This is a genomic window from Streptomyces sp. NPDC033229 (assembly GCF_055576875.1).
The window spans coordinates 59,575-116,738 of record NZ_JBVIQR010000016.1 but is presented as its reverse complement, the minus strand read 5'-3'; the positions used below and the strand labels follow the sequence as shown (position 1 = coordinate 116,738).

The window sequence follows — 57,164 nt, the reverse complement described above, 5'->3', positions numbered from 1 at the left end:
GCGCTGCCGGCGGCGGAACGGGCGGAGTGGGTGGCGGAGTTCATCGCCACCCACGGGCTGTCGGAGGCGTTCCGGCTGCTCGGGGTCTGCGCGGTGCCGTGGGCGGAGCCGCTGGGGAGAGCGGTCGTCGACGCCCTGGACATCGCCCGGGACGCGGGCAGCTACCCCTGGAGCTTCAGCGGCGTGATGGGCCTGGCCGAGCGCTGCCTCGACCCGGTCGAGGCCGATCGCCTGGAGGTCCTGACGGCCCTTCCCGACGACCCCCAGGACGGCACGGGCGCCCCCGGCGCTGTCGCCTATTGGTCCGAAGCCTTCCAACGCCTCGTCGGCACACTGCGGCTGCGCGCCACGATGCGAGCGGAGCTCGCGGGGTAGCGGCCTTGTGCGCCCGTCCCGGCCGGGGCGGATTCCCGAGCGACTCGGGGATTACCACCGGCACCTGACGGAACGCTCGCCCCCGCCGCGCGGGGCCGAGCGCCCGTCAAGCGGAACGGTGCTGCCCGATGATCACACCGGCTGGCGGACGTTGGCGTTGACCCACTCGACGATCGACGTCGTGGTCGCGCCGGGGGTGAAGATCTCCGCGACCCCCTGCGCCTTGAGCGGAGCGATGTCCGCCTCCGGGATGATGCCGCCACCGAAGACCTTGATGTCCTCCGCTTCGCGTTCCCGCAGCAGCTCGATCACCTTCGCGAACAGCGTGTTGTGGGCGCCGGAGAGGATGGACAGGCCGATCGCGTCGGCGTCCTCCTGGATCGCGGTGTCGACGATCTGCTCGGGCGTCTGGTGCAGCCCGGTGTAGATGACCTCCATGCCGGCGTCGCGCAGCGCACGCGCGATGACCTTGGCGCCGCGATCGTGGCCGTCGAGTCCCGGCTTGGCCACCACCACGCGGATCGGACCGGTCACTCCCATCACTGCCTCCATCTACGACTGCCGTCACCGGCCGAGGTCCCGGGCCCGGAGGCCGGGGAAGTGAACGAACGTTATCGCCAGCATCCCGCACCCCGCCGTTTCACGGAGGAGAGCGAGGGGGAAATCACACGTGGGACAACATGTTCAACACGTTCGCTACACACCGCGCCCGCACCTCCGCGCCCGGTGGGCCGTCCGGCCGCCCGGGCCACCGAGCAGCCGGGCGCGGTGGTCGCGACGGGAGCCGCGCTGCGGCCGCAATGGCACTCGCCCCGCCCGGGCCGCACGGCAGGCGGGGCGACGAACGTCGCCGCGCAGCCGCCACGAGTGCACACGGGGGACGGAGCCGCCTGCTGTGCGCAGTTCAGGAGGTCGGCCATGGGGGCCCTGCCCTTTTTCTTCCCCACCCTCGTTCGCCCTTCGGCGGCGCTGGTGCGGTCCACGGTGTGGGAGCTGTTGATCCTCGCGGGTCATCTGCTGCTCTATCCGACCGGCCTGGCGCAGGAACGCCGCCCGCCGCCCCTGCCCGTACCGCCCGCGCCCCCGTCCCCGCCCCCCGCACCGCCCCCACCGGCAACCGCTCCCTCACCCGCACCGGCACCCACGCCCGCGCCCGTCGAGCCGCACCACCCGCCCGTGCTCCTCCTGCACGGCTTCATCGACAACCGCTCGGTCTTCGTCCTGCTGCGCCGTTCGCTGCGGCGGCACGGCTGGGCCCAGGTCTCCTCCCTCAACCACTCGCCCCTGACCGGCGACCTCCGCACGGCGGCCGCGGTGCTGGGAGGGCATATCGAGGAGATCTGCGGGCGGACGGACCAGGAGCGGATCGACATCGTGGGGCACAGCCTCGGCGGCCTGATCGCCCGCTACTACGTCCAGCGGCTCGGTGGGGACACCCGGGTCCGCACCCTCGTCACACTCGGCACTCCGCACCGCGGCACGACCGTGGCACCCCTGATGTCCGCACACCCCCTCGTACGGCAGATGCGTCCCGATTCGGAGGTCATCGCGGAACTGTCCCGGCCCGCCCCCGATTGCCGTACGCATTTCATCGCCTTCTGGAGCGACCTGGACCAAATCATGGTCCCCGTCGAGACGGCTCGAATCGATCATCCGGATCTGTCGGCGCGCAATGTGCGGGTGAGCGGCGTCGGGCATCTCGCGCTGCCGGTCCACTGGGCGATCGCGGCCGGCATCCGGCAGGCGCTGGCCGCCGAGGAAGCGGTGGCCGACGCGACGGGAACGTCCTCGGTCGCCTGACCCGGGTGCCCAGCCGGCCGACCGGCTGGTCCCTCGCACAATCGGCGATCACTTCGAACATATATCGAACGTCAAACCTATTCCTCGGGGTTCAGTCCACCGAAAGGCGGCCAAATGCCCGGACCCCGAGGGATCGAAACGTGACGAAGATTGTCGCCGTCCCGTACCGCCGGGTACAGTCGCCGCTAATTCACCTGCTGCCGAGGCGAAATGGAAGTGGTGGTGAACGACCGTCACCCGTCGGCGGGCCCAACCCCGACCGTTCCCACTCCCGATGCCTACGGGCATTACCCGGCGCATGAGCAGCAGGGCACCCAGCAGGGTTATGCCCCCTATGGCGGCTATGACACCGGGCAGTGGGACACCACAGGCCAATGGGACACCACCAGTCAGTGGGGAGTCACCGGCCAGACCCAGACCTGGGACTTCAGCGCCGCGCAGCAGACCGGGCAGTGGGACACCACCACGACCGGCCAGTGGGACGCGAACGCCTGGGGTGCGGGCAGCTCGTACGACACCTCTGGGCAGTGGGACACGGCCGGGCACACGCAGGGCGGGTTCCAGCCCCAGTCGGCGTTCCCGGGCCAGGAGCACCCCCAGACCCAGACGTGGGACACGTCCGGTCAGTTCCAGGGCTGGGACACCTCCGGCCAATGGGACATGAGCGGTCAGACGCAGACGTGGGACACCAGCGCGTACGCGACCCCTGACGACACGCACGGAGCCGGCCCCGGTCACGGCCACGAGGCCACGCGCGAACAGCCGCACGAGACCCCGCACGACGCGACCGTCATGACCGACCTCGGTCTCGCGGAGCTGAACGCGCCGGGCTCCGACAGCGGCTTCGATCCCCACTACGGCACCGGCTTCGACTCCGGCTGCGACACCGACACCACGGCGGGCACGGAGCCCGGGCCGCGTGTCGTCGCCGACGCCGAGACCCGGACCATGGAAGCGGTGACCGCACCGCCGCGCCGGGACGACCGGCCCGAGGACGCACCCGAGGAGACGCGCAGCGGCCAGGGCCGCAGCCGCCGCAAGGGCGCGCCCGCGAAGGCCGGTTACCGCCCGCGCCGCAAGGCGCTGCTGACCGTCGCCGTGCCCTCGGTCGCCGTCATGGGCGTCGCCGGCATCGCCGCCGCCTCTGTCTCCACCGGCGGGCAGAGCGACACCAAGCAGACCCAGGCGGCCACCGCCCCGGACCCCTCCGCCATCAAGCCCGCCATGGCCAACAACAAGCTGGACACCCAGCTCGCGAGCCTCAGCAAGGGCGCCGACGACTTCGCCAGCCGCGCCAGCCGCACCCAGGAGCGCATCGACCTCAAGACGCGCCAGGAGGAAGAGCGCAAGCGCAAGGCGGAGGAGGCGGCCCGCAAGGAGGCCGAGCGGCCGAAGTTCGCGCTGCCCGTGGCACAGCACGGGCTCAGTGCCTACTACGGCCAGGCGGGCGTCAACTGGATGTCGACGCACACCGGCATCGACTTCCCCGTCGGCTACGGCACCCCCGTCATGGCCGCCACCGACGGCACCGTCCGCACGCAGTACAACGTGGCCTACGGAAACATGGCCATAGTGACCTCACCCGAGGGCGTCGAGACCTGGTACTGCCACCTGAGCAGCACCAAGCTGCGGTCCGGCCCGGTCAAGGCCGGGGACGTCATCGCCTACTCCGGCAGCTCCGGCAACTCCACCGGACCGCACCTGCACTTCGAGGTACGGCCGGGCGGCTCCGCCGTCGACCCGCTGCCGTGGCTGCGCGGCCAGGGCCTCGACCCGACGTAAGCGCGACAACCCGTCCGGCGTAACCGACACGCCCGGACGGGCTGAGCTCAGCCGAAACCAGCCCGTCCGGCGCCCCCGGACACCGCCGCGCAGCGGTGGTGCGCCCCCACGATCCGCCGGACAGGCTAAAGCTTCTCGACCGGCGCGTAGCGCAGCAGGAGCCGCTTCGGCTTCTCCTCGCCGAAGTCGACCGTCGCCTCGGCGTTGTCACCGCTGCCCTTCACCCCGACGACCGTGCCGAGTCCGAACGAGTCGTGCGTGACCCGGTCCCCGATGGCGAGGGCCACCACCGGACGGTCCTTGGTGCGCCGCGTCGCGAAACCGCTCGGGCCCGCCTTGGCGCCGCCGCCACCGCGCGAGGACGAGAACCCGGACGTCAGACCGGAGACCGCGCTCATCGACGCCGACGGTGTCGCCGGGCCGGTGCGGCGCCACTGCACGTACTGCTCGGGGATCTCCTCCAGGAAGCGCGACGGCGGGTTGTACGCGGGCTGGCCCCACGCGCTGCGCATGCTCGCCCGGGTCAGATACAGCCGCTCGCGCGCCCGCGTGATGCCGACGTAGGCGAGCCGCCGCTCCTCCTCGAGCTCCTTGGTCTGGCCGAGGGCCCGCATGTGCGGGAAGACGCCGTCCTCCATGCCGGTGAGGAAGACGCAGGGGAACTCCAGGCCCTTCGCCGTGTGCAGGGTCATCAGCGTGATGACGCCGGTGCCCTCGGTGTCCTCGTCGGGGATCTGGTCCGAGTCGGCGACCAGCGCGACCTTCTCCAGGAACTCCGCCAGCGTGCCGGGGCTCTCGGCGCCCTCGACGGACCGCTCCTGCTCGAACTCCAGGGCCACGGCGGCCAGCTCCTGGAGGTTCTCGATGCGGGTCTCGTCCTGCGGGTCGGTGGACGCCTGGAGCTCGGCGAGATAGCCCGTGCGCTCCAGGACCGCCTCCAGCACGGTCGCGGGACCGGCCCCGGACTCGACGATCGTGCGCAGCTCCTCCATCAGGACGTTGAAGCGCTTGACCGCGTTGGACGAGCGGGCGGCCATGCCGTACGCCTCGTCCACCCGCCGCAGCGCCTGCGCGAAGCTGATCTTCTCGCGCAGCGACAGCGCGTCGATCATGGCCTCGGCGCGGTCCCCGATGCCCCGCTTGGGCACATTGAGGATGCGGCGCAGCGGCACGGTGTCCTCGGGGTTGGCGAGCACCCGCAGATAGGCCAGCACATCGCGGACCTCCTTGCGCTCGTAGAAGCGCACGCCGCCGACGACCTTGTAGGGCAGCCCGACGCGGATGAAGATCTCTTCGAAGACACGGGACTGGGCGTTGGTCCGGTAGAAGACGGCGACGTCCCCGGCCTTGGCGTCCCCCGCGTCCGTCAGCCGGTCGATCTCGTCGGCGACGAACTGCGCCTCGTCGTGCTCGGTGTCGGCCACGTAGCCGGTGATGGTCGCGCCGGCGCCGGCCTCGGTCCACAGGTTCTTCGGGCGGCGGTTCTGGTTCCGCTCGATCACCGCGTTCGCCGCGGAGAGGATCGTCTGTGTGGAGCGGTAGTTCTGCTCCAGCAGGATCGTGGTGGCGTCGGCGTAGTCCTCCTCGAACTGGAGGATGTTGCGGATCGTGGCGCCGCGGAAGGCGTAGATCGACTGGTCTGCGTCACCCACGACGCACAGCTCGGCGACGCCCTCCTCGGGGGCGTTCTCCGCGGTGCCCACCAGCTCGCGCACCAAGGTGTACTGCGCGTGGTTGGTGTCCTGGTACTCGTCGACCAGCACGTGCCGGAAGCGGCGGCGGTAGTGGTCGGCCACGTCCGGGAACGCCTGGAGAAGGTGGACGGTGGTCATGATGATGTCGTCGAAGTCGAGGGCGTTGGCCTCGCGGAGCCGCGACTGGTACATCGCGTACGCCTCGGCGAGCGTCTTCTCGAAGCCGTCCGCCGCCTGCGCGGCGAAGTCCTCCTCGTCGATCAGCTCGTTCTTCAGGTTCGAGATCTTCGCGCTGAACGACTTCGGCGGGAACTTCTTCGGGTCGAGGTCCAGATCGCGGCAGACGAGCGCCATGAGGCGCTTCGAGTCGGCCGCGTCGTAGATCGAGAAGGAGGACGTGAAGCCCAGCTTCTTGCTCTCCCGGCGCAGGATCCGCACGCACGCGCTGTGGAAGGTCATGACCCACATGGCGTTGGCACGCGGGCCCACGAGCTCCTCGACGCGCTCCTTCATCTCGCCCGCGGCCTTGTTGGTGAAGGTGATCGCGAGGATCTGGCCCGGGTGGACGTGACGGGAGCCCAGCAGATGCGCGATGCGGTGCGTGAGCACCCGGGTCTTGCCGGACCCGGCACCCGCGACGATCAGCAGCGGCGAGCCGGTGTGCACCACGGCGGCACGCTGCTGGTCGTTCATCCCCTCCAGCAGGGCGACCGGGTCCACGACAGGCCGGGCCGCCCCGTCGCGGTAATACGCGTCACGGGGTACGGGGGCGTCGAACGCGCCCCCGAAGAGGTCGTGCGGCACCGGCTCCGGGGCCGCTTCCTCCGGGGGCGGTGGGTGCTCCTCGCCCGAGGGGCCGAGATCCGCCAGGAAGCTGTCGTCAAAGAGGCTGCTCATCGCCTCCCGAGTCTAGGCCGCCCCACTGACAGCCGGTCCCGCTTCCGCCGAGCAGGGCGGCCCCGGGGCTGTGACCTACGTCTACGTCCGCGGCCGGCGCCGTTCCCCCCGCGCCCGCCCCGGACGACCGCCCCGCTACGTGCCGCTACGTCCAGAGCACGGCGACGAAGATGTTCGCCGTGGTCAGCGCGCCCACCGTGCCGAAGGCGGCGGCCGGGACCTTCTCGTCGTCCCGTTTCACGTAGACCAGGCCGAGGATCACGATCAGCAGCGCCAGTTTCACGCCGATCTTGACGGTGTTGACGGTGTTGTCGTCGGCCTGGTTGAGACCGACCAGCGCGACACCGGTGACCAGCATGGTCAGCGCCCCGTGCAGCATCGCCGGGACCATGCGCGCCTCGCCCTTGCCCATGGCCTTCATCTGGGTCATGAAGCCGCCGAGCAGGGCGGCGATGCCGATGATGTGCAGGCCGACGAAGGCGTGAATCAGTACGTCCATGGTGACCGACCCTAGCCGGGGCCATAGCACCCGACCGCAGCCAGGTAGGGCGCTATCGCCACATCGGTCACACGCTGGCCGCTTCCCTCCGTACGGGCCCGAGTGGCACGGTCACCGGCGGTCACTGAATAGCTGATTCCGGGCATTACCGGTCAAGCCCGTATCCACGTGACCCCGCGGTTTAGCGTCCTGCTCCAGACGGCGGTGGTCCGCTCACTCTCCCCCTCGCGCGGACCACCGTCGTCCGGATCACCGCACCGCAGGCTCCGGAAGGGAGTGACGACCGACGTGGCGTCGCACCGCAAGCCCAAGCAGTACCCGCTGGCCGGGAACACCGCCCGGACGGCGGCGACCCTCGCCCTCGCGGGCGTCGCCACCGCGACCGCACTCGACGGCACCGGCAACGCCACACCACCGCCCACCAAGGACCAGCTCAAGGCACGGGTCAGCCAGTACTACCGGGAGGCCGAGGTGGCCACCGAGCGGTACAACGGCGTGCGGGAGAAGAACGACCGGGCCCACGCGGTGCTGGACGGGCTGCAGGACGAGGCGGCCCGCAGGACCGAGCGGCTCACCGCCGCCCGCAACGCCCTGGGATCCTTCGCGACCGCCCAGTACCGCGAAGGCGGCCTCCCGCCCGCCGTGCGGCTCCTGCTGTCCTCCTCGCCGGAGCGGTACCTGGAACGGGCGTCGCTGGCCGACCGGGCGGGCAGCCTCCAGGCCGTCGCCCTCACCCGGGTGCGGAGCGAGCTGCGGGGCGTGGAGCGGGTGCGCACCACCGCGGCGGCCCGGCTCGCCGAGCTCAAGGACGAACAGGCCGCGCTGGCCCGGCACAAGCGGACCGTCGAGGCGAAGCTCGACGACGCCAGGCGGCTCCTGAACCGGCTCACGGCCGAGGAGCGCGCGGAGTTCCACGGCGACGGGGGCGAAGCGGCCGGGGCCGGGGCCGCGGCGAGCGGATCCGAACCGGCCGCCGTCGTCAACGCGGTGCCCCTGGGGGGTCGGGCGGGCCGGTCGGCGCCCCGCGGCGGCGCGCAGGCCCCGACGGAGCGCGCCGCGCGGGCCGTGGCCTTCGCGTACGCAGCGCTCGGCAAGCCGTACGTGTGGGGGGCGACCGGCCCGTCCGGGTTCGACTGCTCGGGGCTGACGCAGGCGGCCTGGCGGTCGGCGGGGGTGGCGCTGCCGCGCACGACCTACACGCAGATCAACGCCGGGCGGCGGATCGGGCGGTCCCAGCTGGCCCCCGGCGACCTGGTCTTCTTCTACTCGGGCGTCAGCCACGTCGGCCTGTACGTCGGCGGCGGGAAGATGATCCACGCCCCGCACCCGGGGGCCCCGGTGCGGATCGCCCCGGTCGACCAGATGCCGTTCGCGGGGGCGGCCCGGCCGGTCTGACCCGGTTGCCGTGCCGTACTTCGCACCACCGCTGCGCGGCGGTTGTCCTCAATCGCCGGACGGGCTCGATGTGGACCGCCGCACCGCCTACGCCGTGATCTGTCCGGTCAGCCACCGAAAGACATCCGGCACCTGCCGCTTCCAGACAGCTGTGCCGTGCCCGCCCGCGCCCGCGGGGATCATCGACACGTGAACGGTCGTCGGCGCCTTCGCCGACTGCTTGATCGCCAGGCCGCCCTGGTAGCCGTCGCCCTGCGCGCCGGAGAGGAAGAGCGCGACGCGCGGCGGGGTCTTGGCGCGCTGGAGCATCTTCCAGGGGTTGTTCGCCTCGCGCAGCTCCGGGGTCTTCGCGGTGAGCGACGCGGGCTCGCCGATCGGGTCGTTGTAGCCGGACAGGCTCACCCCGGCCCGGTAGCGGTCGGGGTGCGCGACGGCCAGCTTCGCCGCGCAGTGCGCACCGGCGGAGTAGCCGGCGACGGCCCAGCCGTCGGGCTTCTCCGCCGCCCGGAAGTTGTCGACGACCATCTTGCGGACGTCGACGCTCAGCCAGGTGTCGGCGTTGACCTTGCCGGGGATGTTGGCGCAGCCCGTGTCGACGTTCCCGAGGAGCGTGGTGCGCGGGGCGACGATGATGAAGGGGGCGACCTCGCCCTTCGCCATCATCGGCTTGAGCTGGGTGTTGACGTTCAGGCTGCCGAACCACGCCTTCGCCGAGCCGGGGAAGCCGGGCAGCACCTCGACCACCGGGAACTTCTTGTCCTTGTACGCCGGGTCGTCGTACTGCGGCGGCAGCCAGACGTAGACCTCGCCCTCCACCCCCGATATGCGGCCCTTGAGCTGCGTCTCGCGGACTCCGGGCCCCATCCGCCCGTCCGAGACGGGCTTGAACTTCTGCACCACCTTCGGCTCGCGGTCCAGCGACTTGCCGCCGGTGCCGTCCGGTCCGAGGTCAGCCGCCTCGGTCACGTGGTCGCCGGTGCCGAGCAGGTCGTCCCAGTTGTCGAAGAGCGCGTTGGAGTTGTTGACGATCACGAAGACCATGACGATCGCGGTCACCTGCGCGAAGAGCAGCATGAACAACCGCGTGAGCAGGCGTACGGCCTTCGGGCCGCCGACCCTGCTCCACAGGGCCAGCGGCAGCACCAGGGCCACCACGACCAGGACGATCGTGGTCAGGAAGAAGGGCGTACCCGTCAGGCTCATCGGGCTCTCGTTTCCGGATCGCGGGCCCGGCGGGCCCCGGCCCTGCGTGAGTGAGAGCCTCTCGTCCGTTCAAGATGCCACGGGGGACGCGAAGGTTCCGCCGCCGTTCCTCCCGGTGGGCGGGGGAGCGACAGCCGCGCCCACCCGCAGGTCCGGACCTGGCAGGCAGGCGCCCCGGGGCCGGCCGGTCAGACCAGCCTGCGGGCCGTGGCCCACCGGGTCAGCTCGTGGCGGTTGGACAGCTGGAGCTTGCGCAGCACCGCCGAGACATGCGACTCGACCGTCTTGACCGAGATGAAGAGCTGCTTGGCGATCTCCTTGTAGGCGTAGCCGCGCGCGATCAGGCGCAGCACCTCGCGCTCGCGCTGCGTCAGCCGGTCGAGGTCCTCGTCGACCGGCGGGGCGTCCGTCGACGCGAAGGCGTCGAGCACGAAGCCGGCCAGGCGGGGCGAGAAGACGGCGTCGCCGTCCTTGACCCGGAAGATCGCGTCGATCAGGTCCGTGCCGGTGATGGTCTTGGTGACGTAACCGCGGGCGCCGCCGCGGATGACACCGATGACGTCCTCGGCGGCGTCGGAGACCGACAGGGCCAGGAAGCGCACCGGGGACTCGGGGTCGGCCATCATCGCGGCGCTGCGGCGCAGCACCTCCACCCCGCCGCCGCCGGGCAGATGGACGTCCAGGAGGACGACTTCGGGGCGGGTCGCCGTGATGACCGTCACCGCCTGGTCGACGTCGGCGGCCTCGCCCACGACCTCGACACCCGTCCGCTCGGTGGCTCCGATCTCGGCCTGCACACCGGTGCGGAACATCCGGTGGTCGTCCACGAGCACGACCCTCGCATGGCGCTCCGTCACTTCTTCGGTCGTCATGACGCCTTCTCCGCCCTCTCCATTTCCAGCTCCACTTCGGTCCCCCCGTCGGGCGCGGAACGCAGTCTCGCCGTGCCGCCGTTGCGCTGCATCCTGCCGATGATCGATTCGCGGACGCCCATCCGGTCCTCGGGAACGGCGTCCGGATCGAAGCCGGGCCCCCGGTCCCGTACGGAGATGAAGACCGTACGCCCCTCGACCTCGGCATAGACCTGGACGGCGCCGCCCTCGCCACCGTACTTGGCGGCGTTGACCATGGCTTCCCGGGCGGCTTGCTGCTGCGCTGCCAGCCGCTCGTCCAGCGGGCAGTCGCCGACGACGACGACCTCGATCGGGACCCCGTGGTAGTCCTCCACCTCCGCGGCGGTGGCCTTCACGGCCTCGGCCAGGGTGGTGGGCTCCTCGGCCTCGTCCTTGCCGCGCCCCTCGGGCTTGTAGAGCCAGGCGCGCAGCTCCCGCTCCTGGGCGCGGGCGAGACGGGCGACCTCGCGGGGGTCGTCGGCGTTGCGCTGGATGAGGGTGAGGGTGTGCAGGACGGAGTCGTGGACGTGGGCGGCCACCTCGGCGCGCTCCTGGGCGCGGATGCGCATCGTCCGTTCCGCCGAGAGGTCCTGCGTCATCCGGACGACCGAGGGCCCCGCCAGCAGCGCGATCCCCACCACGACGGCCAGCGAGGCCTGGAGGACCGTGCCCAGGTGCCGGGCCGAGCCCTGGAGGACGACCATGCCGGTGACCCCGGCGCCGACCAGCAGCACGCCCGCCGCGCCGCGCGCGAGCGGCAGGACCCGCTTGCGGCGGCTGACCTCCATCCAGTGGGCCCGCCGGGCGTTGTCGGCCTGCCGCCAGACGAGGGCGACCCCCGCGCCGATCAGCAGCAGCGGCCAGATGTAGGCGTTGGCACGGCCGAGCTGGAGCGTGTCGACGAAGATCGCGACGCCGATGATGACGGCGATGAGCGCGAAGACCTGGCCGCGGTCGGGCTTACGGGCGAAGAGCCGTCTGCGCCCGTCCGGGGTGGCCTCGGTGGCGGTCGCCGCGCGTGGTGCCTCGACCCCGCCGACGCCGAGCGGCACGACGAACCAGAACACCGCGTAGAGCACGGCCCCCATGCCCTGCACCATGAACAGCGCGCCGAACGCGACCCGCACCCACGACACCGGCATGCCCAGGTGCCCCGCGAGCCCCCGGGCCACGCCGCCCAGCAGCCGTCCCTCGGCACTGCGGTACAGCTTGCGCAGCGGACGGGCGTCGGGGTCGGGCGGCGGCCCGTAGGCGCTTGCGGCGCGGGGCGGCGTCGTCGATGCGCTGGTCATGCTCCGATCGTCACATGCCCATGCCCGTAGGGGTATCAGGGTCGTCCCTGACCGGACCCGGGGAAAGCCCGGTACGTCCGCCACGCGCCCGTCCCGGTACGCGTGGCCCCTGGGAAGCCCGGCGCTTACGAGCCCGGTCCGGCCGGCCCCGGCCGGAAGCCGTCGCGGAGCACATTGAAGACGGCGACGTGCCGGTTCCACTCGTCCTTCGGCGCGGAGAGGTAGAGGGCGTACTCGTTGCCGCCCTCCCGGCCGAACCCGAGGTCGATGGCCCTGAACTCGCGGACCCGGCCCTTGAAGGTGAACTCCCATACCGCTGCGGGCTCGCCCCGGAACTTGGTCTCCTGCATCCGGCCCAGCCGGTAGCCGTCGACCTCCGTCTTGAGCTGCTCCTCGACCTCCTTCCAGTGCCGGAGGTGGTCGGGGCTCGCGAAGTCGAGGACGTTGACCTTGATGCCGACGAGCCCGCCCGGGGCGATGTAGTCGACCTCGACGGGCGACTTCTCCTTACGGCTCCAGCCGTTCGGCACGGGGAAGGAGACACCGAGCTGCTTCTCCTCCACCAGGTGGTACCCCGCCGGCACGGGCGGTGGCCGCCAGCCGGCCGGAGAGGGAACGGTGCTCCGCTCGCTCTTGGGAGCGGCGGCCCGGGGTTCGGTGTCCTCGCCGGGGCCGACGTCCCACGTCATGAGGAACGCCCCGGCCGCGAGCCCGGCGACGACGACGGTGGCCGTCGCGCCCCACAGGAGCGTGCGGATCCGGCGGCGGCCGCCTTCACGCACGGCACCGGCTGCCCGCTCCCCCGCCGCGCCGGGCGCCTTGGAGGAAGCGACCGTCCCCGCCGTCTCCTCGGCCTCCACAGGCCCCGGTGGCTCGGCGGACTCGTCGCGCCCGGCGGACGGGATGGCCGTGGGCGCACAGGTGGTGGTCGTCGTGCGCTCGGTCCGCCGCTCCGGTATGCGCAGATACGCCGTCTCCACCTCGGCCACCGGCTCGCGCAGGATCTGCTCGGCCAGCTCGGCGGGCGGGCGCAGATCCGGTTCCTTGGCGAGCAGGGTCTCGATCAGCCGGGTCAGCGGGCCCGCCCGCAGGGGCGGTTCCAACGGGGCCATGGCGATGGCGTAGGCCGTCTCGACGGCGGTGTCCTTGCGGAACGGCGGTCGCCCTTCCAGGGCCTGATACAGCGTCGCGCCGAGCGCCCACAGGTCGGACGCGGGGCCCGGCTTGGCCCCCTTGACCCGCTCGGGGGCGATGTAGTCGATCGAACCGACCATCTCGCCCGTCTTGGTCAGCGTCGACGTGCCGGTGGACTGGGCGATGCCGAAGTCGGTGAGCACGACCCGCCCGTCCTCGCCGAGCAGCACGTTGCCGGGCTTGACGTCGCGGTGCAGCACCCCGGCCGCGTGGGCCGCCCGCAACGCCGCGATCATGCCGCGCCCGATGCGGGCCGCCTCGTCCGGCGAGACGGTGCCCTGCCGGAGCACGTCGCCGAGCGTCGTCGACGGCACGTACTCCATCACGATGCACGGCAGTCCGTCGTGCTCGACCACATCGTGGACGACGACCACATTGGGGTGGTTGATGCGGGCCGCGCTGCGCGCCTCGCGACGGGTGCGCTCGTAGAGGGTGGCGAGTTCGTCCTCCTCCAGATACGGGGAGACGTGCAGCTGCTTGATGGCCACCTGACGGTCCAGCAGCTCGTCCCCGGCACGCCAGACGGTGCCCATGCCGCCGCGGCCCACACGCTCGAGGAGCCGGTACCGCCCGGCGATCAGCAGACCCCGGTCCGGCCGCGATCCGGCCGCCTCGGGCCACCCGGACGCAGCCCCGGACACTGACTCAGACACCGTGCGCCCCTCCGGTTCCCACATGCGTGTTCGATGCGCCACGATATCCGCCACCGTCTCAGGGAAAATCTCAGGGAACGAGCAGGGTCTCCACGGATGCCTTTCGCACCGCCCGGTTGACACCATGTGCGTATGACCGACGCACCAACCGCCCAGGGCTCCCGGCCCGCGGACCCGGCGCCCCACCCGCCGCCGGGCGCCAGGCCGCCCTTGCGGCGCAGCCGTGAGCACAAGGTGCTCTCCGGAGTCTGCGGGGGCCTCGGCCGCTGCTTCGACCTGGACCCGGTCGTCTTCCGGGTGGTGCTGGGCGTGCTCGGGGTCACCGGCGGGCTGGGCCTGATCGTCTACGGGCTTGCGTGGCTGCTCATCCCGCTGGAGGGCGAGGAGGAGAACGAGGCCCGGCGGATGCTGTCGGGCCGGGTCGAGGGCCCGGCCCTGACGGCGCTGCTCTGCGCGCTGGTGGGCTGCGGCCTGTTCCTGTCGATGCTCAACAACAGCGGTGCGATGGCCTTCTCGCTGGCGCTGACCGTCGCGATCGTCGGCGCGGCCTACTGGTCACAGCATCACCGGCCCGCCGACGGCGAGGAGGACGCCCCCGCCACGCAGAAGACAGTGGAGGCCCCGCCGGAGACGAAGGCACCGCCCACGCCGGGCACCCCCTCCTGGTGGCGCGACCCGATCGTCAAGGACGGCATGGCGGGCCCGGCCCCTGCGGGCACGGGGTATTTGTGGGGTCCCGACGACGAGCTGGGCACCGGCCCGGCCGCCGACCACGGCCGGTACGGCGGCCACGGCCCGTTCGACGGCCTGTACAGGCCGAAGGCCGCGACCATCCATCCGCCCTTCCCCCCGGCGCCCGCCACGCCGCAGCCTGCCGGGCGGGCGCTGGGCGGATGGGTCTTCCTGCTGGCGTTGGCCGCCTTCGCGCTCGGCACCGGGCTGACCCGGCACGACCGGCCCTTGGGCACCTCCCTGGAGATCGGCCTCGCGTGCGCGCTCGGCGTCTTCGGCCTCGGCATCGCGACGAGCTCGCGGTACGGGCGCACGGGCGGCGGGACCGTCTTCGCGGCGGTGCTGACCGGCGTCCTGCTCACGGGCGCCGCCGCGCTGCCGGAATCGGTGACGGCCGACTGGACCCGCAGGACCTGGCGCCCGACGAGCGCGGCGGAGGTCCGGGACCACTACGAGGTGGGCAGCGGCGTCGGCGTGCTCGACCTGTCGGGTGTCGCCTGGCCGAAGGACACGTCGATCGGCACGAGCGCCGGGGCGGGCGCCGGGCAGCTCAAGATCATCGTGCCCCCGGACGTCACGGCCCGGCTCGACGTCGAGGTCGGCCTCGGCGACATCCAGCTGCCCGGCGAGCAGCGCGACGACATCGACATCAGCCCGGGGCAACGCAAGCGGATCACCCTGCCGCCGCCGGCCGGGCACACCTCGCGCGGCACGCTGGAGATCCGGCTCGAGGTCGGTATCGGCCAGGTGGAGGTGACCCGTGCGACGCCATGACTTCGAACCGGGCAAGCTCGTCATCGGACTCGTCCTCCTGGGCGGCTGCGCCGCCTATCTCGCCGCGGCCGCCGGCCGGTGGCACTTCCCCGCCTACGTGCTGCTGCCGGCCCTGGGCATCGGCCTCTGCGTCTCCGGCACGGTCTCCGCTCTCGCCGTCTCCGTCCGCCGCCGCCGCGAGCTCGGCGCGGAGCCTGGCGACCGGGAGCCCGGACGGTCGGGGTGACCGGGGTCGAGGCGGTGGCGTGCGCACCTCCACTGCGCGGCGGTGTCCTCACGCGCCGGACGGGCTGCTGTGCTGTGTCCTCAAGCGCCGGACGGGCTGGTTTGGCTGAGCTCAGCCGCCAAGCCCGTTGGGGGCACCTCCCAGCGGTAGCTGGGGGAGTTTGAGGAGGCGCCCGCCGGGCGCTCTCCGCCGCAGGCGGCACAGACCGCCCGATCACGCCGGCAGGCTGCCCCGGAAGGCCCGGCGGCCCCAGCGAAAGCGCCTACGGCGCAAGGCAGCATCGGCAGAAAATATGGGCGCGCCCGCGAGGACCAGCGGCAGCCAGGCCATCAGATAGGCGAGGTCATTACCGTAGTAGTAGGGCGTGGTCGCCCAACTCACGGTCAGCCACAGGCTGAGGGAAATGAGAGCGCCACCGATCGCCGCCACCCGGGCGAACAACCCCAGCAGGGTGGCTATGCCGACCACGAGCTCGCCGATACCGATGGCGTAGCCGAAGCCGACGGGGTTCTTCAGCGCCAGGTCGACCAGACCGGGGATCGCGGCGCTGTCCCGCACCGCGCGCATCAGCTCCCCGAGGGAGCCCGGACCGCTGCTCGCCAGAAAGGCCGAGTCGGTGAGTTTGTCGAGCCCCGCGTAGACGAACGTGACGCCCAGGAAGACACGCAGGGGCAGCAGCGCGTACCGCGAGAGGCCGGACCGCCGGTCCGCGCCACCGCCGGCCGTGCCCGTACGACCTGTGAAAACCATGCCACCCGCCACCTCTCCGCCATCGCCCCGCCACTGCTCTCACCCCCGACCATACGTACGTCGAGCGGAACGTGTTCAGCCCTGTGGACAACCACAGTGCTGTGGAAAACTCCGCCACCCCTGTCAGGGCGCCGGTCAGCGGGTCAGCCGGGGCTCAGCCCAGCAGCTCCGGCTCGCTGCGGGTGATCTGCTGGTACAGCGGCTGGTAATTGATCCACGCCACCAGGTCGTTGCCGAGCTGCTCGCGGGTGTGCAGCGCGCTCTCGGGGTCGATGAGCACCGGCTTCCCGGCGGCCTTCGCGACCAGCTGCACCTGGCAGGAACGCTCCATCGTGATGAACCACCACGCCGCCGCGTCGACGGAGTCCCCGACGGTCAGCAGCCCGTGGTTGCGCAGGATCACGGCCTTGTGCGGCCCGAGGGTGGTCGCGATCCGCCGCCCCTCCTCCTCGTCGAGGACCACGCCCGTGTAGTCGTCGAAGACCGCGTGGTCCTGGTAGAAGGCGCAGACGTCCTGCGTGATCGGCTCCAGCGGCTCCCCCAGCGCGGCCAGCGCCCGCCCGTACGTGGAATGGCTGTGCGCGGCGGCCACGACGTCCGGCCGGGCCCGGTGGACCTGCGAATGAATCGCGAACGCCGCCTGGTTGACGTGGTAGCGCCCCTCGACGACCTGCCCCTGGTGGTTCACCAGGATCAGATCGGAGACGGTGACGTGCTTGAAGGACATCCCGAACGGATTGACCCAGAAGCAGTCCGTGAACTCCGGGTCCCGCGCGGTGATATGACCGGCCACGCCCTCCTCGAACCCGAGCCGCCCGAAGAGCCGCAGCGCGGCCGCGAGCCGCTCCTTGCGGTGCCGCCGCTCGTCCTCGACGGTCTCGTGCTGGGGCGGCATCGCGAAGTGGAGCTGGTCGGTGGGGACGGGCTCCGGCGGGGTCGGCTGCGGCATGGCGGTCTCCTCGGGCTGTTCCGTGGTTACGCCACGGAAGCTACCGCCGGGTACCGGAGGGGGCCAGAGTCATGCGCGCCGGAGGTTACATCCGATCGATCTCCGTGAGATCGATGTCGATGTCGAAGGGCACGGCGAGCTTGAGCGCGCCCCGGTACGTTCCTGTCGGAGCGTACTGACGCGTTTCTTTGTCCAGCTCGAAGACCTGGACCACCGGCTGGTCGTCCACACCCGCCATCTCCACCCGCCAGAAGTACGGGATGCCCGCGGTGGCGTACTTGTGCGGCTTGGTGTCGTGGTCCCGGGACTCGGAATCCGGCGAGACGACCTCGACTGCCAGCATCACATCCCTGACCTGGAAGCTCGTCTGTCCTCGGCTCCGTACCGACGCGGCGCGTACAACCAGGACGTCCGGCTCCGGGCCGTTGCGCTTGTCGATCACCACGGTCATTTCCCGGGCGACCCTGAGCTCGGGCGGCGCGCTGCGCCGCAAGCCGTTCACCAGAAGATCGATCACAACGCTGTGGAAATACCGTTGTGGACTCACGAAAACCAGGCTCCCGTCGATCAGCTCCGTGTGCGGCGGGAGGTCGGGCAGCGTCAGCAGGTCGTCCACGGTGTAACCGTCCTGCGGCGGCACCGGCCAGTGGTGCGCGATCTCAGCGGTCATAAGTCCTCCCATGGACGGGATTCTGGGCCGTACGGCCAGCGTACCCACCACGAACGCCGATGCCGCCACCCAAACGAATGAGCGACGGCATCGGCGTTGACCGTACAAAAGGCCTATCGGAAGGTCGGTGGGATCACTCCCACTCGATCGTCCCCGGCGGCTTGCTCGTCACGTCGAGCACCACGCGGTTGACGTCCTTGACCTCGTTGGTGATGCGGGTCGAGATCTTCGCGAGCACCTCGTACGGCATCCGGGTCCAGTCCGCCGTCATGGCGTCCTCGGAGGAGACCGGGCGCAGCACGATCGGGTGACCGTAGGTGCGGCCGTCGCCCTGGACGCCGACGCTGCGGACGTCCGCCAGCAGGACCACCGGGCACTGCCAGATCTCGTTGTCCAGACCGGCGGCCGTCAGCTCCTCGCGGGCGATGGCGTCGGCCTCGCGCAGCAGGTCCAGACGCTCCTTGGTGACCTCACCGACGATGCGGATACCGAGGCCCGGGCCGGGGAAGGGCTGGCGCTGGACGATCTCGTCCGGCAGGCCCAGCTCGGCGCCGACCATGCGGACCTCGTCCTTGAACAGCTGGCGCAGCGGCTCGATGAGCTTGAACTCGAGGTCCTCGGGGAGGCCGCCCACGTTGTGGTGGGACTTGATGTTCGCGGTGCCGGTGCCGCCGCCGGACTCGACCACGTCCGGGTAGAGCGTGCCCTGGACCAGGAACGCGACGTCCTCGCCGTCGGCCGCGCCCTCGGCGACGATCTCGGCCTGCGCCTGCTCGAAGACGCGGATGAACTCACGACCGATGATCTTGCGCTTGGTCTCCGGGTCGGAGACGCCAGCGAGCGCGGTCAGGAAGCGCTCCTGCGCGTCGACGACCTTGAGCTGCACACCGGTCGCGGCGACGAAGTCCTTCTCGACCTGCTCGGTCTCGCCCTTGCGCATCAGGCCGTGGTCGACGTAGACGCAGGTGAGCTGGGAGCCGATGGCCTTCTGGACGAGGGCGGCGGCCACGGCGGAGTCGACGCCGCCGGACAGCCCGCAGATGGCACGCTTGGTGCCGACCTGCTCACGGATCGAGGCGATCTGCTCCTCGATGACGTTGCCGGTGGTCCAGGTGGGCTCGATGCCGGCACCGCGGTAGAGGAAGTGCTCCAGGACCTGCTGGCCGTGGGTGGAGTGCAGCACCTCGGGGTGGTACTGGACGCCGTAGAGCTTCTTCTCGTCGTTCTCGAAGGCGGCGACCGGCACGACGTCCGTGGACGCGGTGACGGTGAAGCCCTCGGGGGCGGCGGAGCAGGCGTCGCCGTGCGACATCCACACCGACTGCTCGGCCGGCGTGCCCTCGAAGAGGGTGGAGCTGACCTTGGAGACGGTCAGCGGGGTGCGGCCGTACTCACGGGCGCCGTTGTCGTCGACGGTGCCGCCCAGGGTGGTGGCCATCAGCTGGAAGCCGTAGCACATACCGAAGACGGGAACGTCGGCTTCGAAGAGGGAGCGGTCGATGCTCGGGGCACCTTCCGCGTAGACCGACGACGGACCGCCGGAGAGGATGATCGCCTTCGGGTTCTTGGCGAGCATCTCCTCCACCGGCATGGTGGACGGGACGATCTCGCTGTAGACCCGGGCCTCGCGGACGCGGCGGGCGATGAGCTGGGCGTACTGCGCGCCGAAGTCGACAACGAGGACGGGGTCCGCGGCGTTGTCGTGGGCGGCAGCAGGGGACGCTGATGGCACTTCGGCGGCCTTCCGGCGGTGAAACGGGGGGTTGGACTTTCCATTCTAACGGGCTCATACTGAGCCCCATGTTTAAGCAGCTCACCTTCGCGTTTACCTATGGCACCGGCCCGACCGGCTGCCATGGTTGTGCTGCTTGACACACTGATCAGCGACTTCCCAGGCGCCCCGGGCCGACAAGGCCCGGGGCGTCCTGCGTTTTCCGGGTCCGATGACCGGCCACGGGGCTCCAGAACCCCCGAAACCCGCAGAGACCCCAGGAGACACGGACATGAGCACCCCGACCGCCGCACCCCGGACCGCCCCGACCCCGACCGCCGCCGAGACCGGCGCCCGCACGGACGAGGCCGTCCACCTGATCACCGACGCGCGCGGGCGGATCGATGATCTCGACGGGCGGATCATCGGGCTCGTACAGGAGCGGATGGCCGTCTCGGCGGTGATCCAACGCAAGCGGATCGCCTCGGGCGGCCCCCGGGTGAGCCTCGCCCGCGAGATGGAGATCCTCACCCACTTCAGCGACCAGCTCGGCAAGCCCGGCACCACGCTGGCCATGACCCTCCTGGAGCTGTGCCGGGGACGGATCTGACGCGGCTCCGGGCTCGGGCCCGCCGCACCGGACCGGACGCAGGCCTGACGCGGACCTGACGCGGATCCGAGTTCGGGCGCCGTCACCCGTACGGCGCGTGACCGCGTCCCGACGCCCTTCGTTGGACTCGGTGTCCGCGCCAGCCAGGAGCGGCCCACTCGAAATCCACGCGTGGCTTCCGTCCCTGTTGACCTGGGCGCCCGGCAACGACAGGGCGGATCCACCGGAGTGTGAGACGTACGAGCACGTATGTCGTGGGACCTCACTCCGGTGACACGGCGACCGGTCAGCAGGGGACAGCAGCCCGGCCGCCAACCAAGATCGGTCGGTTCCAGGGACGCCTGGAACCGACCGTATCCGGTCGAAACGGTTGCGCCCGGCGAGGGACATCCCCCACGATGCCAAGGGGACACCAAATCCCTTGGCCCGCACCGTCATTGGTTGAACCAGTTGAACCAGTGGCCGGGCCGACGCGACCTCTCGAACCTGCGGCGCTTCCCCCGGCGCCGCTCCGCGGCACCGACCCTGCCCTGACTCCGGTGCCGGCAGTCAAGGGCCCCGTGACCGCCCGCGCCCCCCGCGGAGGCGGCCACGGGGCCCTTCGCCGTTTTCCGCGCCGCCCTGTGACATCAATCACGGACGCCGCATCCGGACCTCACACGGGCTCGACGCCCCGCTCGGCGCGCTTCGGCACCTCCGGCACGGCCAGGAACGGCAGCCGCAGCGCCCCGAAGGCGCCCTTCGGGACCGCCGGGCTGCGGGGCTCCACGGCGGCCACGCGCGCGTACGCACTGCCTTGCTCCGGGCGCGGATCCGCCTCGCCCTTGTTCGGCCAGAACGACATCGCGCGCTCCGCCTGGGCCGTGATGGTCAGCGACGGATTGACGCCCAGGTTCGCGGAGACGGCGGCGCCGTCGACAACGGAGATGCCCGGGTGCCCGTACAGCCGGTGGTACGGGTCGATGACCCCCTGGGTGGCGTCGGAGCCGATGGGGCAGCCGCCCAGGAAGTGGGCGGTCAGCGGGGTGCCGATCAGCTCGCCGACGTTGCTGCCCGCGAAGCCGTTGATCTCCCGCGCGATGAGCGTCGCCGCCTCGGCCGCCTCGGGGATCTGCTTCGGGTTGGGCGCGCCGTGCCCCTGCCGGGCGGTGAGCAGCCCCTTCCCCGGGCCACTCCGCTTCCGGTACGTGGTCAGGGAGTTGTCCAGCGACTGCATGACGAGGCCGATGATCGTGCGCTCGGACCAGCGGCGGTTCGAGAGCGACCGCAGAGCCACCACGGGATGCCGCACACAGTTCGCCGCGAAGGCCATCACGCGGGGCGCGCGGGCGCCCACCGGCACCTGACTGATCGACAGAAAGCCCATCGCGTTGGAGCCCTTGCCGTACCGGACGGGTTCGATGTGGGTATCGGCGTTGGGGTGAACCGACGACGTGATCGCGACGCCGCGCGTGAAGTCGACCTCTGGCACCCCGTGGGCTTTGCGGTAGCGCCGGTTGTCGGTCATGGCGCCGACGAGGGCCTCGGAGTTGGTACGGGTGAGGTGCCCGAGACGGTCGGGGATCCGGGGCAGCAGACCCCTGTCCTTCATCGTGTGCAGCAGCGTCTGGGTGCCGTACGTACCGGCGGCGACGACCACCCGCTCCGCGCGCAGCACCCTCGGCCGGGCCTTGCGCCGCTTGTCGGTGGGCACGGCCACGACCCGGAACCCGCCGCCCCGGTGCTCGGTGACGGCCACGACCGTGGTCATCGGGTGGATGACGGCCCCGGCCCGCTCGGCGAGGTGGAGGTAGTTCTCGGTGAGGGAGTTCTTCGCGCCGTGCCGGCAGCCGGTCATGCACTCGCCGCACTCGGTGCAGGCCCTGCGGGCCGGGCCCGCGCCGCCGAAGTACGGGTCGGGCACCTCGGCGCCCGGCTCGGCCCGCGCGGTGCCCGCCGTGCCCTCGGCGTCTCTCCCGTCCCCGAAGAACACACCGACCGGTGCCAGGTGGAAGGTGTCCCCCACGCCCATCTTCTCGGCCGCCGCCTTGAGGTGGATGTCCGAGGGCGTCATGGTCGGGTTGAGGCGGACGCCGAGCATGCGCCGGGCCTGGTCGTAGTACGGCCGCAGCTCCTCCTGCCAGTCCGTGATGTGTGCCCACTGCGGGTCGTCGAAGAACGGCTTCGGCGGCACGTACAGCGTGTTGGCGTAGTTGAGCGAGCCGCCGCCCACGCCGGCGCCCGCGAGCACCATCACATTGCCCAGGAGGTGGACGCGCTGGATGCCGTACAGGCCGAGGGCCGGGGCCCAGAGGTAGTTGCGCAGGTCCCAGGAGTTCCTGGGCAGGGTGTCGCGGGTGAAGCGGCGGCCCGCCTCCAGCACGCCGACGCGATACCCCTTCTCGGTCAGGCGCAGGGCGGACACCGAACCGCCGAAGCCCGAGCCGATGACGATCACGTCGTAGTCGAACTCTGCCACCGGTACCTCCGTAGGGGGTGCGGACCGTAGAGGCGGACCCGTAGCCGGACCCGTGGAGCGTGCGGGGTGTCAGCGCAGGCGCAGGGCCTTCATCGCGCGCAGGCCGCGCGACATGAGCGCCGCGTACTGCTCGTCGTCCAGTCCGAACTCCGGGGCGAGCGGCAGGATCCGCTGCTGGGCGACGGTCTGGGCCTCGGTGTATTTGAGGATGCCCTCGGAGCCGTGGCGGCGCCCCAGCCCCGAGTCGCCCATGCCGCCCATGGGCGACCGCACGCTGCCGTAGGCGGCCGCGTAGGCCTCGTTGACGTTGACGGTGCCCGAGCGCAGCCGGGCCGCGACCGCGCGACCCCGCCGCCCGTCCCGGGTCCAGACGCTGGCGTTGAGCCCGTAGGGGGTGTCGTTGGCCCGTGCGACGGCCTCGTCCTCGTCACGGAACCGGTAGAGCGAGACGACCGGGCCGAAGGTCTCCTCCGCGCAGATCGCCATGGGTGCCTCGATGCCTTCGAGGACGGTCGGCTCGTAGAACAGCGGCCCGATGTCGGGCCGGGGCCGGCCGCCCGCGAGGACGGTGGCGCCCTTGGCGACTGCCTCCTCGACGTGCCGGGTCACGGTCTCCAACTGCCGGTCGGAGACGAGCGAGCCCATGTCGGCGCCGTAGGCGAGGCCCGTGCCGAGCCGCATCGCCTTCGTACGGGCGACGAACCGCCGGACGAAGTCGTCGGCGACCGATTCGTGGACGTACAGCCGCTCGATGGAGATGCACAGTTGGCCTGCGGAGGAGAAGCAGCCGCGGATCGCGCCCGCGGCGGCTTTCTCGACGTCGGCGTCGTGCAGGACCAGCATGGCGTTCTTGCCGCCGAGCTCCAGCGAGCAGCCGACGAGACGGGCTGCGGCGCCCTGGGCGACCTCGCGGCCGGTGCGGGTCGAGCCGGTGAAGGAGACGTAGTCGGCGTGGGCGACGACGGCCGGGCCGACGACCGGCCCCTCCCCGAGCACGACCTGCCACACATCCGCGGGCAGGCCCGCCTCGATCAGCAGCTCACGGGCCCACAGGGCGGTCAGCGCGGTCTCGGTGTCGGGCTTCATCACGACGGCGTTGCCCGCGACGAAGGCGGGGAGGGCGTCACCGACGGACAGTTCGAGGGGGTAGTTCCAGGGGGCGATCTGACCGATGACGCCGCGCGGTTGGCGCAGTTCGGTCACCTTGGTGAAGGCCGGGACGACACCCGTGTGCCCCTTGGGCCGCAGATACGCCGGTGCCTTGCGCCCGTAGTGGCGGGCCGCGATGGCGACGGCCTGAACTTCCTCGTGCGCGTGCAGTCGGGCCTTGCCGGTCTCCAGCTGGATGAGGTCCAGGACCTCGGCCTGCCGCGCGAGCACGAGGTCGTGGAAGCGCAACAGCACCGCCGCGCGCTGCCGCACGGGCACGGCGGCCCAGCGGCGCTGCGCTTCGCGGGCCCGGTCGAAGGCGGCGGCGACGTCCTGGGCGCTCGACTCCGGCAGGTCGGCCAGCTTCTGCCCGGTGAAGGGCGTGTGGTTGGCGGTCGTGCCACTGCCGACGGCACCGGTGGTGAGCCGGGCGACGAGGGCGGGGGTGACGACATCGGCGGCGGTACGGGCCCCTGCGGGAGCAACAGGGTTCCCGCCGTGCCCCGTTGACCCCGCCGTCGCCTCTCCCGTCTCCGCTGTGCCTGCTATCTCCGCTACGTCGCGCCGCGAGTCCGTCATGAGGGCGAGCGTAGGCGTGGGCCGACACTTTGGGTACCCGCCAGTAGCCTCATTTCACCCGTCCCAGGGCGTTACTTCTCCTGGAGCTTCAGGTATTGGCGGACGTTCTCGAAGAGCTTGTCGCCGTCCTTGCGGGCCTCGCCCTTCTCGGGCATCCGCACTTCGAGCTGCCAGGAGACGTTCTTCGCCTCATTGACGATGACCTGGGTCCGGATGAGCCTCTTGGGGTCCGACTCGTCACTCCCGGACTTGCGGTAGACGGTCCGGACCTCCGCCGAGTCCATGCCCTGATAGGTCGCCTCGGTCTTCTTCGCCACGGGGTCGATGAGCCCCGGGGCCGTTCCGCCCTGGTAGTAGGCCTTGAGCTTGTCGGCCTCGGCGTCGGCCGAGCCGATGTCGGGCTTCTTCTCGGAGGATCCCGGCTTGGGTTCCTCCGACGCCCTGGTCAGATAGATGATGAACACGCCGCTGGGGTCGCTGAAGCCGACCCATCCCTTGTCGGCGTCCGTGGTCTTGATGTAGTCCTCGGGGACCGCGAGGGACGCCCGGACGATCTCCGGCTCCTCCCGGACCTTCCAGTGCAGGGGTATCGCCGGTCCGACCGCGAACGGGTTGACGATGAGGAGCGCCGCCGCGACGCCCAGGGCGAGCACGCCGCCGCCGAGCCCCCACTGCGCCTTGCGGTTGCCTTGGAGCACGGGCGGCACCCAGCGGCTGCCGGTTCCGGTGCCGGACGTCGCGGGCAGGGTGAACGCCGTCGGCTGCGGGGCCGTCGGGCGGGCCACGGACTCCAGCGTCTGCCGGGCCTCGGCGCTCGTCGGGCGGGCCGCCGGGTCCTTGCGGAGCAGCTGCATGACGAGCGATCCGAGCGCGCCCGAGCCGCGTGAGGGAGTCTGTGGTTCGGCGGACAGGATGCTCTGGAGGGTGGCGGGGGTGTTGGTGCGGCGGAAGGGGGAGACCCCCTCCACGGCCGCGTAGAGCACGACGCCCAGCGACCACAGGTCCGACTCCGGGCCGGGCACCTGACCCAACACCCGCTCCGGCGCGACGAATTCGGGCGAGCCGACGAAGGCGCCCGTCTCGGTCAGGCCCTGCTCGCCCTCGATCTGCGCGATGCCGAAGTCGGTGAGCACCACGCGCTCGTCGGGGCCGAGCAGCACGTTGTCCGGCTTGACGTCCCGGTGCAGCACCCCGGCCGCGTGGGCGGCGGACAGCGCGCCCAGGACCGCGAGCCCGATCCGGGCGGTCTCGCGCGGGTCCAGGGTGCCCTCGGCGAGCCGGTCGGCGAGGGAGCGCCCGCGCACCAGCTCCATGACGATCCATGGGCGGCCGTCCTCGATGACCACGTCGTGGACGGTGACGACCGAGGGGTGGTCGATGCGGGCGGCGGCGCGGGCCTCGCGCTGCATGCGCTGGTAGACGGTCTGCCGCATGCTCTCCGGCAGGTGGTCGGGGACGCGCGGCTCCTTCACGGCGACGTCGCGGTCGACGACCTCGTCACGGGCCTTCCACACGGTGCCCATGCCGCCGTGGCCGAGGCGGGACACGAGCCGGTAGCGGCCGCCGACTCTGCGGCCGCTGCCCGGTTCGGCCGTGCCCTGCGGGGCCGCGGTCTCCGGGGGCGGGGTGTGCAGGGCCGTCGGATGATACGTACCGTTCGCCCCGGTCGGTGGTGCGAAGTGGCCGGAATAGGGCGCACTCGTCGCACCGAATGCTGCCGGAGCACTTGGCGGCTGGAGCCCATAGCTGGTGGGCTCGTCGGCCCGTCCCCCGTGGTTCGTCATGAACCCATCATTACCAACCCGGTCCCCATGGGCGCACCTCGGCCACCTCGGCCGCCCCGGGGTTCAGGGCGACGAAACCGGCCGGGTCCGCACAAAAGTGTCCAGGGCGGTGTCGAAATGCCGTCGCCCCTCGACCGACTTGGCGGCCGGGCCCGACACCCACACGTCGTACATCTTCCCGCCCTCGTCCCAGCCGAGGTCGTAGGTGTGGCGGGGGCCCGCGTCCCCGTCGAAGCCGTTCCAGGTGAACTCCCAGGACGCCGCCGGGTACCCCTTGTGGGTCGTCTTCTCCACACGGCCGTCGCGGTAGCCGGGGTAGCGGTCCGGGGCCTGGGCGGCGGAGTCACGCATCGCGCCGATCGGGCCGCCGGTGCGGGCGTCCTGAATGAGGATGCCGATCCGGAATTCCCTGCCGGGCGAGTAGTAGAAGACACGCGGCGGTTCGAGGGAGCGGGTGTAGCCGTCGGGCACGGCGAGCGCGAACCCGGCCGGGTCCCGGACGACCTGATATCCGGCGGGTGCCTTGACGCGCGGCGTACTGGGCGGCACGGATGCGGCGATCGACGCCTGGCCGGACGGGATCGACGGGCGGCCCGCCTTCGGGTCCACCGATTTCGATTCCCGGTCCACCAGGACGACGGCGAGACCGGCGCCCATGCCGGCCAGCGCGGTGAGGGCGACGGCCGCCACCATGACGGTACGCGCGCGCCCGCTGCGGACGTTCCGGGGCGGGCGGGTGGGCGACGGATCGACGCCCGTGCTCTCGCTCGTACTGTGCGGCGTCCCGCTCGGAATCGGGGCGGGCGGTGGTACGGGCACGCTGCGCTGCGTCGGGGTGTAGCGGGCGGACGGCGTGAGCCGCCCGGTGTCGAGATAGCCGCGCAGCAGCCGCTCCGCCTCGTCCACGCCCATCCGGAGCGCCGGGTCCCGCTCCAGCAGGCCGCGTACGACCGGCAGCAGCGGGCCCGCGTCGACGGGTGGCCGGATCTCGTCGTAGACGACGGCGTGCAGGATCCCGCCGAGGGAGTCACGGTGAAAGGGCGACGCCCCACTGAGTGCGGTGCACAACAGCACCCCCAGGGACCACAGATCCGATTCCGGCCCGGCACGGCCGCCCGACATCCGCTCCGGCGCGGTGTACTCGGGCGAGCCGACGAATGCCCCGGTCTCGGTGATCGTCGTCGCCCCCGACACCTGGGCGATCCCGAAGTCCGTCAGCACGACACGGCCGGTGCCGGCCTCCAGGAGGACGTTCGCGGGCTTGATGTCCCGGTGCAGCACCCCGCGCGCGTGGGCGGCGCGCAGCGCCCCGAGCAACGCGACCCCGATCCGGGCCGCCTCCCGCGCCGGGACCGGCCCCTCGGCCGACAGCCGGTCGGACAACGCCCGGCCGTCCACCAGCTCCATGACGATCCAGGGACGGCCGTCCTGCTCGACGATGTCGTGCAGGACGATCACGTTCGGGTGCTTGATCTGCGCGACCGTACGCGCCTCGCGCAGCGTCCGGTCGCGGTGCGCCTGCGCCTCGGTGGCGCTCAGCTCGTCGTCGACGTGCAGCTCCTTGACCGCGACTTCACGGGCCAGCAGCTCGTCATTGGCACGCCAAACGGTGCCCATGCCGCCACGCCCGATCCTCGGCCCGAGCCGGTAGCGGCCGGCAATCAACCCTTCGGGTGCAGCGAAGGTCCCCATGGCCCCATCTTGCCCCACCCCTCCGGCCCGATACCGGCGGCGTCCCCCATCCAACAGGCCGAATTCAACCGGCCTGGCTTCGTTCGATCACCACCAGCACCCCGCGACTCCCCCGTCGCACGGCGTGCGCGGTATTGGGCGGTACGACATACAGCTCACCGGCCCGGACGGCCACCGGCACGCCCTCCACGGTGAGTTCGAGGCACCCGTCGAGCACGAACAGCGCCTCGGCATCCGCGTGTGCCTCTTCCGCCAGCCCGCCGTCGTCCATGCGCAGCACCTTCACACAGGTGCCGCCGCCCACCTCGCCGAGCACGCGCGAACTCCACGCTTCGGGGAGGGCAGCGGCCACGTTTCGTACGTTGATCGTTTCCATGGACGGTGACGCTAGTGGCGTGGGACGCGGGGTTGGCTGACCGTTGGGCAAAGCTTCCCGGCAGGCGTCGCGCGGACCGCGTCACGAGCCACCCGGCCACTGCCCCCACCAGGCCGGACGACGGGCTGTCCGCGAGACCATCCGAGCCGCCCCGCGATCCGCCCGGCGAGCGCCCCCGACCGGGGTGACCACCTGAGGCAGCCCCGGGGGACGCAGCGCCCCGTACTCCGTGAACCGCACCACCCCGCAGGCCTCGCAGCGGGCCTCGCCGCCGACGCGCGTCCAGCCCGAGCGATGTCCGCACTCCCTGGCGAGGACGGTCACCGTCACCGCTCCTCCGCCAGCAGATGGGACGTCCGCCGGTGCCGACGCAGCGCGACGAGGGCGTCTCCGGCCTTCACCTCGTCCTCCCCGGCCACCGCCTGCCGCCGTGCGGCTTCCAAGTCCGCGCACTCCTCGCAACCGAGCAACGGCCTGGGCCCCGTCGGCCAGAGGCCCGCCGCCTCCCGCTCCTCCCGCGTCGCCAAGCGCAGCACGGAAGCGGGCACCTCCCACTCCAGCCCACCCCCGGGACGCCGCACCTGCACCCGCTGCCCCGCACCCCCGATCACTTGCGCGATCCGGCTCTCCCGCGTGTCCACCACGAACGTGCCGTTCCTGTACGTCATCGAACTGAAGCCTCTCCGAGTTCCATGGGGGCGCCCGGCCCGTGCATTCGGCGGGACCGCTACAGCGTGTCGGCCGACGTGGACCCATCTCCACCCTCATTTCGACATCGAATTTCCTTCAAGGGGTGAGAGATGACCTCGAATCTTCCCCACTTCGACCTCACTTCCCTCAAGTGCCTTCTTCGACTGGGCAGTTGCGCGGCATCGTTCTACCGTCGGAAGTGACGCACTGGGCACACAGGGGACGAGCTGGGGGAGCGGCTTGCCGCGTTCAGCACCCAATCGGCACTGATCTATCCTCGGCAGGCATCCGGTCAGCCGCTGCGGCTTCAACCACGGCACCCTCGTCATTCCACGCCATGAGCACGTCCTCGCCGTCGGGAGATCGCCGATTTGCTCGGGCTGCCGAAAGCACCCACGGCTCCGTGGGCGGGGGGACGGGCCGCGTGCCCTCGGCCGATGAGAACGGCGGGCCGGTGCGGTGGGCAGTGATTCGGCTCGGCCGGGCCGGGCCCCACCCCCACCGCTCACGGGTGTGCGAATACCCGGAAAAAATCCTGTAAGGTTGCTCCCGCAACGCCCCGCACTCGTAGCTCAACGGATAGAGCACTTGACTACGGATCAAGAGGTTGCAGGTTCGAATCCTGCCGAGTGCACAGCCCGAGAGGCCCCTTCCGACATCGGAAGGGGCCTCTTGCGTTTGCCCACCCCAGGTAGCCCTACGGCCGCCAGACGTAGCGGACGTCCGGCTCCCGCTCCTCGTTCCCCGAACCGTCCGTCCGCTCCGCCACCGCGAACCCGTGGCGTTCGTAGAAGCGGTGGGCCGGGGTGTTGATCTGGAAGGTCCACAGGTCCAGGCCGGACGGGGAGCGCTCCTTCGCCACAGTCATGAAGCGGTCGCCCAGGCCACGACCCCGCCAGGCGGGGGCGAGGTAGAGCTGGTCCACCCAGCCGTCGTACAGGACCATCATCCCGACGATCTCCCCGCCCGCCTCCGCGACCCACGTCTCCCGCTCGGGGATCACCACATAGCGGAAGTAGTCGCGGACCTCGTCGTCCGTGTGCGCGCGGCGCACGGTCGGCAGGGCCGCGTCGTACGAGCGGAGCCACGTCTCGGCCGTGCCGATCACGTCGGCGGAGGTGGCGCGGCGGATCAGGGGCTCGCCATCAGGGATGTCCATGCCGCGCAACCTCTCAGCAAAGCCATCGCGGCGCACCCGAATATCGCCTCATCGAGGACAGAATCCGACCTACTCCACCCCTACCCTCTCCCCCATGAAGAGCCACCGCATCAGCGACGAGCAGCGCCGCGCCCGCCTCGGGCGGCGGCATCTGCTCGCACCCGGCCATCGGGCGACGACCGTCGAGGACGTGGCGGACGCGCTCGTCGCCCTCCACGCCACCGACGCCGCGACCGTGTATCTGTCGGCGTGCGCGCGGCTCGCCGAGCCGTCGACGGCGGAGGTGGAGCGGGGGCTGTACGAGGACGTGACGCTGATCAAGCTGCTGTCCATGCGGCGGACCCTGTTCGCCGTGAGCCGGGAGTTCGCCCCGTATGTCAGCTCCTCCACGGCGCGGGCGATCGCGGTGAAGGAGCGCGCCGCGTTCGTGAAGTTCCTGCGGGACGGCACCGACGGGGGCTGGGACGAGGAGCGGCTCGCGCGGACCGAGGCCGAGGTGCTGGCAGCGCTCACCGCGCGGGGTGAGGCCACGACGGCCGAGCTGGCCACGGACGTGCCCGCGCTCAAGGAGACGATCGTGGTGGCACCAGGCAAGCCCTACGAGGCGCGGCAGAGCGTCGGCAGCCGGTTGCTGCGGCTGCTGGCCTCGGACGGGCATGTGCGGCGCGCCCGGCCGCGCGGCTCGTGGACCAGCAGCCTCTACCCGTACGCGCGCGTGCCGCAGCTACCGGAGATCGATGTCCGGGAGGCCAAGGCCGAGGTGGCGCGGCGCTGGCTCGCCGCGTACGGGCCGGCCACGGAAGCGGATCTGAAGTGGTGGACCGGCTGGACGCTCGGCGATACGCGCAGGGCGCTGGCCGACGTGGGGGTGACGGGCGTCGAGTTGGCCCACGGGCCCGGGGTCGTCCTGCCGGACGATCTCGACGAGGGACCCGCCGCCGAGCCCTGGGTCGCGCTCCTCCCCGGGCTCGACCCGACCTCCATGGGGTGGCGCGGCCGCGACTGGTATCTCGCACCCGATCATGTGCCCGCCCTGTTCGACCGGGCGGGCAACGTCGGCCCGACCGTCTGGAGCGACGGGCGCGTCGTGGGCGGCTGGGCGCAGCGGGCGGACGGGGAGGTCGTCTGGCGTCCGCTGGCGGACGTGGGCCGCGAGACGGCCTCCGCGATCGACGCGGAGGCCGCCCGGCTGGGCGCCTGGCTGGGCGGAGTGCGGGTCACGCCCCGCTTCCGCACCCCGTTGGAACGCGAACTGTGCGCGTGAGTGTCACGCCGACGGGACGTCCGGTACCCGGGGAGAGCGCTTCTTGCCCGGCAGGGCCAGCGCCCCGAGCGCCGCGCACGCGGTGAACGCGGCGGCGATCAGCAGCGCCCTGCCGTAGCCGTCGGTCAGCGCCACCCGCAGGTCCTCGTGGGCGGCCAGCCGCCCGGCCGTGGTGTGGGAGGCGACGGTGGCCAGCAGGGCCAGACCGATCGCGCCGCCCACCTGGCGGGAGGTGTTGACGAGGCCGGAGGCGAGGCCGGCCTGGGCCCGGTCGGTGCCGCTCGTGGCGGCGACGGTGGCGGGCATCATCGCCAGGCCCGCGCCGAAGGTCGCCAGGGTGAACGGCACGACCACGTCGCTCGCGAAGCTCCCGTCCGCGCTCAGCCGGGACAGCCAGACGAAGCCGACGGTGCTCAGCGCCATGCCGGTGACCAGCAGCGGCCGTGGTCCGGTACGGGCGATGACCCGGGTGGCGAGCTGCGCGCCCACGATGATCGCGATCGAGCCCGGCAGGAAGCACAGGCCGGCCTTCACGGCGCTGTGGCCGAGGATCTGCTGGAAGTAGAGGGACAGCAAGAACCACATCGAGAAGGTGGCCGCGCCCATGCCCAGCACCACCAGGTTGGCGACGGCCAGGGTGCGGCGGCGCAGGATGCCGAGCGGGACGAGCGGGTGGGCCACCTTGGACTCGATGACGAGGAAGGCGGCGAGCAGTACGGCCGCGGCGGCGAGCGGGGCCCAGACCGCGGCCTCGCCCCAGCCGTGGGTCTCGGAGGAGATGATCCCGTAGACGAGGGCGGTCAGGCCCCCGGTCACGGTCACGGCGCCGGGCAGGTCGAGGCGGCGCAGCCCGCCCTCCCGGGCCGTCACCCGCGGTACGTACACGAGGGCGGCGGCCAGCAGGGCGGCGCCGATGGGCACGTTGACGAACAGCACCCAGCGCCAGCCCGCGTACTCGGTCAGCACCCCGCCGACGACGGCGCCCGCCGCGCCACCGGCCGCCATGACGGCGCTCCAGGCGCCCATCGCCCGGGTACGGGCGGTGGGTTCGGTGAACGTCGTCATGATCAGCGTGAGGGTGGCGGGGGCCAGGATCGCGCCGCCCAGGCCCTGGACCGCGCGGGCGGCGATCAGCAGGGCGCCGCCCTCGGCGAGACCGCCCGCGAGTGAGGCCAGGGTGAAGGCGGCGAGGCCGGTCAGGAAGGCCCGCTTGGTGCCCACGAGGTCGGCGGCCCGGCCGCCGAGCAGCAACAGCCCGGCGAAGGCGAGGGCGTAGGCGTTGACGATCCACTGCTGGCCGGCGGCGCTGAGGTGGAGTTCGGCGCGCATGGCCGGGAGGGCCACGTTCACGATCGACACGTCGAGGACGACCATGAACTGGGCCGCGCAGGCGATGACGAGGATCGCGGCGGCGGACCGGGGTGTGCGGGACGACGGGGACGAGGCGTCGGCGGCAGGCCCGGGTATCGGGTTCGTCGGTGGCGACTGGGCGGCGGCTGTGCGCATGGCGGGGCGTCCTCACAACGGATGGCGGCACCCGAAAGTGGAGGTGCTCTAAAAATGTAGCACCTCTAATTCTGGCGAGGGGGCGGTTATCCTGAACGTATGACGACGGCCCACCCCCGCACCGCCACCGACGCCACGCCCTGCGCCGCACCCCCGGCCGGGCTGCGCGGCCGCAAGCGGGAGCGCACCCGGCGCGCTATCTCCGAGGCCGCCTTCCGGCTGTTCGCCGAGGAGGGGTTCGAGGCCGTCACCCTCACCCGGATCGCGGCGGCGGCGGAGGTGGCACCCGCCACCGTCTTCACGCACTTCGCCTCGAAGGAAGACATCTTCTTCGGGCGCGGCAGCGAGTTCGACGCGGCACTGCCGGAGGCTGTGCTACCCGCCACCGACAGCGCCGAACTCCTCGAGCGGCTGCACCGGTTCTACGTCGACTGCTACGGAATGGTGCTGACCGAGGAAAACGACTCACTCGGTCAGGCCCGGGTCTTCGCCCGCATCCTCCTGGGCAGCCCGGCCCTCCGCCGCAGCTATCTGCCCGTCTCCCGCGCGCGGCGGCGGCGCCTGCTGGAGCTTCTCGTCGAACGCGCCGGGCGGAAGGCGGAAAGCCCGGACGTCCGGGCCGAGCTGGAGCTGTTCGCCTCCTTCGCGAACGCCGTCCGTGAGCAGGCCTTCGAGGCCCTGCACGCTTCGCTCGCCGCGGGCGAGCCGGCGGAGCGGACGCATGAGGTGATCGCCTCCGCGCTTGCCTGCGGCTTCGATCGGCTCGCCCTCGCGTATGGCGGCTGCGCCGTCCTGGACGCGGGTTAGCGTCTGCCCACCGGACTCTGGGTGTGCACCACCGCTGCGCGGCGGTGTCCTCAAGCGCCGGACGGGCTGAAATCAGCCCGTCCGGCGCTTGAGGACCCGGATCGGCCCTAACCCGTCACCTTCCACGTCAGCGAGCCCGACAGCCGCTTCCGCAGTTCCGGGTCCACCACCGCGTCCGTGCGGTCGACGGCTTTGGCCGTCAGGGTGTGCGTCCTGCCGTCCGGCTTCACGCCCAGGGAGCGCGGCGTCACGCTCGTGCGCCCCCGGCCCGCTTGGACCTCGTGTCCGTCCACGTACCAGCGCACGGTCGTGGTGGCGGCGGGCAAACGGACCGTGACCTTGTCGCGGCTGCCGACCTTGCCGGACGTGCTCGTCGTGCTGGTCAGCACGCTCGCGTGGCGGTAGAAGCCCGCGATCATCGCCTCACGGCCCGGGAGGTTGAACTCACGCCCGAGCGACCGCATGATCGAGTCGTCGGTGGGGCGGTAGAGGCCCTTGGGGTAGTAGCCGGCGCCCTCGAACGCGCCGACCTTGCCGCCGTCCGGCGAGGTCTTGCCGATCCAGCGGTACCACTTCTTCTTCTGCGCGGAGAGCTGCGCGGCGGTCAGCTTGCTGGTGTTGGCGCTGCCCGGCTCGGCGCCGGTGTACGTGCCGTACTCCTCGTACTGGTACTCGTCGGCGAGCTTGCCGAAGGAGTGGCCCGTCTCGTGCACGGCGACCTGGTCGGAGTCGTCGTTGTCGGACGAGGCGGTGGCGATGCCGTCGTAACCGACCTTGGAGACGATGTCGTTGTAGCCCGCGCCGCCGTACTTGGTGGAGTTGGACAGCACCACGACCAGGTCCGCGGCGGGCGCCTTCGCGGCGTACGACTCGACACGGCCGGTGTCGACGCACAGCAGCCGCTCGATGCCGTCGCAGAAGAAGCGGGACTTCAGCGCGGTGTCCTTGACGACGCCCTCACCCGGGTCGCCGGAGACGCCGGACTGCTGGGAGACGGCGTCGACGGCCCAGACATTGAAGAGCTTCCTGTACGAGGCATAGGGCTCGACGGCCGACATCTGCGCCCACTTGGAGCGCACGTCGTCGTGGAAGTCGCCCTGCTGGGCGGCGGTGTAGCCGTCGCCGATGAAGACGACGTCGACCTTGGAGCGCACCGTGCCGTTGCCGATGACCTTGGTGACGGCACCGTCGCCCGCGGCCGAGGGGCGGAGCGACTGCGGCGGGGTGGTGGAGGCGGGGATCTTGGTGTGGCGGGGGTGACCGCCGGGGCCCGTGAAGTACTCGACGTGCTGGGTACGTTCACCCTTCGGCTCGGGTGCCGCCGCCTTCGACGCCTTCGTGGACGTCTTGGTGGACGTCGTCGTGGCCATCGCGGTCACCGTCGTCGCCGTGGCGGCCAGCGCGGCCGTGAGGGCCGCACCGGCCGCGAGGGATATTCGTCTGCGCATGGGGGGTCCTCCCTGAGCCCGCCATTAAGTGGCGGGTTAAGTCGCATTGAGGTGCGGCTTAACGTAGGGGCTCAGGTGACGCAAAGCAATGTTTGAGGTCGAAGTTACCAGCGTGACGCAGCAGGTGACGCACCGTGAGACGCGCGAGGCCGCCTTCGCGCGGGCCGCCACACGGCCTCATCCGCGCTACGCCTCGTCCCGCACGAGACGGAGCAGCCGGTCCAGCACCACGCGTCCACCCGCACGCAGGCCGTCGTGCTCGTATTCGTCCGTGACCCACGTCCGCAACCCCGCGATCGCACGCGCGGTGCGCAGCGAGTGCGCGGTGTCGACGTAGAGGTCGTCGTGATAGATCGCGGCCGCCACGGGAACGGTGTTGCGGGCGAGGCGCTCGGGGTCGTAGAGGGGGGTCCAGCCCCGGCGCTCGGCGAGGAGTTCGGCGGTGTGACGCAAGGGGCGCAGGGCAGGGTGGGTGCGCAGCATCCAGGGGTGGACGCTCTCTCCGGTGAAGAGGAAGCGCGCTCCGGGCTCGATCCCCCGTTCGAACTGCGGGTATGCGCCCCTCACCCGATCGGCTGACCAGTGCGTCGCGCGCTCGTCCTGGGCATAGATGGCCTCATGGAGGATGGCGTAAAGAGGGCAGTCGGCGTGGGAGAGGACCGCCGCGACCTGTTCGGCGAAGGCGTCGGACAGCCGCGGGCCCGCGACGGTGTCCACGAAGGCGTCCTCGAGGAGGTAGTGCAGTCGGTGGGAGCCGTCGCCGGTGCCGAGGAGGATGCCGAGTTGCTGGAATGCCGGGACCGTCAGGAGGGTGCCGTCCGGCAGCACCTCCTCGTGGTCGGCGAGGTGGCGCGCGATGCGGCGCGCGGCGGCCTCGTCGCCGGGGTAACGGGCGTAGTGCGCCAGCGACTTGCGCTCCATGCGCGGGTAGGCCGCGCGGTAGACGGTGTCCGCGTCGGCGTCCAGGGACGGCAGACCGCCGGTGATCAGCACCTCGGCGAGCCCCTCGGGCGCGTACGAGAGGTAGGTGACCGCGCAGAAGCCGCCGAAGCTCTGCCCGAGCACGGTCCACGGCCGGCCGCCGGTCAGCCGGGCGCGGATCAGCTCGCAGTCGCGGACTATGGAGTCGGCGCGGAAGTGGGCCAGGTAGTCGGCCTGTTCGGCCGGGGTGCCGCGGAGCGGGAGGGTCTGCCGGGTGGCGGGCGTGGAGCGGCCGGTGCCGCGCTGGTCGAGGAGGAGGACGCGGTAGTCCTCCAGCGCCCGGTCGAGCCAGTTCTCCCGGCCCACGGGCCGCCCGGCGCGGCAGCCGGGGCCGCCCTGGAGGTAGACCAGCCAGGGAAGTTCGTCGTGCCGACGGCGCGTGGCGACGACCTCGCGGGCATAGACGCGTATGTGTTCGCCGTCGGGCGCGCGGTGGTCGAGGGGAACGTCGAAGAAGTGGTCCGTCATGACGAGACCGGGCTGCCGGACGACCCCCGAACCCGTGGTATCTATCGGATCCGCCGGTCCGACCGTCCGCGCGGCAGCAGCCGCCTTCCCCAGGGCTTCCGGCATCATCCGTCCTCACGTCAACTCAAACAGATTTAACTCACGACTTAAGTCACGGCGTAACTTACCGAGGGGCACAAGTGGCCGAGAACAGCACCCACGGCATACGGGCCGACGAACCCGCCGACATCGGCCGACGCGTGCTCCGGATGCGCACGGAACGCGGTCTCACCCAGAAGCAGTTGGCCGAGCCCGCCTACACCGCCGCGTACGTCTCGACCCTGGAGGCCGGGAAGGTACGCCCCTCCGAGACCGCCCTGCGGCATCTCGCCGGGCGCCTCGGCATCACCCTGGAGGAGCTGGCCACCGGCCGCCCCCCGCACCTGGCCGTCGAGCTGCGGCTGCGGCTGACCGACGCCCGGCGGGTGCTGTCCACCGGCGAGGCCGAGGACGCGGCCGTGCGCTACCGCGCCCTGCGCGAGGAGGCCGCCGAGCACACCCTGGTGGCCGAGGAGGCCACCGCCGTGCTCGGGCTCGGCGACTGCGCCCTGGAGACCGGCGACCTCGTCGCCGCCCGCGACCACTTCGCCGAGGTCGAGCGGCTGCTGGCCGACGAGCCCCTGCCGCGCCGCGTCCCCGCCGTCCGCGGCCGCGCCACCGCCCATCTGCTCGCGGGCGAGCTGCGCTACGCGTGCTATCTGCTGGAGTCGACCGTCGACGAGCTGAACGCCGCCGGGCTGCACGACCCCGACGCGCTGCTGCTCCTCTACACCGCCGTCATCGCCCCCTATATGGACATGGGGGCGCACGCGCGGGCGGCGCACGCCGCCGAGCTGGCGCTGGCGCTCGCTCCGAAGGTGGACAACCCGGCGCTCATCGCGAGCATGCACCGCGGGGTGGCCCGCACCCTCATCGCCGAGGGCCGGATCGCCGAGGCCGACGCATCACTCGCCAAGGCCCAGGAGCTGTACCAACAGCTCCACATCCGCACCGAGCTGGCGCACTGCCACTGGATGCGCGGTTACGTCCACGCGCAGGACGGCGATCTGCGGAAGGCCGAGAGCGAGCTGCGCATCGCCCGCGACATGCTGGCCTCCAAGAAGGCCCCGCTGTTCACCGTGCAGGTCGAGGTGGAGCTGGCGGACGTGCTGCGGCGGCGCGGCAAGGCGGCCGAGGCGGAAGAACTGCTGCGCCCGCTGCTCGCGCCCTCGGCGCTGGGCGCCGAGCGCGGCGCGGTCCACGCGGGCGGCGCGCACCGGCTGCTGGGGCTGATCGCCGAGGAGCGCTCCGACACCGAGGCCGCCGAGGAGCACTACTGCGCGGCGCTGTCCCTGCTGGAGCGCACGGGCGCCGCGGGCGATCTCGCCGATCTGTGCCGGCTGCTGGGTGACCTGCTGCGGCGCACCGGCCGTACGGACGCCGCGCTCGACGCGTACCGCACGGGTCTCGGACACCGCGCGGCGCCCGGGACGACGACGCTGGGCCCCGCGCCCGCCGCGCCTCCGCTGTGGCGGCCGTAGCCGTGTCCGGCGGACCGTGGGGGTGCACCACCGCTGCGCGGCGGTGTCCTCAATCGCCGGACGGGCTGGTTTTGGCTGACCTCAGCCGATACCAGCCCGTCCGGCGTTTGAGGACGCGCCCGCAGGGCGCCCGCCGTCAGGCGAAACGCGGCAAGCGCGCCGCTGACCGGCCCTCCCCTCCAGAGGCCGGTCAGCGGTCGGTCGTGTACGGCGCGAGGAGGCTGCCCCAGCCGCGCCGCAGGTCCTGGTACTCGTCGGCGCACAGCTCGGCGCGCTCCTTGGTGAGCTGCGTGCCGTCGACGAGTTCGCCGCTCTTCTTCGGCGCGGCGCCGTAGAGGTAGCAGCGGTAGTTGGCCGAGCGGGTGGCCTCCGGCGGGTGCTCGGCGGAGAAGTCGATCTCATCGGGGTCGGTCTCGCGCGCGTACTGGGCGTAGTTGTCGGCGGCGGCCAGCACCGCGGCCCGGCCCTCGGCGCCCTGCGGGATCAGGCTGTACGCGGCGAACTGGTCGGCGACGTCCTCCTCGCGACCGGTGGTCGCGAGGTGCAGCGTGTCCTTCAGGGCGTGCGCGGCCTCGTGGTAGAGCGTCTCGGTGATCACGCCCGCGGTACGCCCGTCCGGGTCCGGGCTGTGGGCGTCCTCGAACATCGACCGGACCTCGCCGATGAAGTCGTAGCAGAGCTCGATGCGCCGGGTCTGCTGGTCGTAGGTGGGGACGTCGTCCTTCTCGTCGCAGGTCCGGCCGACGACGTCGATCGTCTTCGGCAGTCGCAGGCTGTCGTTCAGGTGCTCGGCGACCCGCTCCGGCAGCCGTCGGTCCTTCAGGAAGGACCGCTCGTCGGCGCCGCCGCGCCGGGGAGCCTCGTAGGACACGGACAGGCCGCCGCTTGTGGGGGACGCGGCGGCCTGGGACCGGGTACAGCCGCACGCGGTCGCCAGGGCGACGCAGACGCCGGTCGCGACGAGGGCGCGGGCGCGCCACGCGCGATCGGGCGTCCGGGGGTGGGCCCCGGCATGGTGCAGCATGGACACACTCTGCCGGTCGGGGTAACCGGAACGGAATCCCCCGTGGGTCCCGGCCGACCCCCGCCGATCGGCGGGGGTGTCCCCTCCCGCCGGGTGGAGCGCCTGGCTCCGCTTTTGTCCGAGCCGTACGGCAGGCTGGAGGGCGCCGGGGCCGACCGATGGCACCCGGCTCTGAACAGGGAAGAGGGAGCGGCCCGTGATCCGTGTTGCGGTGGTGGACGACGAGCAGCTCGTCCGGTCCGGGCTCCGGATGATCCTGGGCACGGCCCAGGACATCGAGGTGGTCGCGGACTGCGGCGGCGGCACGGCCGTGGACACCGTGCGCGGCTGCGCACCCGACGTGGTGCTGCTCGACATCCGGATGCCGGACGTCGACGGGCTGACCGTCCTCCGCGCGCTCCGCCGCCTCCCGCACCCGCCGGCCGTCGCCATGCTCACCACCTTCGACGCCGACGAGTACCTCGCCGCGGCGCTGCGCGCCGGTGCCTCCGGGTTCCTGCTCAAGGACACCGACCCCGAGCAGCTCGTGCGGGCCGTGCGGACCCTCGCAGCCGGTGCCAGCGTGCTGGACCCGGGCGTCACCCGCGCGGTCATCGGCGGCTATCTCGCCGCCGAGGCCGAGACGACCGCCGCCTCCGCGGTCCAGGCGCTGACCCCGCGCGAGCGCGAGGTGCTGGCCCACCTCGGCGCGGGTCTCGCCAACCCGCAGATCGCCGAGCGCATGGGGCTGGCCCCCAGCACGGTCAAGGACCACGTCCGGGCGGTCCTCGGCAAACTCGGCGGCGTCAACCGCGTCCAGGCCGCCGTCGTCGCCGACCGCGCGGGCCTCGTCGCCACCCGCCGCCCCGCCGACGCCACCCCGTCGGACGGCGGCGCCCGATGAGCGTGCCACCCCGGCCCGCGCGCCGCTTCGCGGCTGCCCGGGTCGGCCGGCTGCCCGCCGCCCTGCCCGTCGTGGTGCCCGTGCTCTTCGCGGTCATGGACGCGCTGCTCGTCAACGGCACCGGGCTGGGGCTGGAGCTCGGGGTGTCGCTGCTCGCCGCGGTCGCGCTGCTGTGGCGCCGGCGGTTCCCGCTCACCGTCTTCGCGGCCACCCTGCCCGGCATCTACATCGGCTACATCTGGTTCGCGCCCATGGTCGCGCTCTACACGATCGCCGTCCGCCGGCCCGACCGGCGGCTGCTCGTCGCGTGCGGGGCGCTGCTGGCCACCGCGCACTTCCTGCCCTACCCGATCTCCGAGCTCTCCTTCGACGACCGCCGCGAGACGGCCCTCTTCCTCGTCGACGCGCTCGTCACCGCGGCCACCCCCATCGCCGTCGGCCTGCTCACCCGCACCCGCCGCGAACTCGCCGCCCGCCTCGACGAGCTGACCCGCAGCCGCGCCCGCGAGGACCGGCTGCTGTCCGACCAGGTCCTCGCCACCGAGCGCGCCCGGCTCGCCCGCGAGATGCACGACGTCGTCGCCCACCAGGTCAGCCTCATCAGCCTGCAGGCCGGGGCCGTGCAGATCAGCACGGCCGACAACGAGGCCCGCGCCGGGGCCCGCACGATCCGCGAACTGTCCGTGCGCACCCTCGACGAGCTGCGCCACATGGTCGGCATCCTGCGCGCCGCGGGCGCCGACACCGAGGAGCTGACCCCCCAGCCACGCCTGGCGGACCTGCCCCGGCTGATCGAACTGAGCGCGCTGAACGTCGACTACGAGGACACCTCCGACCGCGAGGCCGAGCGCTCGGAGGCCGTGGAGCGCGCCGCCTTCCGCACGGTGCAGGAGGCGCTGACGAACGTGCGCAAACACGCGCCCGGGGCATGGGTGGGGGTCCGGGTCACCGAGGAGGCGGGGCGGGGCCTGCGGGTCGAGATCCGCAACGGCCCGGCGGACGCGGCCGTACCGGCACCGGAACTGCCCGGCGGGGGCCACGGTCTGGTCGGGCTGCGGGAGCGGGCGCAGAGCCTGGGCGGGACGCTGACCGCGCACGGGACGGGCGAGGGCGGCTTCCTCGTACGGGCGGAGTTCCCCACGGCGGAGTTCCCGGCTACGGGGTGAAAGCGGGGTGGGGTGAACGCGGGCCGGAGTGAACGCGCGGCGGGCTGAACGCGGGCCGGGGTGAGGGGCCGGGGTGAACGCGCTAAGCCGACAGCGGGTCGGCCCGTTCGTCGGTCGCGCTGTCCAGGTCGGGGAAGACCTCGAAGAGGCGGCGCACCCCGAGCGCGCCCAGCACGCGGTTGACGTGTGAGCCGTCGACCGCGCCCTGCGCGGGCAGGATCAGCCGCAGCCGTCCCTGGCAGGACCGCATCAGCCGCCGGGCGGCGATCAGCACGCCCACACCGCTGGAGTCGCAGAAGCGGACCTCACCGAGGTCGAGCACCAGGGAGCGCCGCCCCTCGGCGACCGCGTCGTGCACATGCTGCCGGACCGCCGGCGAGGTCACGAGATCCATCTCTCCGGAGACCTGGAGCACGGCCCAGTCGCCCTGCTCGCCCTCCGTCACCTTCAGTGTCACGTGCCCGCAGCCCTTCACTCGGTCCCGCGCTCCCACGGACGTCTTTCCTCGGTGGCCTCTGCCCGGCCGCTCCTGCGTGAAACACCACCTGGCATACGCCGACCGCCAAGGAGCCTATGCCCGGTCCGAAGCCCTCTCCCCCACGGATCCGGTCACACCCGCATAACACATCGGCACATTCGCGCACGTACGATCTGTACCGATCGGCAAAACAGGCACAAAGTGAACGTACCCATATCATCCATGGCCGTTCCCGGACAGCGATTTGCCGCAAAGGCGGCTGCGCCACCAGGCCCGGCCATTACATTCGACGAGTATGTGACGGTGGGCACAAGCAGTTTTGGGCAGCAGTACGACGTACGCGCGTACGGACACGTGAGTGAGGCGCCGCCGGGGGCCACCTGCGTGGCGATGCGCTCGGAGGGGGCCGCATGACGAACGACGCACCACCCCGATGGGACCGGAAAATGCAGCAGCGCCTCGCGAGCGGCGAGGCCGCCGCGCTCGGTGAGCTGTACGACCGGTTCGCCTCCCTCGTGCACGGCCTCGCCCACCGCGTCCTCGGCGACGAGGCGGGCGCCGACCGCGTCACCCGCGAAGTGTTCGGCTACGTCTGGGAGCACCCCGACGCCTACGACCCCAAGCAGGGCCCCTTGCGCTCCTGGATCGCGACGGTCACCCACCGGCAGGCCGTCAGCAGGCTGCGCCAGTCGGAGAGCGACCGGGAGAGCGCGCCCGAGGAGATCGAGGAGAAGGTCCGCGCCGCGTCCGCCGCCGCCCGCGCCGATTACATCGTCACTTCCATGCCCGCCCCGCTGCGCGCCGCCCTCGACCTCGCCTACTTCCGCCGCCTCGACTACCGCAGGGCCGCCGCCGACCTCGGCGTCACCGAGGACGAGGCCCGTCGTCGGCTCCGCCTGGGCCTGCAACTGCTCTCCACGGCCCACCCCGGGCCCCGCGCGATGACGCCGCCCGACGGCAGGGGCGGGAGGGTCGGCCGGTGAGCGGCACGAACGACCCCGCGGGCCCCGGCCGCCAACTACCGGACGGCGGGAACGGCACTCCGGGCAGCCCGCCACGCATACCCCCGCCCCGCTCACCCGCCGAGGACGCGCCGCGCTGGCCGTACGCACCGGACCCGGCGCCGGCCTCTCCCCCGGCACCGCCGAAGGCCGCTCCGGAGCCTGCCACGCCACCGGCGCCGCCGATGTCCCACGGGTTGCTCAAGTCCCTGCTCGGCGCCTGGGCGTTGGCCGCCTGTTCCGCCGAGGAGACGGCGGCGGTCGAAGCGCATCTGACGGACTGCGCGAGCTGCGCGGAGGAGGCCGTCCGGCTGCGTGACGCGGTCGCCCTGCTGCACCCCGAGGACAATCTCGACCTCGACCCCACCCTGCGCTCCCGCATCCTCGCCACCTGCCTGACCCGCCGCCCCGCCCGTATCCCGGTGCCCGAATGGGCCGCCCCCTATGACGCGGAGACCGCCCGCCTCGACGCCCTGCTCCGCGACATCGGCGAGGCGGAATGGCGGGCCCCGGTGCGGCTGGGCTGGTTCGACGGCCGGCGCCCGGCCGGGCGGGAGGCCACCGTGGCCGAGGTGATCGGCCATCTGATGGCCGTGGACGGCATCGTCGCGGACGCGCTCGGACTCCCCACCCGACGCGGCTGCGAGGGATCCGGGACACCAGCGGAACGCACGGAGGCGTTCTGGGCGTCGGCCGCCGCCGAGCAGGCACCCGGAGAAACGCGGGCCGCCTGGCGCACCCAGGGCCACTCGCTCATCAGGACCGTGTCCTTCGCGGGCGGCGACGCCGCCGAACTCGACGTCCCCTACGGCCCGTTCACCCTGCCGCTGCGGGACTCCTTCCTCGACCGCGCCTTCGAGTGCTGGGTGCACGCCGGGGACATCGCGGAAGCCGTCCACTACCCCTACGCCCCACCCGCGGCCGGCCACCTCCACCGCATGATCGACCTCGCGGCCCGGCACCTGCCCGCCACGATCGCGCACCGCCGCCGCACGGGCCTCTCGGGCCCGCCCCGCACCCTGGTCGCGGCGGGCAACCCGGGCCGCACCCTCCACCTGGAGATCGAGGGCGATGGCGGCGGCCACTGGCACATCCCCCTCGACTCCCCCGCGGCCCTCCCCTCACCGGACGAGGAGGTCGCCCACGTCGCACTGGACGCCCTGGAGTTCTGCCGCCTCGCGGCGGGGCACGTGCCGCCGGAGGAAGCGGCGGCGGGGCAGCTCGGGGATCGCGAGGCGATCCGCGACGTGCTGTGCGCCACGGCGTCGCTCTCGCGGTTGTGACGGATTCCGTATGACGTGCTGTGGGGCCCCGCATCCCGGATGCGGGGCCCCACGGGACGGGAGGCCCGCGGCAACAGGTGACTCCCGAAAGCTGCGGCAGACCGTCCGGACGGAACAGGTACCTGCATCGCAGTCTTGATGAGTTTCTCCCATGCGGCCGGGCGTTGCTGGAAGGGTTGCAACGCTTGCCGGATGGATCCGGACGCCCACTGAACAACCCCCGGGTACCGGCCAGGCCCGAAACCGATACGGCCGCCATTGTTCACTCGTTGCCCGGACGCCCGGCAAACAATCCGCGCCGCCCGTTCCTTTCACGAAAGAAACGAAGCCCCGGAATCCTGGAAACAACAAGGTCCCCGGAGCGGGTGCCTTCGCGCCGCGCGAGCTGAGACAGTGAAGCTGTGTCGCGGGCGGCAACCCGTGACGCCTCGTCAATGACCGTCCGGACCAAGGGAAGTGGTAGCTGTGTCCATTGATACGCACACTCTGTGCGTCAGTCTTCCGGGAGGCAGGGCCCTCACGGTGCCGCCGGTGATTCCGGTGCTGGTGGTCGTCGTCGTGCTCGTCGCACTCGGCTACGACGAGACCGCCGCGCTCGCGACCATTCTCGCCGCCGGTACGGCGGCACGCGAGCTCCAGCGCACGTCCTGACCCCTGTCGGCAATCCAGGGGGTGCCGCGACAACGCGGCACCCCCTGGACCACCCGCAGGGAGGCGGGAGTGGCACGCCCGGAAAAGCCCATCGACCCCACGGCCCCGTACGCGACGTTCGCGCTCCAACTGCGAAAACTGCGGAAGGCCGCCAATTCCCCGACCTACACGAGGCTCGCGCGGCGGACGCAGTACTCGGTCTCCACCCTTTCCCAGGCAGCGGCGGGCTGGAAACTGCCGAACCTTGACCTGACCCTCGCGTATGCCACGGCCTGCGGCGGCGACCCCGAACACTGGACCGAGCAGTGGCTCATCGCCCACCACCAGGCCACGCCGACGACACTCGACGCCCCGGCCACCGCCGAGGTGCGCCCGTGGTCGACGCGGCCGCCCGTCCCGGGCTCGGCCGAGACTCCTCAGGAGTTCATCGCCTGCCTGCGGGAACTCAAGCTCTGGGCGGGCAATCCGTCCCTGACCCGGCTCGAAGGCATCGCGAGCGACATGGGCTTCCGGCTGCCACGCAGCACCATCGGCGACGCTCTGAGCCGCAACCGCGTCTCCCTGCCCGGCCTCGGCATGACCGGTGCGCTCGTACGCGCGTGCATGGCGTTCGCGACACGCCAGCGCCGCATCCGCGCGGAGGACATCGGGCCCCTTACCGGGCAGTGGCAACAGCACTGGGCGCGCCTGCACTCGAGCGGGCACCGACAGCGGCCCCCACGGACCGCACCCGAGCCCGCGACCGCCACCTGGCCGGCTCTCGCCGAGAAGACCGTGACGGTCGTCGAGCTCCCCCCACGCCAGGATCGCGCCCTGGACCCCATCGGCGACGTGCCGCATGAACGGCGCCTGCTGGCCCAGGCGCTGCGGGAGCTCTTCGACGGGCTCGGCGTCTCGCTGCGCGTGTTCGCCACGCGTTATTCCATGGACCCGAGCACGGTCTCCAGGTATCTCTCGGGCAGCCGCGTTCCGCCGCGGGATTTCCTCCGGGTGCTGGTGCGGGAGGCGTCGACGCTTCGAGGCCAGGAGCCGGCACCGGAGGCGCTGCAGCGCCTGTACGCGTTACACCTGGCCGCCCTGCGGGCCCGCCCCGCGCCACCCCCGCCACTGCCGGAGGCCGACCGGTCGGACAGAATGCGCCAGGCCATCGACGGTGCCCGGTCCCAGTTACGCCGGAGCATCGAGCTGGAGGCCACGCTGAAAGAGCTGCTGCTCTCCCAGCGGCAGTTGGTCGCCACGCTGGAAACGCGGCTGCGGGAGCTGCAGGGCCCCCGCCAACCGCAAACAGCCTGACCTCGCGGGACGCGCTACGCGAAGACGACCGTCCGCCGCCCGTTCAGCAGCACCCGGTGCTCGCTGTGCCACTTCACCGCGCGCGCCAGCGCCTGGCACTCCACATCGCGGCCGATCGCGACGAGTTGGTCGGGCGTGACGCCGTGGCCGACGCGCTCGACCTCCTGCTCGATGATCGGGCCCTCGTCGAGGTCGGCGGTCACGTAGTGCGCCGTGGCGCCGATCAGCTTCACGCCGCGCGCGTGCGCCTGGTGGTACGGCTTGGCGCCCTTGAAGCTCGGCAGGAAGGAATGGTGGATGTTGATGATCCGGCCCGACAGCGCCTTGCACAGGTCGTCGGAGAGCACCTGCATGTAGCGGGCCAGCACGACCAGCTCGACGCCCTCGGCGCGGACCAGCTCCAGCAGCTCGGCCTCCGCCTCCGGCTTGTTCTCCTTCGTCACCGGAATGTGGCGGAAGGGAATGCCGTAGGAGCCGACCAGCTCGGCGAAGTCGGTGTGGTTGGAGACGACCGCCGCGATCTCGACCGGAAGGGCGCCGATCCGGGAGCGGAAGAGCAGGTCGTTGAGGCAGTGCCCGAACTTGGACACCATCAGCACGACGCGCATCTTCTCGTCGGAGCGGTGGATCTGCCAGTCCATGTGGAAGGTGTCGCCGATGGCCGCGAAGCTGGCCCGCAGCTTGTCCACCGTCACCGGCGGGTCCGCGGTGAAGTGGACCCGCATGAAGAAGAGCCCGGTGTCGTGGTCGCCGAACTGCTGACTGTCCTCGATGTTGCAACCGGTCATGAAGAGGTAGCTGGACACCGCGTGCACGATGCCCTGCTTGTCCGGGCAGGAGAGGGTGAGGACGTACTGTTCGGGGGCCCCTTCGGAGGCGGGGGGCTGCGAGGCGTTCATAGCCCAATAGCGTCGCATACCCGCCGGGCCCATCGGACCGCCCGCCTCCGCGAGACCCCCGAACCGCGCTCCGCGGGCGTCAGGCGATGCGGGTGAGCTGCGCCAGCACGTCGAGCGGGCGGGGCGGTACGTCCGGTTCGTCCCCGTCGTTCGCCGCCAGTCGGACGTGCGCCTCGCGGGCCGCCCGTACGGCCTCCGGCCAGGCGTGGTGCTCCAGGTAGGCCGAGACGGGCGCGTCGGCCCCGACCTGGTGCATGATCCGCAGCACCCGCAGAACGGCGACGTCGACGAGATTGGCCTCGGCCGGGTCCCGGAAGATCGTCCCTATGTATTTCTCCGCCGACCAGTTGTCCAGCCAGGTGTCCTCGACGAGCCGGTAGACGGCGTCGGTCACATCCCCGTACCCCGGGAGCCCGGTCAGCCAGCACTCCCGCTGGAAGACGGGGTCCGAGAGCATGTGCAGCGCGGAGCGCACGTTCACGCGCCAGCGCCACCACGGCATGTCATTGAGCGGCATGCCGTCCATGGTGGTCGAGCGGCGGCCGCGACGGGAAGACTTCTCCGAACCTTGCACAGCACTCGATCGTACGTTCCCCTTCGACCGTCCACATCAGGCCCCCGCAATTCACTCCGACGTCACCCGTCGTTGCACCGCGATCACACATCCGTTCCCCGGCGGCCGAAAGAGTTCGAGCCATGACCGGACGGCGTCGCCTGACCATCCGCCCCTTACGGACCACCGCGACATCCGCGGTGTGTGTGGTGGTGAGCGCGGCACTGCTCGCCGGTTGTGATGGGCTCCCCGGGGCCAGGGGGGACTCCGGGGACCCCATCACCGTCATGACCTGGGCCCCGGAGGGGACCAAGGCCACCAACATGGCGGGCATGCCCGCCATGGCCGGGGCGTTCGCCCGCTGGGTCAACGCGCGGGGCGGCATCCACGGCCGCGACCTCAAGGTCATCACCTGCAACGAGCGCAACGAGTCCGTCGCCGCGTCGCGCTGCGCGCGGCGCGCCGTCGAGGAGGGGGCCGTCGCGGTCGTCGGCTCCTACAGCCAGCACGGCCGCGCGATGATGTCCCCGCTGGAGGCCTCCGGCACGCCCTTCATCGGCGGCTACGGGCTGACCGACGAGGAGCTGAGCAGCCCGCTCTCCTACCCGGTCAACGGCGGCCAGGCCGCCCTGCTCGCGGGCAACGGCCGCCAGCTCGCCGGCGTCTGCAAGCGCGTCGCCCTCGTACGGCCCGACACGATCTCCGGCGACCAGCTGCCCGGACTGCTCGACGCGGGACTCGCCGCCGCCGGCCGACCACCGGCCGCCGACCTCCGCGCGCCGGACGACGCCACCGACTACGAGCGGACGAGCACGGAGGCCCTGAAAGCCGCGGGAACCGACGGCGGGGGCTGTGTCACCGCGGCGCTCGGCGAGCGGACGGACACGTTCTTCGATTCCTTCCGACGGCAGCCGGAAACCGGTGCCGAGGTGCGGATCGCCTCCGTGCTCGGCAGCGTCAAGCAGTCCCTCGTGGACAGCACCGGCGGCGCGAAGAGCCCGCTGGAAGGCGCGTTCGCCACCGGCTGGTACCCCGCCGCCGACGACCGCCGCTGGGCGTCCATGCGCGAGGTCATCGACCGGCACGCCTTCGGCGACAACCGGGTCGACCCCGCCGACCCCGGTGTCCAGACCACGTGGATCGCCTACACCGCCCTGCGGTCGGTGCTCATGGCACTGGACGCCGACGACATCAGCGCCCACTCCGTCCGGACCGCGCTCGACCGGGGGCACCGCGTCGCCACGGGCGGGCTGACGCCCCCGCTCTCCTGGCGCTACCAGGACCTGCTGGCCGTCCCGGACTACCCGCGGATCGTCAACGCGAACGTCACCTATCAGGTGGTGCGCGACGGCCGGCTCGTGGCCGTGCGCGAGGGGTTCACCGACGTCACCAGGACGCTGGAGCGCCGCCGCAAGCACCCCTGACCCGGGCGCCGGTCACAGCTGGGACCACGCGTGCTGGCTCAGCCCGTACTTCTTCGCGATCGGGTTCCACAGGGCCGCCGCCTTCTTCTTCGCGGCGGTCGCGTCGCCGCTCGCCTTGTCGCCGGCGGCGCTCTCACGGGTCGGGCGGGCGTGGCCCTTGACGCAACCGTGCTTGCCGTCCACCTGCTTGGCCCACTTCGCGTAGTGGCTGTCCGCCGAGGCGGACGACTGCCAGGCCTTCTTCAACTGCTCCGACAGCTCCGCGTGGTCGGGGAGCTTGTCGATCGGCGTCCGGCCGAGGCGGGTCACCAGACCGTTGCGCTGGGAGGCGGCGGCCCGCAGATCGCTCGCGGACGAGTCGAGGCTCTTGCAACTCTTGGTGGAGTCCACGGCCTTGATGACCGACTCCCGGCTGTTGTTGCTGTCCTTGAGCAGCGCGTCCAGCGCCTTCGCCTGCGCCAGCGCCGGGTCGGCCGACGGGGACGCCGGCGGGCTCGTCTTCTTGTCGTCGTCCTTCGCCGGCTCGCTGGGAGCCGTGCTCGCGGAGGTGTTCTGCTTGTCGCTGTTGTCCTCGCCGCCCCCGCCGCTGAGCAGCGCGCCCGCACCGAGACCGGCGATCGCGCAGACCGCCACGACCGCGCCGATCAGCACGGCCGGGGACTTCTTGCGCCGGGCCGGCGGCTCGTACGGGTCATACGGCTCGGGGGCCTGGTGCTGCGCCTCGTGGGGCGCCCGCCGGCCGGGGCCGCCCGGGCCCTGGTGGGACGGCACGGGCCCGTGGCCGGGCGGCGGGGTCTGCTTGCGGATGGGCGCCTGGACGGGCGGCAGCTGCGCCGTCGGCTCGGCCGCGCGGAAGAGCCCGTCGAACTCGGCCGGCGGCGGCCGCTCCGCCTGGCCCGGCCGCATCGCGAAGACCGGCGGGCCACCGACGGCGGGCTCGGCGGGCCTGGCGGCCGGTGCCGGTGACTGCGCGGAAACGGGCGGCAGATGACGGGTGGCTTCGGCGTCCGCCGGGGCGGGCGGCTGCGCGGACAGCAACTGCGTGGCCTCGGCAGCCGATTCGGCCGCGTGCCGCCCGTAGGACTGATCCGCCCGGTCGGAGCCCGCGGGACCGGGCATGCCGGTGCCGGATATGCCCGCGCCGGATATGCCGGTGCCGGATGTTCCGCCCGGTATTCCGCCGGGCATCTCGCCGCCCACCGGCGGCAGGTACTGGGTCGCCTCGGACGGCGAGTCGGGCGAGCCGCCCGGCTCCAGGTACTCGGGGGTCACGGCCGAGGGATCGGCCGCCCCGCGCGCGAAGGACGCCGTCGGCGTGGACGTGCCGGGCAGGGAGCCGGTGCCCATGGACGGCAGGTACTGCGTCGCCTCGGACACCGAGTCACCGGCACCGGGCGCGGGGCCGTCGGCGGCCACCGGCGGGAGGTACTGCGTGGCCTCGGACACCGAGTCGGAGGCCGGCTGCGTGAAGGGCGCGGGCGGGACCGGGGCGCCGGGGATGGGGCTGTTGCCCACGGGCGGCAGATACTGCGTCGCCTCGGACACCGAGTCACCCCCGGGCATCGGGCCCGGCGGCACGGGCGGCAGGTACTGGGTGGCCTCGGAGCCACCCGGGCCCGGCGGGGTACCCGGCGCGTGCGGGGGCGGCGGCGGCACGGTCACAAAGGCCTCGGTGATCTGCGTGACTCGCATGGGCTGCTGAGCCTGCTGGGGCGGCTGAGTCGGCGCGGTCTGCGGGGGCTGTGGTGCAGCCTGCGGTACGTGCTGAGGACGCTCCGGGGGCAGCGGCGTGCGCTGCGCGTCGGCACTCCAGGGCTCGCCCCAGGACTGGTCCGATGCCGCGTTCTGCTCCCGGTCGGCCGACCACGGCGCGCCGTGGCTCCTGCGTGAGGGCAGCACGACGCCCTCGTGCACGGGCTGCGCGGGCGGGGCCGCAGGGAACTGCGGCTCGTCCCCCTGTCCGCTCTGCGTCACCGGGACTCCTCAAGCTGTACGGGACTGACTCGAACCGGCGGCTCACGCTACCGGTTCGCACTGGCGGTCGGCCATGCACCGCCCGCCCAGCCCCGTACGACGCTCCTGTCACCCGGTCCGGTTCCGTACGGACGCGCCTTCGGCTGCGGGCCGTCGTTGCCGCCTCTCGCCTGACCGGCGGATCTTCGGCTGCGGACTCGTCGTTGCCGCCTCTCGCCTGACCGGCGGGCCTTCGACTGCCGACCGCTGTGCCGCCTGCGGCGGCGAGCGCCCTGCGGGCGCGTCCTCAAACGCCGGACGGGCTGGTTTGGCTGAGCCCAGCCGAATCAAGCCCGTCCGGCGATTGAGGACACCGCCGCGCAGCGGTGGTGCACCCCCATGACCCGCCGGCCAGGCCTACGCCGCCTGCACCTCCAGCCTCGCCCCGAACTCCCGGACCACGGACTCCTCCCGGTACGGCGCCAGGCGCTGCTGGAAGTCCTCCAGATACTCCGCGCCCCGGTTCGAGCGCAGCGAGCCGAGGAGTTCCAGGGCGCGGGTGCCCGTGGCGCAGGCCTCCTCCACCTCGCGCTGCTGGACGTGGGCGGTGGCCAGCAGCAACAGACCGATGGCCCGGCGGCGGACGCGGCCCTCGGGATGACCGGCGACGGCCGCCTCGGCCTGCCGACGGGCCGGCTCGGCCTGGCCGAGGTCGCGGTGGCAGTGCGCCAGCTCGTCCGCGAGATAGGCCTGGTCGAAGTGGCGGATCCACGGCGGATCGTCCCCCGAGTCCCCTTCGCCGTCGGCCTGTTCGAGACAGGTCACCGCCCGGGTCGCGACGGACTGGAAGGCCCGCGCGTCACCGAGCAGCGCGTGGCCGCGCGCCTCGGCCGCGCAGAACATCGCCTCGGCCCGCGGGGTGACCTGCCCCCGCGCCCCCTCCTGCGCGGCCTTGGCAAGCTGGGCGATCTCCCTGGGGTTGCCCAGCGACGCGGCGAGGTGACTCATGCTCGCGGCCAGTACGTAGCCGCCGTAGCCACGGTCCCCGGCGGCCTGGGCCAGCCGCAGGGCCTGGATGTAATAGCGCTGGGCGAGGCCCGGCTGACCGGTGTCGACCGCCATGTACCCGGCGAGCTCCGTCAACCTGGCGACCGCCGCGAACAGTTCACGACCGACCACCTCGCGGTACGAACCGGCCAGCAGCCCCGAGACGACGCTGTTGAGGTAGTGGACCACCACCGGGCGGACGTGCCCGCTGCCGTACCGGTGGTCGAGCTCCACCAGGGCATCGGTCGTGGCCCGAACGGCCTCGACGTCGGAGACCCCGACCCGGGCGCCCGCACTGCGCGCGACCTGCGCGTCGGCACTGGTGATCAGCCAGTCCCGGCTGGGCTCGACGAGCGCCGAGGACGCCACGGACGTGCCGCTGAGGAAGTCCCGCCGGCCCACGTCACTGCGCCACAGCTCACAGACCTGCTCGATGGCGCCGAGCACGGTCGGGGAGAACTGGAGCCCGACGCCGGAGGCCAGGTTCTTGCCGTTGGCCATGCCGATCTCGTCGATCGTCACCGTGCGGCCCAGCTTGCGGCCGAGGGCCTCGGCGATGATCGCCGGGGCGCGGCCCCGCGGCTGCTGGCCGCGCAGCCAACGGGCTACGGACGTTTTGTCGTACCGAAGGTCGAGACCGTGCTCGGCGCCGCACATATTGACCCGGCGCGCCAGACCGGCGTTGGAACAGCCTGCTTCCTGAATGAGCGCCTGCAACCGTTCGTTCGGCTGCCGCGCCACGAGTGGCCGTGCGGCCATGCTGTACCCCCTGAAACTGCTATGCCTTCGCGACGGCTGCCGCGAAGCGCGGAAAAGCTGAGCCGGCTGTGAACGCGTTCTCCTCTGATCTTTGCCCCCTGGTATCCGGAGAATGCGGGACTTGCCGGTAATGACCGGCAATTGCGGTAATGACGCGGTGACATCTGCGGTACGTGAAGCGGTGACGACCGCGTCCGCGACCGCCAGGCAGGTGGCTACCCCTTCGCGGCGGCGAACCCGCGCCTGCGCCCCCGTGCATGCTCCCGTGCGCCCCATATGCATGGCCGGGGTCCGGCGAGGAGGCTGTGCCCGAGCCGTAACCCCTGGTGACAAGGGGAGTTGTGATGAACGTGGAAAAGACCATCGGAGTAGGAGCCCCGCTTATCCCCCAACAACGCGGCGAGCAGGTCCTCGACGCCGCGGTTCGGTACGCGGAAGAGCGGCACTGGGACGTATTCGCCGGGACCTGGCTGGAAGTCGACGCGGGCAGGGAACGCTGCTCGTGCGGCGATCTCGACTGCCCGTCGCCCGGCGCGCATCCGGCCCGTCCCGACTGGGCCACCCAGGCCACCGGCAGCGCGGTCGCCGCGCGCCGGATGTGGGCGAAACAGCCCAACTCCTCGGTTCTGCTCCCGACCGGCCGCACCTTCGACGCGCTCGACGTACCCGAGAGCGCCGGCTGTCTGGCGCTCGCCCGCATGGAGCGGATGGAGATCCAGCTCGGGCCGATCACCTCCACCCCGCACCGCAGGATGCTGTTCTTCGTGCTCCCCGGCGGCGCCCTGAAGGTCGGCGACCTGGCCCGGAAGCTGGGCTGGCCGCCCTCCTCCCTCGACCTGGTCGCGCGCGGCGAAGGTGACTACGTGGTCGCGCCGCCGACCAGGATGGGCGCACGTGGCGCGGTCCAGTGGGCCCGCCAGCCCACCGCCGCCAACCGCTGGCTCCCCGACGCGGAAGAACTGGTCAGCGCGCTCGCCTACGCGTGCGGGCGCGAGACCGCGGGCACCCGCGGACGCTGACCGGACCGCTTTGCGGTAGCCGTAGCGACTGCGAACGGCTGCCCTTGCCGTGACCGGCGGCGCATCAGGCGAACGGCCCTGCGGGCCGTGTCCGCCGCCAAGCTCAGCCGCGTCAAGCTCGTGGGGCATCTCCCAGCGGTAGCCGGGGGAGAGCGAGGACGCGCCCGCAGGGCGCCTGCCGCCGCGGGCGGCCGGATGGCCTGACCGACCGAGGATCCGCCGGCCAGGCGAGAGGCACTACCGGCGGCCCCGGGCCGTCCCGGGTGTGTACCCCCGTCTCACACCCGGGACAGCGGAACGGCGCCGACCGTCGGCAGCGGCACGGGCCCGGTGGCGCCGTCGTCGGAAGCCCAGGCCACGTACCCGTCGGGTCGTACGAGCAGGCTGACCCGCCGCGCGTCGGTGCGCGTGACGGTGATGACGTCCGTCCCGCTCTCCGCCATCGGGTCCCGGGGCGTCGCACCGCGCGGCAGGACCCGGACATGACGGCCGGCGCGCAGCGCCTCGTAGAGACGCGTGGGGCCGTCGGGGACCTCGACCAGGGGCAGGTCGGGGGCGCGGCTCCCGACGAGGGGGTGGGCGCCGGGCGGTGCGGGGTAGCGGATGCCGAGGCCGGAGACGAGCAGCGCGGGGCGGCGGGTCACCTGCGGCACGTACCGGAGGAGGGCGCCCGCGCCGCGCCGCAGCCCCCGCACGACGGCCGAATCGGTCACCGCCACCCGCAGGATGGTTCCGCTGAGGCGCACGACCATGGCGCCCACCGGGTGCCGCTCGTCGTGATAGGTGTCGAGGAGGGCGTCGTCGGCGCGCCCGGCCAGCACGGCGGCGAGCTTCCAGCCGAGGTTGACGGCGTCCTGCATCCCCGCGTTCATCCCCATGCCGCCGGCGGGCGAGTGGACGTGCGCGGCGTCGCCCGCGAGGAGGACCCGGCCGTCGCGGTAGCGGGGCACCTGGCGTTCGTCGCTGTGGAAACGCGAGGTCCAGCGGGCGTCGTGGGCGCCGAAGTCCGTACCGAACACGGCCCGGGTGATGGCCCGCACGTCATCCAGCTCGACCGGCACGTCGGCGGACAGTTCGCTGTCGCGCTCCCAGGCGATGATGCGGTACCAGCCGTCACCGAAGGGGAGGACGAGGCAGATGCCCTCCGGGACGCTGTTGAAGGCGGGCATCTCGCGGGGAGGGGCGGCGAGGCGCACGTCGGCGAGCATGACGGACCGCAGGACGGACTTGCCGGGGAAGGGGATGCCGAGCGTCTGTCGCACGGTGCTGCGCACACCGTCCGCGCCGACGACGTAGCGGGCGCGGAGGGTCGCCGTCCCGCCGCTGTCGGAGGCGTCCGCGGAGACATCGCCGGAGAGCTCATCAGTGGTGCGCGTCCGGACGTCCACGTCGACGCCGTCCGCGTCCTGTCGCAGGCCGACGACCTCGGTGCCGCGCCGGATCTCGGCACCGAGCTTGACGGCCCGCTGCTCCAGGACCCGCTCGGTCTCGTACTGCGGGGTGATGAGGACACCGGGAAAGCGGCTCGGCAGTCCGGACAGGTCGAGCCTGGCCGTCCCGAAGAGCCGCGCGGAGGAGACGAACGCCCCGGTGGCGAGCAGCTCCTCGGCGACCGAGCGCGCGTCCAGCATCTCCAGGGTCCGCGCGTGGACCGCGAAAGCCCGGGTGAGGTTCGACTCCCGCGCCCGCCGCTCCAGCAGCACGACCCGCACCCCGGCGGCGGCGAGATCGCCGGCCAGCAGAAGTCCGGTGGGTCCGGCGCCGATGACGAGGACGTCGGCGGTGGGATCGGTACGAGAGGTCATGGCAACTCCAGGTGTCTCGGTCCTTCCAGTGCACACCCGGCCCGGGACTTATGTCAACGGGCGTTGAATTAATTCGGGCCATGCGGATTCGGCTGGGGCCTGTGGGGGCGGATCTTCGACTGCGGACCGTCTTCGCCGCCTGCGGCGGGCAAGCGCCCTGCGGGCGCGTTCTCCAATGGCGGACGGGCTGGAATCAGCTGAGCTCAGCCGAAACCAGCACGCTCGGCGCCGAGGCGGCTGAACCTGCGACACGGCCCTCCGGCTGCCGGCCGCCTTCCCTGCCTGCGGCGGCAAGCGCCCTGCGGGCGTGTCCTCCAATGCCGGACGGGCTGCCTCCGGCTGAGCTCGACCAAAGACGACCCAGCTCGTCCGACCCGGGTCAGACCGGCAGGACCGAGGCGAGGAACGGCTCGACCGCCCGGCGCCAGCCGTCGGGCTGGTCGTAGTGGACGAGGTGACCCGCGTCCGGCACCTCGGCGTAGACGCCGCGCGGCAGGACGCGGACCATCTCCTGGGCCTCGGCGCGGCCCAGCTCGCCATCGAGACCGCGCACGACGAGGGCCGGGCACTCGACGAGGGCCAGCTCCTCCCAATGCGCGTCGTGCACATAGGTCTCCCGGGCCAGGAGCATCTGACGGCGGGAGAACAGCGGACGCCAGCCGTCCGCGCGCTCGGCCGTCACCTCGGCGTAGAAGTCGCCACGGGCCGGATTGGGCCGCTCCAGCGTGGGGTCGTCCTCACCGAACCACTTCCGCACGTCCGCGAGCGTGGCGAACGGCACCGGCCAGGACCTGAACCACTCGCCCCACTCCCGCTGCGTCGCCGCGCCGAGCGCGGAGGCCCGCATGTCGCAGACGACCAGGGCGCGGACGAGGTCGGGGCGGCGGGCGGCCAGCTGCCAGGCCGTCAGGGCGCCCATGGCGTGCCCGACGAGGATGACGGGGCCCAGCCCCAGCTCCTCGACGGCCGCCTCCGCGTCGGCCACATAGGCCTCGCCGGTGTACGGGCCGTCGGCGGGCTTCTCGCTGCGCCCGTGCCCCCGCTGGTCGAGGGCGACCGCGCGGTGGCGGGTGGAGAGCCAGCGGGCCGTCGCCGCCCAGTGCGAGGCGCGGCCCATCAGCCCGTGGAGCAGCAGGACGCCGCTCGGGCCGCCGTCACCGAACGGCCCACCGGCCTTCGGGGGGTCGGCGAACTCCCAGGCCGCCAGCCGCACTCCGCCGCTTCCGCTCACGTCGATACGCCGCACCATGAGTCCTGGCACCCCCACTTCTCCCCCGAGCAGCCCCACTTTATAGAACTTGCATTCGAACGAACCGCTTTCGCGCGCAACACCCCTCGTTCGAGTGACCATGCAGCAGGATTGGCCGCCCGCACCCAGGGGAGACATCGATCTGGGCGCGGACCGCTCGGGGAAGAAGGTCCGCGAGGCGCACCCTGGGAGCTCGGGGCTCCGGGTCGCCGCGGGGGAGCACGGGGAGGTGGGGCCCCGGCGGTCTGAAAAGCCGCCGGGGCCCTTGTCATGGCCGCCGGGGCGGCAGTCACGCCGACGGTCGGGTCGATCGCCACGACGGCTGACGCGACGACAGGTGTCACGACGAGCACCGGGGTGCCACGTGACGGCCGTGCGGCCCGCTGGCCCCATCGAGCCCCTCCCCAGGTCGGTGGCGCGTGGCCATATGCGTCAGCGCCAGCGTGGCATGCCGAGGGACCGGGCGTATCGATTCCGCGAACACCGGCCGGAACGAAGGGGAGTTGACCGACGGAGGGGCTGTCCGGCGGGTCTTCGGCTGCGGGCCGTCGTTGCCGCCTGCGGCGGCGAGCGCCCTGCGGGCGTGGGGGGGGGGGGGGGGGAAAGAACACCTCTTTTCCCCCCCCCCCACCCAACAAAAAACACCCACACACCCATC

46 protein-coding genes, 1 tRNA gene and 1 pseudogene (1 of these 48 running past the window's edge) are annotated in these 57,164 nt (G+C 72.2%); 18 read left to right on the top strand and 30 right to left on the bottom strand.

Annotated elements, in window-relative coordinates:
- On the top strand, positions 1-375 hold the 3' portion of the coding sequence (locus ACZ53N_RS16740) for a DUF5691 domain-containing protein (protein ID WP_469141580.1). 1,218 nt of this gene lie to the left of the window's left edge; only the last 375 of its 1,593 coding nucleotides appear in the window; its start codon lies beyond the left edge, outside the window; its stop codon occupies positions 373-375.
- 132 nt (positions 376-507) lie between these two features.
- Here ACZ53N_RS16740 and ACZ53N_RS16735 read toward each other — a convergent pair whose 3' ends face one another.
- On the bottom strand, positions 508-915 hold the full coding sequence (locus ACZ53N_RS16735) for a cobalamin B12-binding domain-containing protein (protein ID WP_130879464.1): 408 nt from the start codon (positions 913-915) through the stop codon (positions 508-510).
- A gap of 378 nt (positions 916-1,293) precedes the next feature.
- Between ACZ53N_RS16735 and ACZ53N_RS16730 the strand changes: the two genes are divergently transcribed.
- Together ACZ53N_RS16730 and ACZ53N_RS16725 are read left to right on the top strand one after the other, a co-directional pair.
- Entirely contained in the window at positions 1,294-2,175 is an 882-nt protein-coding gene (locus ACZ53N_RS16730; RefSeq protein WP_469141579.1) for an esterase/lipase family protein, read from the top strand.
- A gap of 222 nt (positions 2,176-2,397) precedes the next feature.
- The gene (locus ACZ53N_RS16725; RefSeq protein ID WP_469141578.1) at positions 2,398-3,957 is read left to right on the top strand and encodes a M23 family metallopeptidase; all 1,560 of its coding nucleotides are present in this window, start codon (positions 2,398-2,400) and stop codon (positions 3,955-3,957) included.
- A gap of 125 nt (positions 3,958-4,082) precedes the next feature.
- Here the strand turns inward: ACZ53N_RS16725 and pcrA are convergent, their stop codons facing one another.
- Together pcrA and ACZ53N_RS16715 are read right to left on the bottom strand one after the other, a co-directional pair.
- Positions 4,083-6,548 carry a DNA helicase PcrA gene (gene pcrA / locus ACZ53N_RS16720; RefSeq protein ID WP_469141577.1) on the bottom strand — a complete coding sequence of 822 codons (2,466 nt, stop codon included), beginning with the start codon at positions 6,546-6,548 and terminating at the stop codon, positions 4,083-4,085.
- A 145-nt stretch (positions 6,549-6,693) separates the two neighbouring features.
- On the bottom strand, positions 6,694-7,047 hold the full coding sequence (locus ACZ53N_RS16715) for a hypothetical protein (protein ID WP_469141576.1): 354 nt from the start codon (positions 7,045-7,047) through the stop codon (positions 6,694-6,696).
- Positions 7,048-7,323: 276 nt separating this feature from the next.
- Between ACZ53N_RS16715 and ACZ53N_RS16710 the strand changes: the two genes are divergently transcribed.
- Entirely contained in the window at positions 7,324-8,442 is a 1,119-nt protein-coding gene (locus ACZ53N_RS16710) for a C40 family peptidase (RefSeq protein WP_469141575.1), read from the top strand.
- 87 nt (positions 8,443-8,529) lie between these two features.
- Here ACZ53N_RS16710 and ACZ53N_RS16705 read toward each other — a convergent pair whose 3' ends face one another.
- From ACZ53N_RS16705 to ACZ53N_RS16690, 4 genes are all read right to left on the bottom strand, one after another.
- Positions 8,530-9,645 (bottom strand): alpha/beta hydrolase, encoded by a 1,116-nt coding sequence (locus ACZ53N_RS16705; protein WP_469141574.1) that lies wholly within the window; start codon positions 9,643-9,645, stop codon positions 8,530-8,532.
- A 188-nt stretch (positions 9,646-9,833) separates the two neighbouring features.
- Complete coding sequence (locus ACZ53N_RS16700) at positions 9,834-10,517, bottom strand: LuxR C-terminal-related transcriptional regulator (RefSeq protein WP_469141573.1); 684 nt, start codon at positions 10,515-10,517, stop codon at positions 9,834-9,836.
- Positions 10,514-11,830 carry a PspC domain-containing protein gene (locus ACZ53N_RS16695; RefSeq protein ID WP_469141572.1) on the bottom strand — a complete coding sequence of 439 codons (1,317 nt, stop codon included), beginning with the start codon at positions 11,828-11,830 and terminating at the stop codon, positions 10,514-10,516. Before ACZ53N_RS16695 ends, ACZ53N_RS16700 begins: the two co-directional genes overlap by 4 nt.
- 125 nt (positions 11,831-11,955) lie before the next feature.
- Positions 11,956-13,557, bottom strand: coding sequence for a serine/threonine-protein kinase (locus ACZ53N_RS16690; RefSeq protein ID WP_469141625.1), 1,602 nt, complete (start codon positions 13,555-13,557; stop codon positions 11,956-11,958).
- A gap of 252 nt (positions 13,558-13,809) precedes the next feature.
- Between ACZ53N_RS16690 and ACZ53N_RS16685 the strand changes: the two genes are divergently transcribed.
- Positions 13,810-15,183 carry a PspC domain-containing protein gene (locus ACZ53N_RS16685; RefSeq protein ID WP_469141571.1) on the top strand — a complete coding sequence of 458 codons (1,374 nt, stop codon included), beginning with the start codon at positions 13,810-13,812 and terminating at the stop codon, positions 15,181-15,183.
- Positions 15,170-15,409 (top strand): hypothetical protein, encoded by a 240-nt coding sequence (locus ACZ53N_RS16680; protein WP_469141570.1) that lies wholly within the window; start codon positions 15,170-15,172, stop codon positions 15,407-15,409. Before ACZ53N_RS16685 ends, ACZ53N_RS16680 begins: the two co-directional genes overlap by 14 nt.
- Before the next feature lie 213 nt (positions 15,410-15,622).
- Here the strand turns inward: ACZ53N_RS16680 and ACZ53N_RS16675 are convergent, their stop codons facing one another.
- From ACZ53N_RS16675 to guaA, 4 genes and pseudogenes are all read right to left on the bottom strand, one after another.
- Positions 15,623-16,159 carry a DoxX family protein gene (locus ACZ53N_RS16675; protein WP_469141569.1) on the bottom strand — a complete coding sequence of 179 codons (537 nt, stop codon included), beginning with the start codon at positions 16,157-16,159 and terminating at the stop codon, positions 15,623-15,625.
- Positions 16,160-16,313: 154 nt separating this feature from the next.
- Positions 16,314-17,114: pseudogene (locus ACZ53N_RS16670) on the bottom strand (class II aldolase/adducin family protein); the annotation flags it as partial.
- Between the two features lie 79 nt (positions 17,115-17,193).
- Entirely contained in the window at positions 17,194-17,778 is a 585-nt protein-coding gene (locus tag ACZ53N_RS16665; RefSeq protein ID WP_469141568.1) for a Uma2 family endonuclease, read from the bottom strand.
- A 133-nt stretch (positions 17,779-17,911) separates the two neighbouring features.
- Positions 17,912-19,510, bottom strand: a complete 1,599-nt coding sequence (gene guaA, locus ACZ53N_RS16660) for a glutamine-hydrolyzing GMP synthase (RefSeq protein WP_469141567.1) — start codon at positions 19,508-19,510, stop codon at positions 17,912-17,914.
- 271 nt (positions 19,511-19,781) lie between these two features.
- On the opposite strand from guaA, the gene ACZ53N_RS16655 reads away from it, so the two are divergent.
- The gene (locus tag ACZ53N_RS16655) at positions 19,782-20,099 is read left to right on the top strand and encodes a chorismate mutase (protein WP_469141566.1); all 318 of its coding nucleotides are present in this window, start codon (positions 19,782-19,784) and stop codon (positions 20,097-20,099) included.
- 655 nt (positions 20,100-20,754) lie between these two features.
- Here the strand turns inward: ACZ53N_RS16655 and ACZ53N_RS16650 are convergent.
- The 7 genes from ACZ53N_RS16650 to ACZ53N_RS16620 form a co-directional block, all read right to left on the bottom strand.
- Positions 20,755-22,557: a GMC family oxidoreductase N-terminal domain-containing protein gene (locus ACZ53N_RS16650; RefSeq protein ID WP_469141565.1), complete on the bottom strand. Its 1,803-nt coding sequence runs from the start codon at positions 22,555-22,557 to the stop codon at positions 20,755-20,757.
- A gap of 69 nt (positions 22,558-22,626) precedes the next feature.
- The gene (locus ACZ53N_RS16645) at positions 22,627-24,285 is read right to left on the bottom strand and encodes a succinic semialdehyde dehydrogenase (protein ID WP_469141564.1); all 1,659 of its coding nucleotides are present in this window, start codon (positions 24,283-24,285) and stop codon (positions 22,627-22,629) included.
- Between the two features lie 71 nt (positions 24,286-24,356).
- Entirely contained in the window at positions 24,357-26,069 is a 1,713-nt protein-coding gene (locus ACZ53N_RS16640; protein WP_469141563.1) for a protein kinase domain-containing protein, read from the bottom strand.
- 63 nt (positions 26,070-26,132) lie between these two features.
- The gene (locus ACZ53N_RS16635; RefSeq protein WP_469141562.1) at positions 26,133-27,761 is read right to left on the bottom strand and encodes a serine/threonine-protein kinase; all 1,629 of its coding nucleotides are present in this window, start codon (positions 27,759-27,761) and stop codon (positions 26,133-26,135) included.
- A gap of 64 nt (positions 27,762-27,825) precedes the next feature.
- A complete protein-coding gene (locus ACZ53N_RS16630; protein WP_469141561.1) occupies positions 27,826-28,137 on the bottom strand; it encodes a cupin domain-containing protein in 312 nt (103 codons plus the stop codon).
- A gap of 81 nt (positions 28,138-28,218) precedes the next feature.
- The gene (locus ACZ53N_RS16625) at positions 28,219-28,461 is read right to left on the bottom strand and encodes a DUF6255 family natural product biosynthesis protein (RefSeq protein ID WP_469141624.1); all 243 of its coding nucleotides are present in this window, start codon (positions 28,459-28,461) and stop codon (positions 28,219-28,221) included.
- Positions 28,462-28,463: 2 nt separating this feature from the next.
- Positions 28,464-28,805, bottom strand: coding sequence for a hypothetical protein (locus ACZ53N_RS16620; RefSeq protein ID WP_469141560.1), 342 nt, complete (start codon positions 28,803-28,805; stop codon positions 28,464-28,466).
- A gap of 583 nt (positions 28,806-29,388) precedes the next feature.
- Between ACZ53N_RS16620 and ACZ53N_RS16615 the strand changes: the two genes are divergently transcribed.
- Positions 29,389-29,461, top strand: a tRNA-Arg gene (locus ACZ53N_RS16615).
- A 63-nt stretch (positions 29,462-29,524) separates the two neighbouring features.
- Here ACZ53N_RS16615 and ACZ53N_RS16610 read toward each other — a convergent pair.
- On the bottom strand, positions 29,525-29,986 hold the full coding sequence (locus ACZ53N_RS16610; RefSeq protein WP_469141559.1) for a GNAT family N-acetyltransferase: 462 nt from the start codon (positions 29,984-29,986) through the stop codon (positions 29,525-29,527).
- A 94-nt stretch (positions 29,987-30,080) separates the two neighbouring features.
- Here ACZ53N_RS16610 and ACZ53N_RS16605 point away from each other — a divergent pair, with 94 nt between their 5' ends.
- Positions 30,081-31,250 (top strand): winged helix DNA-binding domain-containing protein, encoded by a 1,170-nt coding sequence (locus ACZ53N_RS16605; RefSeq protein WP_469141558.1) that lies wholly within the window; start codon positions 30,081-30,083, stop codon positions 31,248-31,250.
- A 3-nt stretch (positions 31,251-31,253) separates the two neighbouring features.
- On the opposite strand, the gene ACZ53N_RS16600 is transcribed toward ACZ53N_RS16605, so the two are convergent.
- On the bottom strand, positions 31,254-32,756 hold the full coding sequence (locus ACZ53N_RS16600) for an MFS transporter (protein ID WP_469141557.1): 1,503 nt from the start codon (positions 32,754-32,756) through the stop codon (positions 31,254-31,256).
- 99 nt (positions 32,757-32,855) lie between these two features.
- Here ACZ53N_RS16600 and ACZ53N_RS16595 point away from each other — a divergent pair, with 99 nt between their 5' ends.
- Positions 32,856-33,563, top strand: a complete 708-nt coding sequence (locus ACZ53N_RS16595) for a TetR/AcrR family transcriptional regulator (RefSeq protein ID WP_469141556.1) — start codon at positions 32,856-32,858, stop codon at positions 33,561-33,563.
- Positions 33,564-33,670: 107 nt separating this feature from the next.
- On the opposite strand, the gene ACZ53N_RS16590 is transcribed toward ACZ53N_RS16595, so the two are convergent.
- A complete protein-coding gene (locus ACZ53N_RS16590) occupies positions 33,671-35,011 on the bottom strand; it encodes a M64 family metallopeptidase (protein ID WP_469141555.1) in 1,341 nt (446 codons plus the stop codon).
- Between the two features lie 186 nt (positions 35,012-35,197).
- Positions 35,198-36,460 carry an alpha/beta fold hydrolase gene (locus ACZ53N_RS16585; RefSeq protein ID WP_469141623.1) on the bottom strand — a complete coding sequence of 421 codons (1,263 nt, stop codon included), beginning with the start codon at positions 36,458-36,460 and terminating at the stop codon, positions 35,198-35,200.
- Positions 36,461-36,708: 248 nt separating this feature from the next.
- Here ACZ53N_RS16585 and ACZ53N_RS16580 point away from each other — a divergent pair, with 248 nt between their 5' ends.
- Positions 36,709-38,019 (top strand): helix-turn-helix domain-containing protein, encoded by a 1,311-nt coding sequence (locus ACZ53N_RS16580; RefSeq protein WP_469141622.1) that lies wholly within the window; start codon positions 36,709-36,711, stop codon positions 38,017-38,019.
- A 190-nt stretch (positions 38,020-38,209) separates the two neighbouring features.
- Here ACZ53N_RS16580 and ACZ53N_RS16575 read toward each other — a convergent pair whose 3' ends face one another.
- The gene (locus ACZ53N_RS16575; protein ID WP_469141554.1) at positions 38,210-39,043 is read right to left on the bottom strand and encodes a DUF4344 domain-containing metallopeptidase; all 834 of its coding nucleotides are present in this window, start codon (positions 39,041-39,043) and stop codon (positions 38,210-38,212) included.
- Positions 39,044-39,239: 196 nt separating this feature from the next.
- Between ACZ53N_RS16575 and ACZ53N_RS16570 the strand changes: the two genes are divergently transcribed.
- Both ACZ53N_RS16570 and ACZ53N_RS16565 read left to right on the top strand, forming a co-directional pair.
- Complete coding sequence (locus tag ACZ53N_RS16570; protein ID WP_469141553.1) at positions 39,240-39,926, top strand: response regulator; 687 nt, start codon at positions 39,240-39,242, stop codon at positions 39,924-39,926.
- The gene (locus ACZ53N_RS16565) at positions 39,923-41,092 is read left to right on the top strand and encodes a sensor histidine kinase (protein ID WP_469141552.1); all 1,170 of its coding nucleotides are present in this window, start codon (positions 39,923-39,925) and stop codon (positions 41,090-41,092) included. The genes ACZ53N_RS16570 and ACZ53N_RS16565 overlap by 4 nt, the downstream gene beginning before the upstream one ends.
- An 82-nt stretch (positions 41,093-41,174) precedes the next feature.
- Here the strand turns inward: ACZ53N_RS16565 and ACZ53N_RS16560 are convergent, their stop codons facing one another.
- Positions 41,175-41,549: an STAS domain-containing protein gene (locus tag ACZ53N_RS16560; RefSeq protein ID WP_469141551.1), complete on the bottom strand. Its 375-nt coding sequence runs from the start codon at positions 41,547-41,549 to the stop codon at positions 41,175-41,177.
- Positions 41,550-41,980: 431 nt separating this feature from the next.
- Here ACZ53N_RS16560 and ACZ53N_RS16555 point away from each other — a divergent pair, with 431 nt between their 5' ends.
- The 3 genes from ACZ53N_RS16555 (at position 41,981) to ACZ53N_RS16545 (ending at position 45,798) form a co-directional block, all read left to right on the top strand.
- Entirely contained in the window at positions 41,981-42,553 is a 573-nt protein-coding gene (locus ACZ53N_RS16555; RefSeq protein ID WP_469141550.1) for a sigma-70 family RNA polymerase sigma factor, read from the top strand.
- The gene (locus ACZ53N_RS16550) at positions 42,550-43,854 is read left to right on the top strand and encodes a maleylpyruvate isomerase N-terminal domain-containing protein (protein WP_469141549.1); all 1,305 of its coding nucleotides are present in this window, start codon (positions 42,550-42,552) and stop codon (positions 43,852-43,854) included. The genes ACZ53N_RS16555 and ACZ53N_RS16550 overlap by 4 nt, the downstream gene beginning before the upstream one ends.
- Positions 43,855-44,574: 720 nt before the next feature.
- Positions 44,575-45,798, top strand: coding sequence for a helix-turn-helix transcriptional regulator (locus ACZ53N_RS16545; RefSeq protein WP_469141548.1), 1,224 nt, complete (start codon positions 44,575-44,577; stop codon positions 45,796-45,798).
- A 14-nt stretch (positions 45,799-45,812) separates the two neighbouring features.
- Here ACZ53N_RS16545 and purU read toward each other — a convergent pair whose 3' ends face one another.
- Positions 45,813-46,697, bottom strand: a complete 885-nt coding sequence (gene purU, locus ACZ53N_RS16540; RefSeq protein ID WP_469141547.1) for a formyltetrahydrofolate deformylase — start codon at positions 46,695-46,697, stop codon at positions 45,813-45,815.
- A gap of 79 nt (positions 46,698-46,776) precedes the next feature.
- Positions 46,777-47,223, bottom strand: coding sequence for an SCO4402 family protein (locus tag ACZ53N_RS16535; RefSeq protein ID WP_469141621.1), 447 nt, complete (start codon positions 47,221-47,223; stop codon positions 46,777-46,779).
- Between the two features lie 170 nt (positions 47,224-47,393).
- Here ACZ53N_RS16535 and ACZ53N_RS16530 point away from each other — a divergent pair, with 170 nt between their 5' ends.
- Complete coding sequence (locus tag ACZ53N_RS16530; RefSeq protein WP_469141546.1) at positions 47,394-48,674, top strand: ABC transporter substrate-binding protein; 1,281 nt, start codon at positions 47,394-47,396, stop codon at positions 48,672-48,674.
- Between the two features lie 12 nt (positions 48,675-48,686).
- Here the strand turns inward: ACZ53N_RS16530 and ACZ53N_RS16525 are convergent, their stop codons facing one another.
- Together ACZ53N_RS16525 and ACZ53N_RS16520 are read right to left on the bottom strand one after the other, a co-directional pair.
- Positions 48,687-50,648 carry a hypothetical protein gene (locus ACZ53N_RS16525; RefSeq protein WP_469141545.1) on the bottom strand — a complete coding sequence of 654 codons (1,962 nt, stop codon included), beginning with the start codon at positions 50,646-50,648 and terminating at the stop codon, positions 48,687-48,689.
- 396 nt (positions 50,649-51,044) lie between these two features.
- Positions 51,045-52,433 (bottom strand): transcriptional regulator, encoded by a 1,389-nt coding sequence (locus ACZ53N_RS16520; protein WP_398050816.1) that lies wholly within the window; start codon positions 52,431-52,433, stop codon positions 51,045-51,047.
- Between the two features lie 344 nt (positions 52,434-52,777).
- Between ACZ53N_RS16520 and ACZ53N_RS16515 the strand changes: the two genes are divergently transcribed.
- Entirely contained in the window at positions 52,778-53,452 is a 675-nt protein-coding gene (locus ACZ53N_RS16515) for a bifunctional DNA primase/polymerase (RefSeq protein WP_469141544.1), read from the top strand.
- A gap of 278 nt (positions 53,453-53,730) precedes the next feature.
- On the opposite strand, the gene ACZ53N_RS16510 is transcribed toward ACZ53N_RS16515, so the two are convergent.
- Positions 53,731-55,257 carry an FAD-dependent monooxygenase gene (locus tag ACZ53N_RS16510; protein WP_469141543.1) on the bottom strand — a complete coding sequence of 509 codons (1,527 nt, stop codon included), beginning with the start codon at positions 55,255-55,257 and terminating at the stop codon, positions 53,731-53,733.
- A gap of 379 nt (positions 55,258-55,636) precedes the next feature.
- On the bottom strand, positions 55,637-56,506 hold the full coding sequence (locus ACZ53N_RS16505; RefSeq protein ID WP_469141542.1) for an alpha/beta fold hydrolase: 870 nt from the start codon (positions 56,504-56,506) through the stop codon (positions 55,637-55,639).
- Between the last annotated feature and the right edge of the window lie 658 nt (positions 56,507-57,164).

Coding starts and splice junctions, on each gene's coding strand:
- ACZ53N_RS16735 (WP_130879464.1), bottom strand. CDS start 915: ATGGGAGTGACCGGTCCGATCCGCGTGGTGGTGGCCAAGCCGGGACTC.
- ACZ53N_RS16730 (WP_469141579.1), top strand. CDS start 1,294: ATGGGGGCCCTGCCCTTTTTCTTCCCCACCCTCGTTCGCCCTTCGGCG.
- pcrA (WP_469141577.1), bottom strand. CDS start 6,548: ATGAGCAGCCTCTTTGACGACAGCTTCCTGGCGGATCTCGGCCCCTCG.
- ACZ53N_RS16715 (WP_469141576.1), bottom strand. CDS start 7,047: ATGGACGTACTGATTCACGCCTTCGTCGGCCTGCACATCATCGGCATC.
- ACZ53N_RS16705 (WP_469141574.1), bottom strand. CDS start 9,645: ATGAGCCTGACGGGTACGCCCTTCTTCCTGACCACGATCGTCCTGGTC.
- ACZ53N_RS16700 (WP_469141573.1), bottom strand. CDS start 10,517: ATGACGACCGAAGAAGTGACGGAGCGCCATGCGAGGGTCGTGCTCGTG.
- ACZ53N_RS16695 (WP_469141572.1), bottom strand. CDS start 11,830: ATGACCAGCGCATCGACGACGCCGCCCCGCGCCGCAAGCGCCTACGGG.
- ACZ53N_RS16690 (WP_469141625.1), bottom strand. CDS start 13,557: ATGGGCACCGTCTGGCGTGCCGGGGACGAGCTGCTGGACCGTCAGGTG.
- ACZ53N_RS16685 (WP_469141571.1), top strand. CDS start 13,810: ATGACCGACGCACCAACCGCCCAGGGCTCCCGGCCCGCGGACCCGGCG.
- ACZ53N_RS16675 (WP_469141569.1), bottom strand. CDS start 16,159: ATGGTTTTCACAGGTCGTACGGGCACGGCCGGCGGTGGCGCGGACCGG.
- ACZ53N_RS16665 (WP_469141568.1), bottom strand. CDS start 17,778: ATGACCGCTGAGATCGCGCACCACTGGCCGGTGCCGCCGCAGGACGGT.
- ACZ53N_RS16655 (WP_469141566.1), top strand. CDS start 19,782: ATGAGCACCCCGACCGCCGCACCCCGGACCGCCCCGACCCCGACCGCC.
- ACZ53N_RS16645 (WP_469141564.1), bottom strand. CDS start 24,285: ATGACGGACTCGCGGCGCGACGTAGCGGAGATAGCAGGCACAGCGGAG.
- ACZ53N_RS16640 (WP_469141563.1), bottom strand. CDS start 26,069: ATGACGAACCACGGGGGACGGGCCGACGAGCCCACCAGCTATGGGCTC.
- ACZ53N_RS16635 (WP_469141562.1), bottom strand. CDS start 27,761: ATGGGGACCTTCGCTGCACCCGAAGGGTTGATTGCCGGCCGCTACCGG.
- ACZ53N_RS16630 (WP_469141561.1), bottom strand. CDS start 28,137: ATGGAAACGATCAACGTACGAAACGTGGCCGCTGCCCTCCCCGAAGCG.
- ACZ53N_RS16620 (WP_469141560.1), bottom strand. CDS start 28,805: ATGACGTACAGGAACGGCACGTTCGTGGTGGACACGCGGGAGAGCCGG.
- ACZ53N_RS16610 (WP_469141559.1), bottom strand. CDS start 29,986: ATGGACATCCCTGATGGCGAGCCCCTGATCCGCCGCGCCACCTCCGCC.
- ACZ53N_RS16605 (WP_469141558.1), top strand. CDS start 30,081: ATGAAGAGCCACCGCATCAGCGACGAGCAGCGCCGCGCCCGCCTCGGG.
- ACZ53N_RS16600 (WP_469141557.1), bottom strand. CDS start 32,756: ATGCGCACAGCCGCCGCCCAGTCGCCACCGACGAACCCGATACCCGGG.
- ACZ53N_RS16595 (WP_469141556.1), top strand. CDS start 32,856: ATGACGACGGCCCACCCCCGCACCGCCACCGACGCCACGCCCTGCGCC.
- ACZ53N_RS16590 (WP_469141555.1), bottom strand. CDS start 35,011: ATGCGCAGACGAATATCCCTCGCGGCCGGTGCGGCCCTCACGGCCGCG.
- ACZ53N_RS16585 (WP_469141623.1), bottom strand. CDS start 36,460: ATGACGGACCACTTCTTCGACGTTCCCCTCGACCACCGCGCGCCCGAC.
- ACZ53N_RS16580 (WP_469141622.1), top strand. CDS start 36,709: ATGCGCACGGAACGCGGTCTCACCCAGAAGCAGTTGGCCGAGCCCGCC.
- ACZ53N_RS16575 (WP_469141554.1), bottom strand. CDS start 39,043: ATGCTGCACCATGCCGGGGCCCACCCCCGGACGCCCGATCGCGCGTGG.
- ACZ53N_RS16565 (WP_469141552.1), top strand. CDS start 39,923: ATGAGCGTGCCACCCCGGCCCGCGCGCCGCTTCGCGGCTGCCCGGGTC.
- ACZ53N_RS16555 (WP_469141550.1), top strand. CDS start 41,981: ATGACGAACGACGCACCACCCCGATGGGACCGGAAAATGCAGCAGCGC.
- purU (WP_469141547.1), bottom strand. CDS start 46,697: ATGAACGCCTCGCAGCCCCCCGCCTCCGAAGGGGCCCCCGAACAGTAC.
- ACZ53N_RS16535 (WP_469141621.1), bottom strand. CDS start 47,223: ATGGACGGCATGCCGCTCAATGACATGCCGTGGTGGCGCTGGCGCGTG.
- ACZ53N_RS16530 (WP_469141546.1), top strand. CDS start 47,394: ATGACCGGACGGCGTCGCCTGACCATCCGCCCCTTACGGACCACCGCG.
- ACZ53N_RS16520 (WP_398050816.1), bottom strand. CDS start 52,433: ATGGCCGCACGGCCACTCGTGGCGCGGCAGCCGAACGAACGGTTGCAG.
- ACZ53N_RS16515 (WP_469141544.1), top strand. CDS start 52,778: ATGAACGTGGAAAAGACCATCGGAGTAGGAGCCCCGCTTATCCCCCAA.
- ACZ53N_RS16510 (WP_469141543.1), bottom strand. CDS start 55,257: ATGACCTCTCGTACCGATCCCACCGCCGACGTCCTCGTCATCGGCGCC.
- ACZ53N_RS16505 (WP_469141542.1), bottom strand. CDS start 56,506: ATGGTGCGGCGTATCGACGTGAGCGGAAGCGGCGGAGTGCGGCTGGCG.